Below are 55474 nucleotides of genomic sequence, written 5' to 3' on the forward strand. Positions count from 1 at the left end.
CTTGTCGCCGCGGCCGACCCAGCGGCCCGCGGCCATGGCGGCCGCCTCGGTGACCCGGACGAGCTCCAGGGCGAGGTTGCGGTCGGGAGCCTCGGCGGGTACCGCCAGCGGGGAGGACAGCGGGGCGGGAGAGGTGAGCAGGGACACCGGTGAGACCTTCCGAATCCATGGACGGGCAGCTTCGGAGGGGACGTTACTGGCCCCGCACCGCCCCACCGGGCCCCTGCGCCCGAACCACTCCCGCCTTTGGCAACTCGCCGACAACGCGGGCGTGTTCGGGCGGGAGCCCCGCACTCCCGCCCGCGCACCGCCGTCGGGCGTCAGGCCGCCGTCCACCCGCCGTCGACCGGGACCGACCCGCCCGTGACGAACGAGGACCGGTCGCTGAGGAGCCACGCCGCGGCCTGCGCCACCTCCACCGGCTCGGCCATCCGCTTCTGCATGGAGCGGGAGACGAAGCTCTCCTCCAGGGACGGCGTCTCCGTCAGCACCTGGTCCATGAGCTCCGTCCGGGTGCTCCCCACCACCAGGGCGTTCACCCGGATCCCACGCTGCCCGTACTCGTCGCCGCCCGCCTTCGTCAGGCCGATCACCGCGTGCTTCGCCGCGATGTACGACGCCGTGGCACCGGTCGCGACGACGCCCGCGGCGCTCGCGGTGTTGACGACGGCTCCCCCTCGGCCGTCGGCCAGCATCGCGGTGATCTGGGCCTTCATGCAGTTCCAGACGCCACGTACGTTGACGTCCATGACCTGGTCGAAGACGGCGTCGTCGGTCTCGTGCAGCGGCGTGCCCGCCGTGGCCCAGCCCGCGTTGTTGAAGCCCGCGTCGAGACGGCCGTACGTCCGCACCGCCGCGTCGACCACCCGCTTGACGTCCGCCGGGACCGTCACGTCCCCGGGGACCGCGAGTGCCTTGCCGCCGGCCCCCGCTATCTCCTCGGCGAGTTTCTCGATGTGCCGCTCGCGGCGCGCCATGACGACCACGGCCGCCCCTTCGGCGGCGAAGAGCCGGGCCGCCGCCGCGCCGATGCCGCTGGAGGCACCCGTGATCATGACCGTCTTACCGGCCAGCATGCCGTGTTCGCTGTTCGCCATCGCGCCGTTCCTCGTGGTGTCGACCGTCGTGGTGCCGTTCATACCGGTGCCGTTCATCGCGGGCTCCTGTCCGTGGCTCAACTCGCCACCGGTGCCCGCCAGATCGTGCCCGCCGCGGCCTCCGCGTCGACCGTGCGCAGCAGTTGCTCGTCGATCGCGTCCAGCGAGTCGACGATGTGCCGTGTCGCCAGCTCCTCCATGAACGTGCGCTGGAAGCTGCAGGGGTGGCCGATGAACGGCACGTCGAGCCCCTTGGCCGCCTCGGCGACCCGGGCGACGTCGTCCACGAACAGCACCTCTTCGAGGCGGAGACCGAAGACGTCCTCGGCGATCTCCTTGATGCCGGGCCGGAACGAGTCGGTGCAGACGTAGCCGGGACCGTCGAAGAGGTGGGCCCAGGCTCCCAGGTGGGTGTCGAAGTGGGGCTTGCTCAGGCCGCCGTAGCAGACGACCCGGAGGCCCAGGTCGCGTACGCGCCGGATCAGTTGCTCGGCGCCGGGGTTCGGCCGCACCGGGTGGTCGGCGACGTAGCGGTCGCGCTCGGCGAAGTAGATCTCCAGCGCCTGGTCGCCCGTCACGTCGAGGCCGGCCGCGCGGGCCATCTCGCCGCCCGCTGTGCGGCGCGGCTGAGAGAGGATGCGGCGCTCGGTCGCGGCGTCGTACACGCCCCCGCGGCTGGTGATGAAGTTGCCGATGACGGGGCTGAACGTGTCGTTGAGCAGAACGCCGTCGATGTTGAGCGCCACGAGACGCAGTCGGTCGAAGTGCTGATGCATGGAACGTCCTTGGCTGCTGTTCGGTCGGACAGTTGAAAAGGTGACGTCAGGCGTTGACGGCGGCTTCCCGCGCCTCGCTCACGTCGATGTCGTGGGCGGCGTCGTCCGGGGCGATGGCGGGCATGAGCAGTCGCCACATCGCCCGGGTCCGCTCGGGCAGGTCCTCGCGGCCGCTGGACAGGAGGGAGTACGCCTGGAGGCCCGTGCACGCCGACACGATGAACTCGGCCAGCGTGCGGACGTCGACGTCCGGGCGGACGTCGCCCGCCGCCAACCCGTCGGCCAGGCACTCCTCCATGATCTGGGCCCACTCGCGGTACGGAGTGGCGTCGTCGAGGCCGAATCCCGTCTGCTCGCTGGTGAGCCGGACGCCCGCGCGGAGCATCGGGTCCGTCTGCAGCTTGTGCGCCCACACGAACGTGATGTCCACCAGGCGCTGCAGGCCCCGCGACTTCAGAGCGGGCACGATGCTCGTCGGCTGGGCCCGCATGACGGCCAGGGCCAGCGCCTCCTTGTTGGGAAAGTGGAAGTAGACGGCTCCGAGCGTCACACCGGCGCGGTTCATGATCTCCCGCATGCTGGCGCCGCTGTACCCGCGCTCGTCGAAGACCTCAGCAGCGGCGCGAAGGATTTCGTCGCGCGTCTTCTGGGCCCGCTCCTGCTTCGGTTCCGGCATTCGGACGGCCTCTCTCGACAAACAAAAAGAACGCACGTTACTTTACTCCGCATGGTTCTGGGACACCAGAGCTCGCGCAACTGTTCGGGCATCGACGTCACTCATCCCTGGGGGGGACCCATGACTCTCGTTTCGTATGCACAGACCACGCGCACGGCCCAACTCCGGCCCGTTCCGCAGGAGTACACCCACAAGCTCGCCGCGTCCGAAGTCCTGCTCACCGGCTGGGCGCCGGCGGGTGAGGACCGCGTGACGGTCACCGCCCGGTGGCCGCGCACCCACTCGTTCTACGCACCCGTCGCCGGACGGCACGATCCGATGCTGCTCGCCGAGACCCTGCGGCAGAGCATCCCGCTGATCTCGCACGCCTGCTACGACGTGCCGCTCGGCCACCACCTCATCTGGCAGCACTTCACCTATGAGGTCGCGCACGAGGCGATGTGGGCCGACGGCGGCCCGATGGACGTCGAACTCCGCATCGCCTGCGGCGACATCGTCCGGCGCGGCGGTCGTCTCGCGGCCCTCACGATGGACATCGAGATCCTGCGGGACGGCCTGCCTCTCGGCACCGCGCACACGCGGTTCAGCAGCCACGCCCCGTCGATCTACCGCAGGCTGCGCGGCGAGCGGTACACGGCGCCGAGTGCTCTCGCCGATGCCGCCCCGGTGCCGCTCAGCGGCGTGGTTCCGGTGGTGCCGCCCGCTCTCGTGAACCGGGACCACGCCGACGACGTCGTGCTCTCACCCACTCCTAGACCGGACCAGTGGCAGCTGCGCGTCGACCACTCGCACCCCATCCTGTTCGACCACCCCGTCGACCACGCCCCGGGCATGCTGCTGCTCGAGGCCGCCCGGCAGGCGGCCCACGCCGTTCAGGGCCACCGCGCGAACGTCGTCTTCCCGGTGCGCTTCGAGTCGGCGTTCTTCCGCTACGTCGAGTTCGACGCGCCCTGCCTGATCACCGCGGCCATCGAGCCCACCAACCGTCCCGGAGGCCACCACTGCGTGTCCGTCACCGCTTCGCAGGAGGACATCGAGGCGTTCTCCTGCCGCGTGACCGTGGCGGCAACACGGGCCTGACCTGAACGAGGACCCGGCCCACCCCTCCAGGGGTCAGACCGCCAGGAGCGACTCGATCCGGTCCGCCGCCGTCCGCAGGCCGGTCAGCCGCTCGACCCCTGGCGCGTACGCCCCCGCCGTCGGCGACCAGCCGGGCCCGGCGACGAGCACGGCGGGGTGGGTCCGGGCACCTCGTACGCCCCACTCCGCCTCGGCGACGAGGTGCACCAGCGCGCGGTCGGCGGTGTTGCGCGAGTGGGCCCAGAGCACCACGGCCGAAGGGCCGATGCGGCGCACCGCCTCGTACAGCGCCTCCGCGGGGAGGGCGGCACCGAACATCCGCGTGGGCAGGCCGCGTTCACCCAGAACCGCGGTGAGCGCCTCCATCGGAAGGGTGTGCTGCTCCCCCGGAACGCAGGCCAGCACCACCGGAGGGGCGGACCTGGACGCACCCTCGGAAGCGGCCGCGTGCGCAGTGCGCCGCAGGGCGGAGGAGACGTGCCACGAGAGCAGGTGCTCGACCTCCACATACCGCTCGCCGGACGACGCCCACTTGCGTCCGACGGCGTGCAGGGCCGGCGCCATGACCTCCTCCCAGCCCGTGGTGAAGCCGTACTCGCCGAGGGTGGACCGCAGTTGGGACTCGACGGCGGGGGCGTCGAGGCGTACCGCTGCCCTGGCGAGGCCACGGCACTCCTGGCGGACGTTGCCGAGGGGGAGGGTGAGAGTGAGGGTGGTGCGGCCGCCGCCGTGCCGTGCCGGGCGCGGGGCCTCGGCCTCGGCCTCCGCCTCCCGCAGGGCCACGCGCGCGGCTTCGGCCGGTGGTACGCCGAGCGCGGTCAGCCGGCACATCTCCTCCACCCGCCGCACGTCGACGGCGGTCCAGCGGCGGTGGCGGCCCTGTTCACGGTCGGCGGGCCCGATGCCGTAACGCCGTTCCCAGGAGCGCAGCGTGGTCGGTGCGACGCCCAGTCTGCGGGCGACGCTCCCGGTGGTCAGCGCGGCATCCGTGTCGTTCCGCCGGGTGTGGCCCGGCCGCCGTGTGGCTCCCATACGGCGACGATACGACGCACAATCGCTGCAAGTTGTCGTCTCTCACGGACTGTCACCAATGTGGGGTCAACTCCGGCCCCTGCACGAGGAGTACGCATCATGGTGATGGTCGATCACGCGGCCTCGGACACCTTCGGAACCTCCGGCGGCGTCGCCCGGCATCCCGCGGACGCGCTCGGCGACGAACAGCTGGCGGCGGGCTTCGCCGCCGGTGACGAGCACTGCCTCGCGGCCGCCTACCGCCGCTGGGGGCAGCTCGTCCACCGGCTCGCCGGGCGCGCGCTGGGCGACGGCGCGGACGCCGAGGACGTGACGCAGCAGGTGTTCCTCGCCGCCTGGCGAGGCCGGCACGGGTACCGGCCGGACGCGGGCGGCCTCGGCGGCTGGCTCGTGGGCATCACGCGGCACAAGGTCGCCGACGCGCTCACAGCCCGGGCCCGGCGTGCCGTGCTCGTGGCGGCCGTCGGTGCCCGGCAGGAGGCGGCGCCCGTCGGCGACCCCTGTCCCGAGCAGATCCTGGACCGGATCCTCGTCCAGCGCGAGCTCGCGAACCTGCCCTCGGCCCAGCAGTTGGTGCTGCGCCTGGCGTTCTACGCGGACCTGACGCAGACCCAGATCTCGGAGCGGACCGGGCTGCCGCTCGGTACGGTCAAGAGCCACACGCGGCGCGGGCTCCGGGCGCTGCGGGGCTGTCTGGAAGCGGCCGCGCCCGCCGCGCCCGCCGCGCGGTGCATCCGTCCCGCCCGTCCGGCGTGAAGTCCCGTACATCCGACGTCCGCAGGTGTGGGGAGGCAGACATGGAAATCTCGGGTGCCCGCGTTCTGGTGGTCGGGGCCACCGGTGTCCTCGGTGGTCTCGCCGCCCGCGCGCTGGCCGAGCTCGGTGCCCGAGTGGCCCTGGCGGGGCGCAATCCGGTGCGGCTCACCGCGCTCGCGCGAGACCTCGGCGGGGCCCCCGCCCGGTGCTTCGAGGCGTCGGACCTGGACCAGTGTTCCGCGCTGGGCCCGTGGGCGGAACGGGTCCTGCCGGGGCTGGAGGGGGTGGTCGTGACGGTCGGGGCCGCGGGCTTCGGCGCCGTCGAGGACGTGTCGAACGCGGTGGCCGGGCACCTCCTGACGGTGAACGCGCTGTGCCCCATGGCCGTGCTGCGGGGCGCGGCTCCCGTGGTGGCGGACAAGGGGTTCCTGCTGGCGGTCACCGGCGGGGTGCCGGCGCCCCGGTCACGTACGGACGCGCCCGACGGCATCGCGGGAAGCGCCGACGGCATCGCGGGAACCGCCGACTACACCGCGTCCAAGGCGGCGTTGAGCGGCTGGCTCGGTGTGCTCTCCGAGGAGCTCGCGCCGCGGTCCGTCGCGGTCCACGACATTCGCTCCCCGCATCTGGACACCGGCTTCACCGAGCGGCCCGTCGCCGGTGAGCCGCCCGTGCTGCCGCCCGGGGCCGACGCGCTGGAGGCGGTGCGCTCCCTGGTGGAGCGGATCACCGCGGCCTGAGCCGGCCCTCCCGGGTGCCCGTCATTCGAGGCCGCGGGCCTGCTTGAAACGGCTGAGCCCGTCGGCCAGCGCGACGACCGGCTCCGGGTAGTCGTACCGTTCCCGCTCTTGGCCGGGCAGCTTCCAGGGCTCGTGGACCGCCGCGCCCCGCAGTGAGCCGAGCTCGGGCACCCAACGGCGTACGTAGGTGCCGTCCGGGTCGTACCGCTTGCCCTGGAGGACGGGGTTGAGGACCCGGTTGGGGCGGCTGTCCGTGCCGGTGCCGGCCACCCACTGCCAGTTGAGCTGGTTGTTGGCGAGGTCGCCGTCGACGAGGAGCCGCCGGAAGTGGCGGGCGCCCACCCGCCAGTCGACGTAGAGCGTCTTGGCCAGGAAGCTCGCGGTGAGCAGCCTGCCGCGGTTGTGCATCCAGCCCTCGTGCAGCAGCTGCCGCATGGCGGCGTCGACGATGGGGTAGCCCGTGCGCCCCTCCTGCCAGGCGCGGACGTCCCCCATCGCCGACGCCTCGGAGCGCCAGCGGTCGCCGCGGGTGCGGTAGTCGGCGCCTGCCGCGGCCGGTCTGGCGGCGAGGACCTGGTGGTGGAAGTCGCGCCAGCACAGCTGCCGGACGAAGGCCTCGGCGCCCGCGGTCGCCCGGTCGCGGGCGGCGTGGACGAGTTCGGCGCCGGAGAGCGTGCCGAAGTGCAGGTGCGGCGAGAGCTTGGAGGTGTCGTCGGCCGCCAGGTCGTCGTGGGTCTCCGCGTACCGGTCGATGCCGTGGCGCAGCCAGGCCTTCCAGAGCGCGCGGCCGATGCTCTCGCCGCCCCGGGCGAGCCCCGGCGACAGGCCTTCGATGTCGTCGCGGGCGGGGAGCGGGTGGGAGCGGATGTGGTCGGGGACGCGGACGGTGCGCGGGGCGGCGAGCACGGCGCGTACGCCCTGGGCGGTCCAGCGGCGGAAGTACGGGGTGAAGACGGCGAAGTGGTCGGAGTTCGCGGGGGTCACCTCGCCGGGGGCGACCGCGGTGACCACGGCGTCGTGGACGTACAGGCGTCTGCCGTCGCGCTCCAGCGCCTCGCGGAGCCGCTGCTCGCGGGCGTGCGCGTACCGGCTGACGCCGGCCGCCATGTGGATCTCGTCCGCGTCCGCCGACTCGACGACGGACCGCACCTGCTCGACGAGGTCGCCGTCGCGGACCACGAGCCTGCCGCCGCGGTCCCGCAGCCCCTGGTCGAGGTCGGCCAGGCAGTCGGCGAGGAACGCCTCCCGGTTCGGCCCCGCAGGCCCCAGCTCCTCGATGGCCCGGTCGCGGACGAAGAGCGGCACCACGGCGTCCGCGCCCGTGACGGCGGCGCGCAGCGGCGGATGGTCGTGCACCCGCAGGTCGGAGGTGAACAGGACGACCGAGATGTGCATGGGCGCGTACTCCAGTGGGCGTGGGCCGGGCCGCTGTTGCGGTTCCTTCCTCCTCTCCTTCGGCCGGTCCGGGGTGCGGGGATGCGCCGTACGGGGGCGGTCCCCCGCACGGCGCACACGAACGGCGTACACAACGGGACATTCCCGCGCTGGGCTAGCGTTGGGGGACGATTCGGAACAGGCATGGAGGCAGCACGGTGCACGGTGAGTACAAGGTCCCCGGCGGCAAGCTCGTCGTGGTGGATCTGGACGTGGAGGGCGGTGAGCTGCGGAACACGCGCGTGGCCGGTGACTTCTTCCTGGAGCCCGACGAGGCGCTGGACGCGATCAACGGCGCGCTGGACGGCGCCCCCGCCGATACGGACGCCCAGGGTCTCGCCGCCCGTATCGACGCCGCGCTGCCGGAAGGCACGGTGATGTACGGACTGACGTCGGAGGGTGTCGGCATCGCGGTCCGCCGCGCCCTCGCGCACGCGACGGACTGGACCGACTACGACTGGCAGCTGGTCCACGAGGGGCCGCAGCCGCCCGCGCTGCACATGGCGCTCGACGAGGTCCTGACGCAGGAGGTGGCGGCGGGCCGGCGCCCGCCGACGCTGCGCGTGTGGGAGTGGGCCTCGCCGTCGGTGATCATCGGCAGTTTCCAGTCGCTGGCGAACGAGGTCGACGCGGAGGGCGCGGCCCGGCACGGCGTCGACGTCGTGCGCCGGATCTCCGGCGGCGGGGCGATGTTCGTGGAGCCGGGGAACACCATCACGTACTCCCTGTCCGTCCCGGACGCCCTCGTGCAGGGCCTCTCCTTCCAGGACAGTTACGCCTACCTCGACGACTGGGTGCTCGGCGCGCTCGCCGACATGGGGATCAAGGCGTGGTACCAGCCGCTGAACGACATCGCGACGGACGCGGGGAAGATCGCGGGCGCCGCGCAGAAGCGCATGGTGGCGCCGGGCGGCGGACCGGGCGCGGTGCTGCACCACGTGACGATGTCGTACGACATCGACGCGGACAAGATGCTGGAGGTGCTGCGCATCGGCAAGGAGAAGCTGTCCGACAAAGGCACGCGGAGCGCCAAGAAGCGGGTCGACCCGCTGCGCCGCCAGACGGGACTGCCCCGGGAGGCGGTCATCGAGCGCATGGTCGACTCGTTCCGCGGCCGCTACGGCCTCGCGGAGGGAAAGGTGACCGACGAGGAGATGGCGCGCGCCCAGGAGCTCGCGCGGACCAAGTTCACGACCGCGGAGTGGACGGCGCGCGTGCCCTAGGGACGGTCATGGCTCGGTGGGCTTCAGGAGGAGAGCGCCGGGATGACCGAGGCGCCGTACGCGTCGATGACGTCCTCCCGCGCGTCGTGCATCGCGTACACCGCGAACTGGTCGACGCCCAGCTCCTCGAGCTGCCGCAGCCGTTCGAGGTGCGACTCGACGGGGCCCAGGAGGCAGAACCGGTCGACGATCTCGTCCGGCACGAAGGCGGTGTCGGGGTTCCCGGCCCGCCCGTGGTGGCTGTAGTCGTAGCCTTCGCGGGCCTTGATGTACGCGGTGAGGGCCTGCGGCACCATCGAGGAGTGCTCGCCGTACTTGGCGACCAGGTCGGCGACGTGGTTGCCGACCATTCCGCCGAACCACCGGCACTGCTCGCGGGCGTGCGCCAGGTCGTCCCCGACGTACGCGGGCGCGGCCACGCAGATCTTGACGTCCGCCGGGTCGCGCCCGGCGTCGGCGGCCGCGTCCCGCACGGCCTTCACCATCCACTCCGTCAGATACGGGTCGGCGAGCTGGAGGATGAAGCCGTCGGCCTTCTGCCCGGCGAGGGCGAGCGCCTTCGGGCCGTACGCCGCCATCCACACCGGCAGCCGGCCGTCCCGCACCCACGGCAGCCGCAGCGACTGCCCGCCGATGTCCGCCTCGCGTCCCTCGGCGAGGTCGCGGATGACGTCGATCGCCTCGGCGAGGCGGGCGAGGGTGTTGGGCTTGCGCCCGGCGACGCGCATCGCGGAGTCGCCGCGCCCGATGCCGCACACGGTGCGGTTGCCGTACATGTCGTTGAGCGTGGCGAAGGTGGAGGCGGTGACCTCCCAGGTCCTGGTGCCGGGGTTGGTGACCATGGGGCCGACGGTCAGCCGCGTGGTGTGTTCGAGGATGCGGCTGTAGATGACGAACGGCTCCTGCCACAGGACCGACGAGTCGAAGGTCCAGCCGTAGTGGAAGCCGTTGCGCTCCGCGCGCCTCATCAGCCCGACGACCTCCGAGGCGGGCGGGTCGGTCTGCAGTACGAGCCCAAAGTCCATGGCCTTCGCTCCTCACGCGGATCGACTCACTCGGATCGGCTCACTCTGACCGAGCGCCCCTCGAAGGTCGTCCGAGGAGGGACAATCCTCGGCTTCCGACCGGACCTTGGCAAGAGGGACTCAGCCCACCATGACCGCCGGACCGTCCGTCGTGGAGTCGATCGTGGAGTCGATGTCCTCGGGGGTGACGGGCCGGATCCGGCCCCGGTCCAGCGTCACGATCTCGTCGGCGGCGGCGAGACCCGAACGCTCGTGCGTGACGAGGAGCGTGGTGCGGCCGCGGGTGGCGTCGAGGATGTCGGCGAGCACCTCGGCGGCGGTGTCGGGGTCCAGGCCCTCGGTGGGTTCGTCGAGGACGAGGACGGGCGGGTCTGCGAGGAGCGCGCGGGCCAGCAGGAGGCGCCGGCGCTGGCCGCCCGAGACCGTGGCGCCGTCCCCGCCGAGCTCGGTCTCCCAGCCGTCGGGCAGCGACTCGATCCAGTCCAGGACGCGGGCTCTGCGGGCGGCCTCGCGCAGTTCGGCGTCGGTGGCGTCGGGCGCCGCGAGGGTCAGGTTGGCGCGGATGGTGGCGTGGAAGACGTGCGCGTCCTGCGTCATGCCGGTGATGGCGCGGCGGGCGTCGGCGCCCGAGCAGTCGCTCAGTTCGCGTCCGCCGACGCGGATGCTGCCGGCTTCGTACGGTACGAACCGCATGAGCGCGGCGATCAGCGTCGACTTGCCGGACCCGCTGGCCCCCAGGAGCACCACCCGGTGACCGGCCGGCAGCCGCAGGCTCGCCCCGTCCAGGGCCGGCGGGCCGTCCTGGGTGTGGCGTACCCGCACACCGGTGAGGGTCACGTCGAGCGGTGCGCCGGTGGGCAGCGGCTCGGGGGCGGGCGGGTCGGTGACGGGCGCCGGTGTGTCGAAGAGGTCGGCGAGGCGCCGCGCGGAGGCCCGGACCTCGGCGAGGCGGCGGGCGGCCGCGGGCAGCGGCGCGAGGGCCTCGAAGGAGACGAGCGCGACGACCGCGAGGACGGTGAGCTGTACGGCGGGCAGGTCGCCCGCCGCGTGGGCGCGCAGCGCGAGCCAGGTGACACCTACCGTCGCCGCGCCCTGCAGCGCCAGCACCACGGCCTGGGCGAGCGAGGTGGTCAGGGCTTTCTGCCGCTCCAGGCCCGCGATCCGGGCCGTGACGCGGCGGGCCCGCTCGTGGGTGCGGCCGCGGGCGCCGTACGCGGCGAGATCCGCGGCGCCCTGCGTCAAGTCCACGGTGACGGCGGCGAGTTCGGCACGCGCCGCCTTCTCCGCGCGGCCCGCCCTGCGGGACAGTACGAGCACCAGGGCGGGCACGAGAAGCCCCGCGACGGCCAGCAGCAGCCCGAGCAGCAGACCCGCCTCCGGCAGCAGCACCACGGTAAGGCCGGTGGCGGTCGCGGCGACCGCGCAGGCCGCCGTGGCCGGGATCATGACGCGCAGCAGCAGATCCTGCGCGGCGTCGACGTCGTCCACGAGACGGGTCAGCAGGTCCCCGCCGCGGAAGGCGGGGATCCCGGCCGGGGCGAGTGGGATCAGCGCCTCGTACACCCGGGCGCGGAACCCCGCGACGGCCCGCAGCACCCCGTCGTGCCCGAGGAGCCGGTCGACGTAGCGCAGCGCACCGCGCCCCAGGGCGAGGGCGCGTACGGCGACGATGGCCACGCTCACCGCGGCGAGCGGCGGCTGCTCGGCGGCGCGGGTGATGAGCCAGGCGGCGGTCCCCATCAGCGCGGCACCGGCTAGCTCACTGCCTGCCGCGGCGAAGGCGGCGAACAGCAGCCGCCGCCAGTACGGGAGGAGGTGGCGCAGGAGACGGACGGTGGGGCGGTGGGCAGTGGGGCGGGGGGCGGTGGCCTCGGTGGGTCGGCTCATGAGGCCAGCAGCCTTTCCGGCGCGGTGGGATCGGGGGTGGGATCGGGTGTGGGGGTGGGGTCGGGTGTGTGTTCGGGGACGGAGACGCTGCCCGCGCGCACCGTGATGACCCGGTCGGCGTACGGGAGCAGGCTCGTGCGGTGGGCGACGACGACCGAGGTGCGGCCGCGCATGAGGGCGGCCGTGGCGCGGGTGACGGCGGCCTCGCTCTCGGGGTCGAGGTGGGCGGTCGGCTCGTCGAGGAGCAGGACGGGCGCGTCCTTGAGGAAGGCGCGGGCCAGGGCGATCCGCTGGCGCTGGCCGGCCGAGAGCCCGGCGCCGTGCTCGCCCAGCACCGTCTCGTACGCTTGGGGCAGCTCGTCGACGAAGAGGTCGGCGGACGCGGCGCGGGCCGCCGCCCGCACCTCGGCGTCGCTCGCGTCGGGGCGTCCGAGGCGGATGTTCTCGGCGACGGACCCGGCGACGAGGTGGGGCCGCTGCGGCACCCATGCCACCTGGGTGCACCAGTCGTCGGGGTCGAGGCCCGCGAGGTCGGTGCCGCCGGCCTCGACCCGGCCCGACGTGGGGGTGACGAAGCCGAGGAGCAGTGACAGCAGCGTGGACTTGCCCGCGCCGCTCGGGCCGACCAGGGCGACGCGTTCGCCGGGGCCGATGGTCAGGGAGACGTTGCGGAGGGCGGGCTCGGCGCGGCCCGGGTAGTGGACGGTGACGTCGTCGAGGGTGAGGGGGGCCGTGCGGGCGTCGGGGGTGGGGGCGCGGTCGGCGGGGGCCGGGGACGTGTCCTCCTCGTCGAGGACGGCGAAGACCTGTTCGGCCACGGCTATGCCCTCGGCGCTGTCGTGGAAGGCCGCGCCCATGGCGCGCAGCGGCAGGTACGCCTCGGGGGCGAGGAACAGCACGACGAGGGCGGTGTGCAGGCCGACGTCGCCGTGCAGCAGCCGGAGTCCGACGGGGACGGCGACCAGCGCCACGGAGAGGGTGGCGACGGTCTCCAGGACGAGGGAGGAGAGGAACGCGACGCGCAGCGTCCGCATGGTGGCCCGCCGGTGGGCGTCCGCCATCTCGCGCACCACCGTGACCTGGTGCCGCTCGCGGCCGAACGCGCGCAGGGTCGGCAGGCCGGCCACCACGTCGAGGAAGTGGCCGCCGAGGCGGGACAGCAACTGCCACTGGCGGGCGGTGCGCCGGGCGGTGTGCATGCCGACCAGTGCGCCCAGCACGGGGATCAGCGGCAGCGTGATGATGATGATCAGCGCGGAGGCCCAGTCGGTCCACCACACCCAGGCGACCACCGCGAGGGGCACCACCGCGGCGGCCGCCATCGTGGGCAGATAGCCGACGACGTACGGGTCGAGGGCGTCGAGTCCGCGGGTGAGCAGCGTGGCCGTCTCGCCGTGGCGGCGGGCCGTCAGCCGCAGCGGCCCCGTCCGCCGGAGCCGTCCGGTGATCCGGTCCCGCAGGGTGCGTTTGGCGTCGGCCGCGGCGCGCTGGGCGAGCACGCCGCGGAGCCAGGCGAGGAGCGCGCGCAGCGTCATGACGGCGCCCAGCGCGGCCAGCGTCCCGACCCGCGGCCCGTCGCCCGCGAAGCCGTCGGCGAGCGCCGTCGCCAGCAGGACCGCCTGGCCGATGATGAGCCCGGCGCCCGCCAGGGCCAGCACCGAGGAGTACGTCATGTGACGTCGCAGCGCCGGGATCTCCCGGGTGAGGCGGCGTTCGACGGGCTTCATCGTGGAGGTACCTCTCGTCGGTTTCCGGGGGTCAGAAGTAGCTGGGGTGACGGCGGCCCGTCCGCCCCCGGAAGGCCCACCAGCTCCAGAACTGGTAGGCGAGGACCGTCGGGACCACGAGGACCCCGAAGCCGCTGAGGATCTTCAGCGTGGCGTCGTCGGTGATGGCGTGGCCGATGTCCAGGCCCGCGCCGGCCTCGGTGATCAGGAGGTACGGGTAGTGGCCGGCCCCGACGAGCAGCACGGGCAGCGCGGCCGCGGCGCAGGTCGCGGCGAACGCCCAGGCGTCGCGTCCCCGGTCGAGGTACCACCGGGCGGCGCCGAGGGCCGCCACGAGCAGGGCGGCGATGACCGCCGAGGCCGCCGGGTTCGTCATCGAGGCGCCCGCTCCGAAGAGCGTGAGGAGCAGGGCGAGGGCACCGGCGGCGGCGACGCCGATGATCAGCTTGGCGGCCACTTTCCTTGCCCGCGCGGCGAGTTCGGGCTCCGAGCGGAGCGCGACGAACGCCGCGCCGTGTGCCGCGAAGAGCAGCACGGTGGTGGCGCCGCAGGCGAGTACGAACGGCGTGAGCACCTCACCGAAGCCGATGTGGAAGCTGCCGTCGGCGCGGCGGGGCACGCCGTGGAGCAGCAGCCCCACGATCAGCCCCCAGGCCGCGGCGGGGACGGCGCCGCCGAACACGATCAGGGCGTCCCACATCCGGCGGGCGCGGGCGCCGCGGGAGCGGCGGCGCAGCTGGACCGCGGCGTTGCCGAGGACCAGGGCGGCGAGGATCGCCACGATCAGCGGGTACAGGCCGGGCAGGAGCGAGCCTTCGAGGTGCGGGAAGGCACCGAACATGACTCCGGCGAAGGCGACCAGCCAGACCTCGTTGCCGAGGAAGAAGGGCGCGATGGCGTCGAGGGCGGCGTTTTCGCCGGTGCGTCTCTCTTCCGGGGTCTCCCGGCGGAGGAAGGGGTGCAGCATCTGTGCGCCGTAGTCGTAGCCGCCGAGGACGAAGTACCCGGCGAGCAGCAGGCCGAGGAGGGCCAGCCAGACGGTCTCCAGACTCATCTCGCTCAACTTTCCGTTACAGCAATGGAGTTCATGTCGATGTGCTTGCGAGGGGGCCGGCTCAGAGGACGGGCACCGGCTGCCTCTCGTCCGCACTGCCGCCGCCCGGTCCGTCGAGCAGGCCGTCCGGCAGCGGCTCGGTCACGCCGAGCTGGGTCGCGTCGGGGCCGCGGAGCGCGAACCGGGTGATCAGGGTCCAGTTCGTCACGGCCAGCGCGACGAAGATGGCGACGAACAGGACGCAGGACAGGAGCAGCGAGGTCTTCCCTACGGGGGAGAGCGCTTCCTCGACCGTCAATTCGCCGTATACGAGCCAGGGTTGGCGGCCGACCTCGCGGACGAGCCAGCCGCCCACGGAGGCGATGAAGGGGAACGGGACCATGGCGACCAGGACCCAGGAGGCCCAGCGCCAGCGCGTCAGGCGGTCCTTCCACAGCAGGACGAGGGCGAGGAAGGTGAGGGTGGACACGGTGTTGCCGATGAGCGTCATGGCGTCCATCGAGATGCGCATCGTGTCCTGCCAGGGCACGTAGTCACCGGGCCCGTACTCCTTGACGAGCCGGGCCTGGAGCTCGGCGACGCCGCTGTTCTCCAGGACCGCGTCCTTCATGGGCTGGGTCCGCTCGATGATCGGCCGCTGCATCTCGCCGACGACGACGACAAAGAAGGAGGCGACCGTCGAAACCCACAGCCCGAGCTTGAGGGAGGTGCGGAAGAGCTCGGTCTCCTCGGTGCGCCGCAGGAAGTGGTAGGCGCTGATCCCGGCGACGAAGACGCCGCCCGTCGTCAGGGCGCCCAGCGAGAGGTGGAAGAGGGCCATCAACGCGCTGGAGTTGGTGAGCAGCGCGCCGAAGTCGGTCAAGTAGGCCGCGCCGTCTCGCACTTCGTGGCCGACGGGGTGCTGCATGAAGCCGTTGGCTATCAGTATCCAGTACCCGGAGGCGTACGCGGTCAGCGTGACCAGCCAGATCAGTGTGACGTGCATGCCACTGCGCAGCCGGCCCCAGCCGAATATCCACATGCCGAGGAAGGTGGACTCGGCGAAGAAGGCGATGAGGGTTTCGAGGGCGAGCGGGGCGCCGAAGACGTTGCCCGCGAACTTGCTGAGGCCGCTCCAGCTGAGCCCGAACTGGAACTCCATGACGAGGCCGGTGACGATGCCGACCGCGTAGTTGATGACGTAGAGCTGTCCCCAGAAGCGGGTCATGCGCTCCCGGACCGCTCTCTTGACGGGATCACGGGTGAACGCGGCCCGGGTGTGCATGATCGCCACGATGGGGACGAGTCCCATGGTGAGGATGACGAACAGCCAGTGGATGCCGGTGGTGGCCGCGAACTGGAGTCGGGCCAGATCCGCAGCGCTCATGGTGCGACCCTCCTGGGGGGCAGTGGCCGGTAAGGGCAGCGGGGGGAATGGGGTGAGGCCGCCGCTTCGCGTGCAGGAACCGGGCGCCGTTGCCCGCCACCTGTGCGGTGGCCTCGTGGCAAACCGTAGAGAGAATTCCTTATGCGTTCCAAGACCAGTTCTGCCATGTGATGATGTCCCGGAAGGCATAAAGGGGGGACCGTGGATCTTCTGCAGTTGCGCTACTTCCAAGCCGTCGCCCGCTTCGAGCACATCAGCCGCGCCGCCGAGGAGTTGCGCGTCGCCCAGCCCTCGCTGAGCCGCACCATCGCGCGCCTGGAGGCCGACCTCGGCACCCCTCTGTTCGACCGGCAGGGCCGCCGTATCCGGCTCAACCAGTACGGCGCGGTGTTCCTGCGCCACGTGGACCGTGCCCTGAGCGAGCTCGACGACGCCCGCCGGGCCCTGGACGACGCGCGCGACACGGCGTTCGGCCGGGTCAGCGTGGCCTCCGAGACCCTGCTGACGATCACGCACCTCCTCGGCAGCTTCCGCGCCGCCTTTCCCCGCGCCGACGTCCGGCTCTACCAGTCCAACGCGGAGGAGATGGACCGCCAACTCCGGGCCAGAGAGGTCGACTTCTGTGTGGCCTCACAGCCGCTGACCGGCGGGAACCTCGACTCGATCGAGCTGGCCCGCGAGGAGGTGCTGCTCGCCGTCCCGCGCGGCCACTGGCTGGACGGGCGGGAGAGCGTGACGGTCCGCGAGCTCGCCGCCGAGCCGTTCGTCACCACCCGACCCGGCCAGTGGCAACGCACGCTGCTCGACCGGCTCTTCGCGTACGACGGGCTCAAGCCGCTGCTGTCCTGCGAGGGCGACGAGCCGGGCGCCAGCCAGCACATGATCAGCGCGGGACTCGGCATCGGCCTGATCCCGGCGATGTCCCGGCAGGCCGGAACCGAGTCCCAGGTCCCGGTCGCCTGGGTGCACCTGGACGCCCCGGACTGCCACCGGGTCCTCACCCTGGTGTGGAACCGCGACACCTATCTCTCCGAAGCAGCCGTGCGGTTCCGGGAGTTCACCACCAGCAGGCCCTTCATGACCCACCGCCTGCCGGATCCCCGCCGCGGCCGCGCCCGCCGGCCCTGAGGTCACCGGGCGGGCCCTGGTTCGGCCGAAATTTCTTTGCTACTCTCCGACGCGCTGCCATCACCCTGGCCGAGGACAGTCGCGTGTCCGAACGGCCGGTGTACGACGGCGGGTTGGCACGGGTGTCGCGTCCCCTGCCGACCGCCGGCCGCACCACCTCCACCTTCCGTCGTTCCACTTGCCAGGCATCCGTGCCACGGCGCCCTCGTGCGCGTCCGGATGCCATCGAGGAGCTCCGTCATGCCCAAGATCACGTATGTCGCCGTCGACGGGACGCAGACTTCGATCGACGTCCCGGCCGGCACGAGCGTCATGCGCGGCGCCGTCTTCAACGACATCGACGGCATCGTCGCGCAGTGCGGCGGCAACATGCAGTGCGCCACCTGCCACGTCTACGTGGACGAGACCACCCTCGACAAGCTGGAGCCGCCGCAGGAGCGGGAGGACGAGATGCTCGACTTCACCGCGTGCCCGCGCAGGCCCAACAGCCGGCTGAGCTGCCAGCTCAAGTCGAGCGACGCCCTGGACGGCCTCATCGTCCACACCCCCGAGCGGCAGAACTGATGACGGACGGCACACAGGACGGCACGCAGCACGGCGCGCGCCCCGAGTCGGTCGTCGTGGTGGGGGCCGGCCAGGGCGGCTACCAGACCGCGGCGTCCCTGCGGGAGCACGGCTACCCGGGCACCATCACGCTCATCAGCGCCGAGGACGCGCTCCCCTACGAGCGTCCGCCGCTGTCCAAGGCGTACCTCAAGGGCGCGGCGGACGAGGCGCAGCTGTGGCTGCGGCCCGCGACGTATTACGTGCGCCGGTCGATCGACCTCGTCGCGGGCACCGTGTCGGAGATCGACCCGGCCGCCCGCACGGTGCGCCTGACGGACGGCTCCGCGTACGGCTACGGCCATCTCGTCCTGGCCACCGGCGCCGCGCCCCGCACGCTCGCCGTGCCGGGCACGGAGCTGCGCGGCGTGCACACCCTGCGCACCGCGCGGGACGCCGCCGCGCTGCGGTCGTCGCTGGCCGGGGCGCGGCGCGCGGTGGTGGTGGGGGCCGGGTTCATCGGACTCGAATGCGCCGCCGCGGCACGGGAGGCGGGCGTCGGGGTCACCGTCGTCGAAGCGCTCGACCGGCCGCTCGCCCGCGCCGTCTCGGCACGCACCGCCGAGCACTTCACGCGACTGCACCGGAGCAGGGGCACCGAGCTGCTGTTCGGCCGGGGCGTCGCGGCCCTGCACGGCACCAGCCGCTCCGGCGTGACGGCGGTGGAGCTCACCGACGGCAGCCGGCTGCCGGCCGACCTGGTCCTGGTCGGCATCGGTGTCGCCCCGCGCACCGAACTGGCCGCCGCGGCCGGTCTTCCCGTGAGCGACGGCATCACCGTCGACTCCCGGCTGCTGACCGGTGACCCGCACATCTCCGCCATCGGTGACTGCGCGGCGTTCCCGCAGGTGCGCTCCGGGAACCGGCTGCGGCTCGAATCGGTGCAGAACGCCGTCGGGCACGCCCGGTCGGTCGCCCGGCGGCTGACCGGGACGCCTCGCCCGTACGACGAACTGCCGTGGTTCTGGAGCGATCAGTTCTCCACGACCCTGCAGATCGCGGGATGCCACGAGGGGCACGCGTCCGAGGTGGTGGTGCTCGGTGACGACCCCGACGCGTTCTCGGTACTGCTCTTCGGCGGCAAGGGCCTCCAGGCGGTCGAGTCCGTCAACCGCCCCGGCGACCACATCGTGGCGCGCCGGCTCCTGACGCGGGGTGTCGCCCTGACGCCCGAGGCCGCGTCGACGCCGGGCTTCAGCCTCTCGCCGGCGATTCTCTGACGGCTCCCCGAACGACTTCACGAACAGCTCTCCGAACAGCTCTTCGCCTGCTCCGCCGATCCGTTCGAGTCGGAATCCGTTCCGACCAAAGAAAGACCCCGCATCGTGGGCACTGTCCCGGCCGGACAGCACCGGCCACCGGCACCACCCCGTGAACCGCCGGGCCGACGCCCTCCCCCGAGCGTCGGCCCGGCATCCCACGGCCGCCCACCGATGACAGTGGAGAACAGATGCACAACTATGCAGTTGTCGACGCGTTCGCCCGGGAGCCCCTCAACGGCAATCCCGTCGCGGTGTTCTTCGACGCGGACGACCTGCCCGCCGAGCGGATGCAGCGCATCGCCCGCGAGATGAACCTGTCGGAGACGACGTTCGTGCTGGGACCGAAGCAGGGCGGCGACGTTCACGTAAGAATCTTCACGCCCGTCAACGAACTCCCGTTCGCCGGGCACCCGTTGCTGGGCACCGCGATCGCGCTGGGCGGGCGCACCGACGCGGACCAGCTGCGGATCGAGACCGCCATGGGCGTGATCCCCTTCGAGCTGCGGCGCGCCGGCGGCAAGGTCGTCTCGGCGAGCATGCGCCAGCCGGTGCCCGTGTGGGAGCCCTTCGACCGCGCCGGCGAGCTCCTCGACGCCCTCGGTGTCAGCGAGTCGACGCTTCCGGTGGAGATCTACCGCAACGGCCCGCGGCACGTCCTGGTCGGCTTCGAGAGCTTCGAGGCGCTCTCCAAGGTGGACCCCGACCACCGCGCGCTGGCGGCCTTCCCCGACATGGCCACCAACTGCATCGCCGGATCCGGTACGACCTGGCGCAACCGCATGTTCTCGCCCGCGTACGGAGTGGTGGAGGACGCCGCGACGGGCTCCGTCGCCGGGCCCATCGCCATCCACATCGCCCGGCACGGCCTCGGCTCGTACGGGCAGCGCATCGAGATCACCCAGGGCATCGAGATCGGCCGCCCCTCCCCCATGAGCGCACTGGTCCAGGGCGAGGGCGAGCGGGTCGACTCCGTCGAGGTCTCGGGCCACGGCGTCGTCACGATCGAAGGAACGATTCATGTCTGACCTGTCCCAGCAGAATCCCACTGCGACGGCCGCCGTCAACGGCGCACCGGAGGCGCGGCGTTCGGAGACCATGACCGCTGGCCTCCACGTGGACTTCCCCGAGTTCCGCACCCCGCCGGCCGAGCCGATGGCCCTGCTGGCCGACTGGCTGGAGACGGCCACCGCACAGGGTGTGCGTGAGCCGCGCGCGCTGGCCCTGGCCACCGCCGACACCCGGGGCCGGCCCTCCTCCCGGATCCTGGCCATCAACCGGCTCACCGAGCGCGGCATCGTCTTCATCACCCACTCCGGCAGCCGCAAGGGCCGCGAGCTGGCCGCCAACCCCAACGCCTCGGGCGTCTTGTACTGGCGCGAGACCAGCCAGCAGATCACCGTCGCCGGACCCGTACGCCTGCTGCCGCGCGCAGAGGCCGAGGAACTGTGGGCGGCCCGCGCGGTGTTCACCCACCCCATGACCACCGTCTCCCGCCAGAGCGAACCGGTGCGCGACCTGCAGCACTTCGAGGAGATCCGCACCCGCGCCCTGCAACTGGGCACACCCGCGCGGCCGTTGCCCTGCCCGCCGACGTTCGTGGGCTTCTGTCTGGAGCCCGACGCGGTGGAGTTCTGGGCCAACGGCACCGACCGGCTGCACGAGCGCCTGCGCTACGAGCGCACCGACAGCGGCTGGACCACCAGCCGCCTGCAACCCTGACCCCGCCGGTCCGCCGGACGTGGGGCCTCACACCCGCAACAGCTTCGCCGTCGTGACCGAGGAGTCTGCATGCCCCGCCAGCAGCCGAATCCAGCACGCCCCATGCACACCACCGGACCGGCAGGGCCGGGTACGTCAGTGGCGGTCTTCGTCGGGGACGCCCCGGTCCTGCCGGGGAAACCGGCCTTCGTCCGTCACCCGAAGGAGTTCATCGAGGCGTTCTCACCACGCGTGACGGAGGGGGGGCCGCTCTCATACGTCCACGACGCCGTGCTCGGCCACTTCCGCAACGGGGGTGGCGGCGCCTGGGTCATCGGAACGGGCGGTGCCGAAGGCCGGATCGCCGCCTACCGGTCCGCGCTCGACAAGCTGGAGCGCCTGCCGGAGATCACGCTCGTGGTGGCGCCGGACCTGTGGCGGGTGGCGGAGGAGGCGCACGGCATCGCGAGGGAGATCGCCGGACACTGCCGCCGCGTGGGCCGCCGGGTCGCGCTGCTGCACACCCGGCAGGGCCTGGACCCCGCCGACGTACGGAGCAGGCCCTTCGAACTGGCGGAGCCCGAGGCACAGTTCGTCGCTGTCCACTATCCGTGGCTCATCGTCACCGAGACCGACGGGCACGAACGCCCGGTGCCGCCCTCCGGCCATGTGTCGGGGCTGTGCTGCCGCGTCGACACCGAGCGGGGCGTGCACGCGACACCCGTGGGCGCACTGGTCGGCGTGGTCAAGCAAGAGCGTGAACTGACCGACGCCGAACGGGAGTCGGTGAGCGCGCACGGGGTGAACTGCCTGGGGTCCGTCCCGGGGCGGGGCATCCGGGTGCTGGGGGCGCGCACGCTGTCCACCGAGCCCGACTGGGCGGACCTCAGCGTGCGCCGCCTGGTCAACCACGCCCGTGCCGCGCTCGAACAGGGCACGTGGTGGGCCGCATTCGACACCAACAGCGCCTCACTGCGGGCGTTGATCCGCCATGCCGCCACGACGATCCTGGACGGCCTGTGGCACCAGGGCGCACTGTCCGGCCGGTCCGCGGCGGAGGCCTTCGAAGTCGTCTGCGACGACAGCAACAACACCCACGAAGACGTGGCGCGGGGGCGGGTGAACCTCGACATCGGCCTCGCCGCGGTGCGGCCGGCCGAGTTCGTCACCTTCCGCGTCCAGCACGAAATAGGGAACAGATCCACCTGACGGAAAGAGATCCACCATGGAGATCCACTCATGCTCATCCGACCCCGGACAGGACGGAGGTGCCGTGGCCGGGTCCCTGCTCTGCGACCCGTGCGTCAGAAAACTGGAGCTTGATCTGCGCGCGCTGCCCGGCCTCCATCAGGAAGGCCTGCACCACGTCCTCGCGACGTCCAGGCGACGGAATCCGACGAAGGTGTCCGGCAGCCGCCGGCGCGACCACCTCAACGTCTCGGCGCTCGACGCCAGGAGCAATATCGTCGCCATCCTGGAGTCGTGGGCGGGATATGTCGCGGACGAACTGGGGACCGCTCCCCCGGCCCGCTCCGTGCCCCACCTCGCGTGCTTCCTGCTGCTTCATCTGGAGTGGCTCACGGCCCAGCCGCCGGCCCTGGACTTCGCGGAGGAGATCCAGAGCCTCCACGTGGAACTGCTGCGCGTCATCGACCCCGAGCAGGGCGAAAGGAATCCGCTCACCACGCAGTGCGTGGTGGACAACTGCACCGGCACGATCGACGCCTCGCCGCAGAACACGCGGCATTCCGGTACCGCCGGAAAGAAGAGCAGCATCAGCTGTTCGGCAGGGCATTCGTGGGAGATACGGGAATGGCTCGTCCTGCGGCACCTCATGGACCGGCAGCGCAGGGAAGCCGCCTAGAAAAATTGGGCCGACTTCGGTGCTGACGAGAACGGCTCCGCGGAACGCTCGGCCTGCTCAGCGGGAGAGAGCAGGGTAGAGCGCGGGGACGCAAGCGGCCACGGCACGCGGGGAACACGCACCGCTTGCCGTGGCCGCGCCACGTCCGGCCTGTCGGGCCTTTCGGGCCTCTGCCGGGCCGCTGTCGGGCCGGGGAGCTCTCTTGGGGGTTTGAGAACTCCCCGGCCCGGTCAAGGGGTGCCGGCCGTCAGCGGCGTTCGTAGATCCGCTTGTGGCCGTGCAGCGCGGCCAGCCGGAACTCGCCGCTGGTCTGCACCGGCGTGGGATACCCGCCGCCGTCGGTCGGGAAGGACCGCTCGTGCAGCTCCCGGTACTGCGCATACTCCAGCGGCCGGCGCCGCTCGATCACCGCCCGGTGCTCCGCCGTGCGCAACCGCTCCCGATACCCGGGCACCACCCGCCCGGCGAAGAACTCCGCGACACTGCCCGAGCCATAACTCAAAAACCCCACCGGCCGGTCGCTCAGATCCCCGGCCTGGTCCAGCAGCGCCGCCAGCGCCAGATACACCGACGCCGTATAACTGTTGCCGATCACCCGGTTGTACGCCGTGGTCTGCCCCAGCGCCGCCTCGATGACAGTCTTGTCGGTGTCCAGGCCGCAGTAATTCAGCAGATGCCGGTGCGCCTTGTACGCCATCTTCGTGAACGGCTGGTGATAGCAGAACGCCGCGAACTCCTCCAGCCCGTACCCGCCCTGCCCGCTGTAGTCCTTCCAGCAGCCCTCCACCGCCTGCAGATACGCATGGATCGACTCCTGGCCGTCCACCAGCGCCGCATCCCGGTAATTGGGCCGCCAAAAATCCATCACATCCGCCGTGAACAACCCCGAGGGCCCCTCGAAACGCACCAGGGCCGGATCGGCGCCCACCAGCATCGCCACCGCCGCCGCACCCTGCGTCGCCTCACCGGGAGAGTCCAGCTCATAGCGCGACACATCACTGGCGATCACCAGCACCTGCTGCCCCGGATCCCGCGCCACCAGCCCCAGCGCGAACTGCAGCCCCGCCGTCGCCCCGTAACAGGCCTGCTTGAGCTCCACCACCCGCGCCGCCGACGGCAACCCCAGCAGCGAATGCACATACACACCCGCCGCCTTGGCCTGATCGATGGAGGACTCCGTGGCCAACACCACGGTACGGATCCGCTCACCGCCGTGCCGGGCGATCACCGGCGCCGCCGCGGACGCCGCCAGCGTCACGATGTCCTCATCGGCCGCCGGCACACTCATCGACTCCTGGCCGATACCCACGTGATACTTGCCGATCTCCGTACCGTTGTACGCGGCCAGCGCCGCATGCGGCAGCACGAACTCCGTCGTCGCGAACGACAGATCAACAATCCCTATGCCCGAACCACTGCCCATGCCTCACACACCGACCTTCTCCGACTTGTTGTCGCGCTCCAACTGGACGTGCGCACGCATCAGTTCACCAGGGTTCGTCTGCGCGGCGAGCAGCGAGAGCTCCCCGCACAGCACCGTCGCCGCGGCGATCACCGCGAGGCGGCGGGCGTTCTCGCCGGGCTCGCGTTCGGCCCGGCAGCCGAGCCGGGCGAGGTTGGTCTCGACGAACTCGATGCCCTTGCCGTTGCCGACCGTGCCGACGATGAGGTTCGGCAGGGTGCAGGCGAAGTAGAGGTCGCCGTCGCGGTCCTCGGCCATGGTGACGCCCTGGGAGCCCTCGACGATGTTGGCCGCGTCCTGGCCGGTGGCGAGGTAGAAGCCGAGCAGCATGTTGGCGTAGTGGGCGTTCGCCGAGCGGATGCCGCCGGCGAGCAGCGTGCCGAGCATGTTCTTGCGGATGTTCAGCTGGACGACCTTGGCGGCCGTCGTGTGCAGGACGTCGGTGACGACGTCGCGCGGGATCGTGAGCTCCGTGACCACGTTCTTGCCGCGGCCGAGGATGCCGTTGATCGCGGTGGCCTTCTTGTCCGTGCAGTAGTTGCCGGAGATCGACCCGTAGGAGATCCCCGGCACCGTCTCCAGGAGGTGCTTGAGGAGCGCGTCGGACGCGAGCGTCGCCATGTTGTGCCCGGACGCGTCACCGGTGGTGAACTCGAACCGGATGAAGAGCAGGTTGGCGTTGATCTCGTGCCGGATGTTGATCAGCTGGGCGTACCGGCTGCAGCCGCGCACCACTTCGCGCAGCTCGTCGATGCGCGCGTCGATGGCGCGGGCGGCCACGTACGCGGTCTGCGCGTCCGTCGCCTCGACGAGCACGGAACGGGTCATCCGCTCGTCGACGAGGGTGGCGACGATGCCGTCCTCGGCGAGCATGGAGACCTTCGCGCCGCGGCCCACGGAGGGCCACAGCGGCGTCTCGTAGGTGGCGAGCGGCACCTGGGTCTCGGTGGTGGCGACATTGCCGGTGATGCGCAGGGGACCCACCCACCGCATCGGGACGCCGGCTATCGCGTGTGTCTCAGTCATCGGGTGCTTCCCGTCAGTTGGTGGGCGGCCTCGACGGAGCGCGAACGCTGCGCGAACGGCCCCGTCTCGATGCCTCGGTCTGCGCAGAAGGAACGGAGTTCGCCGTGGATCAGCAGGTCGCAGCGGGTCAGTTCGGCGGGGGTGCGCGCGCCGAGCATGGTCTGCAGCGCCGCGAGCTGGTCGAGCCACGTGGAGATCTGCGCGATCAGCGCGGAGACGCCCTCGTCCTTCAGGGTGCGGAGGAATCCGCCGGACGCTCCGACGGCGGACGCGCCGAGCGCCAGCGCGCGGGCGACGTCGAGCGCGTTGCGCACACCGCCGGAGGCGAGCACGGGGATGCCGACGTCCTGGTTGTCGAGGAGGCAGGCCGCGGTGGACTGCCCCCAGCCGTGCATGAACGCGTACTCGCCGAGCTCCCTGCGGCCGTTCTCGATGCGGGCGAAGTCGGTGCCGCCCCGGCCGCCGAGGTCCGCCACCTGGACGCCCAGGCTCTCCAGCAGGAGGACGGTCTCACGGCTGAGGCCGTTGCCGACCTCCTTGACGATCACGGGCACTTCGACGGCCGCCGCGATCTTCTCGATCTGCGGGACCCAGGAGGAGAACGACCGGTCGCCCTCGGGCATCGGTGTTTCCTGCGCGGTGTTGATGTGGATCTGCAGGGCGTCGGCGCTCACCAGGTCGATGGCGCGCTGTGCCTTGTCGGTCGAGGCCGTCGCGTTGACGTTGGCGAGGACGAACCCGTCCGGGTTCTCCTTGCGCAGCACGCTGAACGTGTCGGCGCACGACGGGTCCTTGAAGTACGCGCTCATGGACCCGGAGGCGACGGCGACGCCGGTCTCGCGGGCGGCGATGGCGAGGTCGCGGTTGATGACGCCGGTGCTGACGCTGCCGCCGGTCATCGCGTTGATGTAGAGCGGCACCGGCCAGGAGATGCCGGCGAAGGTCGTGGCCAGGGACACGTCGGGCCGGTCGAGGCCGGCCAGGGCGTGGTGGACGAACGACACCTCGTCGAACTGGTTGTGTCCGCTGTGCTGCCGCTGGTGCTCGACGGCGAGGCGGACGTGGTCGTCCTTGCGTTGAGAGATCATTCTTCGTTCCCTTCCATGGCGGGACGGATCGGCAAGGGCCGCACCCCCGCCGTGGTCCACCGTTTCCGTACGTGGGCGATGTCCGGTGACGCCTCGGCGTCGAGCAGCGCGATGCCGCAGTCGCCGCCGCCCGCCCCGGAGGGCTTGGCCGCGCCGCCCGCGGCTTCGGCGGCGTCGCACAGTTCGGTCAGCTGCGGCGTGAAGATGCCGAGCCCGGCCTCTTCGTCGATGCGCGCCAGCTCCCGGCGGGCGCGCCGGATCTGGGTCAGCAGGCCGTCGCTGTCCCCGCTCTCCAGCGCGTCGGTCGCGGCACGCACGAAGTCGTTGCTGGTCGCGACGAACCGCCGGTGCGACGCGCTGCCGCGCCAGGCCTTGCGGTCCAGTCCGGAGACGAGGGTGGTGGTCGAGGCGGGCGTCCCGGTCCAGCCGACCTCCAGCGAGAGGCCCCGGGGCTGGGGCAGCCGGCGTACCTCGAAGCCCGGCCAGGGGGCGCGCAGTGCCTCCTCGACGCCCGCTCTCCGGGCGAGGTCGAGTACGGCGGGCCGGTCGGGTGCCCGGTAGGCGATCCAGCCGCCCCAGGTCTGGGCGGCGAGGTCACCGCCGGATGCCTTGGCGTCGAGGCCCGCGGTGGCGAGCATGGCGAGGCGGTAGCGGGCGTCGTGCGAGAGGTCGAGGCCGCTGTAGGAGGCGACCGCCGCGACGGTCGCCACGGTCACCGCCCCGCTCGACCCGAGGCCGAACTTCGTGCCGTCCTCGTGCAGGCCACTGCTCACCGAGAGGTCCAACGGCGGGACGGCCAGGCCCCGTTCGGACAGTAGCCGGGCCACGGTCTCTACGGCCGCCGCCACGTGCGTGAAGCCGTCGCGGAGCCGCTGTCCGTCCTCGGGGCCGGTGCCGTCGAGCCTGCCGTCCCGCCACCGGCAGCGCGCGTGTCCCGCGACGAGGTCGGAGGAGAGGCGGACGCCGGGTTCGCCGGGGTCGGACACGGTGACGGTGACGTACCGGTCGACGGCCACGACGATCGCCGGGTTGCCCGGCTCCACGACCGCGTACTCGCCCGCGACGAACAGCTTGCCCGGCGCGCGCCGGACGACCGTCGGCCGACGGGTCACCGTCCGTCCCCGGTCAGCAGCCGGGCGCCGGGGCCCGGGCGGGCGGTGTGCACGGCGCCGCCCCGTGCGGCGGCGCGCACGGCGTCGGCGACCCGGTCCGCGTCCGCGTCGCGGCAGAGCACCTTGACGTTCGGGCCCGCGTCCATGGTCGCGTAGGCGGCGATGCCGTCGCGCCTGAGCTGCAGCACGCTGTCGAGGACGGTGAGCGAGGCCGGTGACATGTAACGCACGGCGGGGCGGGCCGCCAGCATCGTGGCGTGCATGCCGAGCGCGTTGCGTTCGGCGATCTCCCCGACCGCTTCGAGGTCGCCCTTGCCGAGGGCCCGGCGCATGTCGGCCAGGTCGTCCTTGCTGGAGGCGGCCCACGGCTCGTAGAGCGGCGAGGTGTCGACGGTTCTCCGCATGGCCGCGCGGCTGGACACGTCCTTGGGTCCGGCGTTGACGACGGCGACGACCAGGGCGGGATCGAGCGGTCCTGCGGGCACCGGCTCGGCGTACGAGCTGAGGTCGGCTTCCTCGTCGGTGCCTGTCTCCCGGCCCGCGTGCCAGACCACGAAGTCCCCGAAGAGGGACCGGGACGCCGAGCCGGAGCCGCGCCGGGCGAGGCGCGACAGCGCGGTGGCGTCGAGGTCGAGTCCGTAGGCGGCGGCCGCGGCCACGGCCAGGGCGGCGAATCCGCTCGCGGAGGAGGCGAGGCCCGCCCCGGTGGGGACGGTGTTCTCGGTGTCGACGACGGCGCGGTCGGCGACGCCTGCCCGCTCCCGCACCAGGTCGAGAAAGCCGACGATGCGCCGCCGCGCCTCCCCCTCCGCGGGCACGCCGCCGAGCGTCACTCCGTCGTCCTCGGCACCGGGCGCCAGCCGCACGCTCGTGGTCGTCGGAAAGATGTCCAGAGTCATCGACAGACTGTCGGTACGCGGCAGGATGAGCCGCTCGTCGCGCTTGCCCCAGTACTTGATGAGCGCGATGTTGGGATGCGCCACGGCGGTGGCGACGGTCCCCGCGCCCTCCGGCGCGACACGCACCGCCGTGCTCTGCTGTTCAGCGCCCATGACCGGCAATCCCCCTCAGCGGTACGACCCATGTCTGTACGGCGCCGGCCTCGTGGAGCTGCCGGGTCACCGCGCTCGCCTGCTCCGAGCGGGCCAGCGCGATCACGCAGCCGCCCATGCCACCCCCGGTGATCTTGGCGCCGAGGCTGCCCGCCGCGAGCGCCCCCTCGACCAGGGCATCGATCCCGTCGGTGCTCAACCCGGCCGATTGGAGGAGCTGGTGATACCCCGTCATACGCGGGCCCAGCTCCTCCGGCTTTCCATCGGCCAGGGCGTGCCTGGCGTGGTCGGTCAGCTCCGTCGCACGGCGTACGAACCGCTCCTGCGCCCCGTCCTCGCGCCGGAAGCCGTCCCGGAGCAGGGCGACCGCGTCCTTCGTACGGCCCGTCTCGCCGCTGTCGGCGACGATGAACAACCCGTCGCAGCCGATGGGCAGTTCCTCGGACCGCCCCTGCTGGAACAGGAGGGGCCCGGTCGCGCCCACGGCCGTGGCGTCGACGCCGCTGGCGCGGCCGTGGGCCACGTTCTCGGCGGTCTGCACCAGGTCGAACGCCGTCCGCTCGGTGATGTCGCGGCCGAAGAGGTCGGCCAGGGCGTGGACCACGGCGCGGGCGCCCGCGGCGCTGGACCCGAGTCCGCGGCCGGGCGGGATGGCGCAGTCCAGGATCACGTCGAGGTGCACGTCGTCGGCCACGCCCATGGTCGTCCGGAATTCGGCGGTCAGCCGCCGCAGCCAGTCGGCGGCCTGCGTCACCACCGGACGGGAGGCGGAGCCGGTCGTCGTCAGCGAGACGTCGCCGGCGTCGCCCGACGTCCTGGCGGACCAGCCGACGCTCGCCGTGACCGCCAGCTGGGGCACGGGGAGAGCGAGTGCGGGAGCGCCGTGGACCACCGCGTGCTCCCCCAGCAAAATGACCTTCGCGTGGGCGCGACCGATACCGACCGAGCGGGTGTGACGGATTTCTGACACCCCCTCCGCCGAGGTCGGTGGCGTCAACGCGCTCAGCTCCCTTTGTCTTTTCGGCATGAAGATCGCATCATCCAGAGTTCTTGGCCGGAGTTGTTGACCGGAGTTGTCGGCCGGAGTTGTCGGCACGAATGAAGAAGGGCCTGCGCAGAAGCAAGTCGTTGCTTCTGCGCAGGCCCCGGGTCTTGTCGCCCTCGCGGGCGAGGCGTGTCAGGACTCGGAATGGAGCAGCCCCTCGACCCGCTTCTGCCACTGGTAGTACGACGCGACCTTGTGGTATTCGCCCTTGGGCGTCGCCGCGATGCCGTAGACGAAGTTGTGGCCCTCCGTGCTGTACGGGGCGTTCTTGAGGAGCCGGTCGAAGACCGGCGTCATCTTCACCGGAAGGCCCAGCGGCTCCGGCGTCATGGCGGCGTAGCTGACCCGCTGGATCTTCGGGGAGTCCCAGCTCATGGTGATGTAAATCGAGAACGCCCGCGCGGCGAGCTTCAGCAGTTCCTCGCTCGGCGCCGGCAGCCCGAGCTCACTCAGGATCGCCTTGACGCCCTGCTCCTCGAAGCACGCGGCGGGCACCTGGTGGTCGCCCGCGCCGAAGTACAGGTTCATGGTGCGGTTGGGGTAGTCGATGCCGACCGTGCTGACGATGTCGTCGAGGCCGTACCGCTGGAAGAAGTCGGCGTTCTCGGCCACGCCGGGCGGGATCGACGGCAGCTCGACGAGCCGGGATATCGGCAGCAGCCTGGCCGCGCTGGGAAAGGACCAGGTCTTCGCGAAGCCGCCGACGACTCCGAAGTCGACTCCGCAGCTGTCGATGGGAAGGTTCTGGTGGACTTCCTTCAGCAGGCTGCCGACGGGGTGGTCCGTCTTCGGGGTGAGGCCGTGCTCCAGGGCGCGGGCGTACGGGTCGAAGCCCTTCGGGAGCATCGTGAAGCGGCAGTCGAGTTCTTCCGTGCTTCGGCCCGTCGACGCCCGGAAAGAGATCACGGCCTGCCCGAACACGTCCTGGAAGGCATTCAGGATGGGCCAGACCTTGTCGTGCGAAGCAGTGACGTCCACCACCTGAGCCGTCTTCTCGATGATCGAGTACAGCTCTTTCGCATCGGTGGTTTCTGACATGGTTCCTCCACTTGTCGGTCTTGGCGTCTGTTCGGACGAAAACCCCATACGGGCAGCGCGCAAAGGGAGGGGCGGCATCACGCGTGAGGGGATGCGAAAGGGAGTTGACACTGCGCCGGGGGCGGGCTCGGCCTCGCCTGTACGAACCGGCGGCTACGGCGCCCGACTCACGGCCTCGCAACAGATTTTGGGCAGAGTCGGCGCGCAGAAATAGTGACACGGGTGGCGCCTTCGGGCCAAGGGCCCCCCAAAGTGACCCGGGTCACACGGGCCGAAGTCGCGCCAGGGGCAAGCCAGTTGGGCGAGCCCCCGGCGCGTCCGGTGCCGCTTCAGACGTACTGGCAGATCCCGCGCCGCAGGAACGCCCCGTGGCCCGCGCGCCCCGCGTACACCCGGTTGTCGACGACCGGGACACCCCGCGACAGCACCGTCTCCACGCGTCCCGTGACCCTCTTGCCCTCGTAGGCGGAGTAGTCGACGTTCATGTGGTGCGTCTGCACGGACATGGTCTGCTCGGCGTGCGGGTCGTAGATGACGATGTCGGCGTCGGCGCCCGGCGCGATCGTGCCCTTCTTCGGGTAGAGGCCGAACATCCTGGCCGGCGTCGCGCAGGCGACCTCGATCCAGCGGCGGCGGCTGATGTGCCCCTCCACCACCGCCTGGTGCAGCAGGTCCATGCGGTTCTCCACGCCCGGCATGCCGTTCGGGATCTTCGAGAAGTCGTCCCTGCCCATCTCCTTCTGCCCCTTGAAGCAGAACGGGCAGTGGTCCGTGGAGACCACCTGGAGGTCGTTCGTGCGGAGCCCGCGCCACAGGACCGCCTGGTGCTCCCGCGGCCGCAGCGGGGTCGAGCAGACGTACTTCGCGCCTTCGAAGTCGGGCTCCGCGAGGTTGTCGGTCGACAGGAAGAGGTACTGCGGGCAGGTCTCACCGAAGACCGGGAGCCCGTCGTCCCTGGCCCTGGTCAGTTCGGCGACGGCCTCCCGCGCCGACACGTGCACCACGTACAGCGGAGCCCCCGCCACCTGGCTCAGCTTGATGACGCGGTGCGTCGCCTCCGCCTCGAGGAGCGCCTTCCTGACCTCGCCGTGGTGACGCGGGTCCCGCTCACCGCGTGCCAGCGCCTGCTCCACGAGCACGTCGATGGCGAGACCGTTCTCGGCATGGGTCATCACCAGGCCGCCGTTGGTGGCGGCGCGCTGCATGGCCCGCAGGATCTGCCCGTCGTCGGAGAGGAAGACGCCCGGGTAGGCGGTGAAGAGCTTGAACGAGCTGACCCCGGCCGTGACGAGCCGGTCCATCTCCTTGAGCGAGGACTCGTTCACGTCCGACATGATCATGTGGAAGCCGTAGTCGACCGCGCACCGCCCGGCCGCCTTCTCGTGCCACGCGTCGAGCCCCTCCGTGAGCGTGCCGCCCTTGGGCTGGATCGCGAAGTCGATGATGGTGGTGGTGCCGCCCCAGGCGGCGGCGCGGGTGCCGGTCTCGAAGGTGTCCGAGGCGAGGGTGCCGCCGAACGGCATCTCCATGTGCGTGTGGGCGTCGACGCCGCCCGGGATCACGTACTTCCCGGTGGCGTCGATGACGCGGTCGGCGCTCCACCCGTGGCTGCCCCGGGTGGCGAGCGCCGCGACGCGGCCGTCCTCCACCAGTACGTCGACGGGCAGTTCGTCGGAGGCCGTGATAACCAGGCCGCCGGTGATCAGAGTGCGGATACTCATGTGGTGCGCTCCCTTTCCTGCGGACCTGCCGGTTACGTGCGTGCCCGAACTAGGCGCTGTGCAGCGCCCGTTCGAGGATCGCGGCGCCCTCCTCCGCCTCCGCGACGGTCAGCGAGAGCGGCGGCGCGACGCGCAGCACGCTGGTGTCGTGCCCGCCGCCCTTGCCGATGAGCAGGCCGCCCTCGCGGGCCGCTTCGAGCACGGCGGCGGCCGCCTGCGGGCTCGGCCGGTCCGTGCCGGGTTCGACCAGTTCGATGCCGATCATCAGGCCGCGCCCGCGCACTTCGCGTACGACGGGCAGCTGGGCGCAGATGGCCCGCAGCCGCTCGATGAGGAGCCCGCCGACCCGGCGCGCGTTGCCCTGGAGGTCGTGTTCCAGGAGGTACGTGAGGTTGGCGAGTCCGGCCGCCATGGTGACCGGGGAGCCGCCGAAGGTGGAGATGGAGTTGGCGTCGAGGGAGTTCATGACCTCGGCGCGGGCCACGACCCCGCCGACCGACATGCCGTTGCCGATGCCCTTGGCGAAGGTGAGGATGTCCGGCGGGCCGTGCTGCGCGTGCGCCTGCCAGCCCCAGAAGTGGTCGCCGGTGCGGCCCCAGCCGGTCTGCACCTCGTCGGCGATCCACAGGATGCCGTGCTCGTCGAGGACTTCGCGGAACGCGGCGTACAGGCCGTCGGGCGGCGAGGTGAAGCCGCCGACGCCCTGGACCGGCTCGGCGATCAGCGCCGCCACGCCCCCGCGGGTCTGCCCGAGCATGTCCCGCAGGTCGGCGACGCAGGCCGCGGTGAACTCGGCGTCGCTCAGCGCGGCGTACGGGCCGCGGCTGCGGACGCCCCCGTGGACGTACAGCGTCTGGAGGGGCGAGAGGCTGGTCGGCGACCACGACTGGTTGCCGGTGATGCCGACGGTCGTGAAGGACCGGCCGTGGTAGCTGTTGCGCATCGCCAGGATCTGGTTCGAGCGGCGGTGCGCGGTGGCGAGGAGCAGGGCGGCGTCGTTGGCCTCGGTGCCGGAGGTGGTGAAGAAGACGCGGGCGTCGGGGATGCCGGACAACGCCGCGATGCGCTCGGCGAGTTCGACCATCGGGCGGTTGAGGTAGAGGGTCGAGGAGTGGATGATGCGGCCCGCCTGCTCGCTCACCGCCTTGGTGACCTCGGGCAGGGCGTGCGCCGTCATGGTGGTGAGGATGCCGCCGAAGAAGTCGAGGTACTTCCTGCCGTCGGCGCCCCACACGTGGCGGCCCTCGCCGTGGGTGAGCTCGATCGGCCGCTGGTAGTAGAGCGCGAGCCAGTCGGGCAGTACCGCCCGGTGGCGGTCGTACAGATCGGTCACGGCTGCACCAGCCCTTCGTAGGCGTCGGGACGGCGGTCTCGGTAGAACGCCCACTGCTGGCGCACTTCCTCGATGAGGCCGAAGTCGAGGTCTCTGACGACGAGTTCTTCGGTCTTGTCGCTCGCGGGCTCGCCGACGAACTTGCCGCGCGGGTCGACGAAGTAGCTCGTTCCGTAGAAGTCGTTGTCGCCGTACTCCTCCTGGCCGACGCGGTTGATCGCGGCGATGAAGTACTCGTTGGCGACGGCCGCGGCGGGCTGTTCGAGCTGCCACAGGTGAGAGGAGAGGCCGCGGTGGGTGGCGGAGGGGTTGTAGACGAGCTGGGCACCGTTGAGGCCCAACTGCCGCCAGCCCTCGGGGAAGTGGCGGTCGTAGCAGATGTAGACGCCGACCTTGCCGACCGCGGTGTCGAAGACGGGCCAGCCGAGGTTGCCCGGCTTGAAGTAGTACTTCTCCCAGAAGCCCTTGACCTGGGGGATGTGATGCTTGCGGTACTTGCCGAGGTAGCTGCCGTCGGCGTCTATCACGGCCGCGGTGTTGAAGTAGAAGCCGGACTGCGCGACCTCGAAGACGGGGACGACGATCACCATGCCGGTCTCGCGGGCGAGTTCCTTCATGCGGGTGACCGTGGGTCCGTCCGGTACGGGCTCGGCCCACCGGTAGTGCTCGGCCTCCTGCACCTGGCAGAAGTAGGGGGCGTTGAAGACTTCCTGGAAGCCGATCACCTGCGCGCCCTGCCGGGCCGCCTCGCGGGCGTGCTCCTCGTGCTTGGCGATCATTGATTCGGTGTCGCCCGTCCAGGTGGCCTGGACCAGTGCGGCGCGTACGACGTTGGCCATGAGCTGCTCCTTCGCATGCCCGTGAGAGGGCGTCAGAGAGCTTCTACGCACGTAGATCTGCTGCGTGGATCAGGAAAACGTAAGCCTCCCCGACGGGCTGAGCAAGACCATCGCCGTCAACCGGCGGAGTCGATCATGTTTCGCACCCGAGCGGGCCAGAAACGGGCAGGGGCGATCCCGGTCAGGCGCTGAATCCGGCCACGCGCAGGGCGTGCACCAGATCCCAGTGGTGCGCGTCCGACACCTGCCGGGCCGTCTCCAGGAGCAGTGGGATGAGACGGTGCGGGTCCGTGTGCGCGCACCGGGCCACGTCCTCGGGGGTGCGGACGCGGAGGTACGAGTCGAGGAGCGCGCGGGCCTCCCGCTCGCGGCCCGCGTCGATCAGCGCGACGACCGCCTCGGCGATCTCCGGCGCGGGGCGCGCGACCCCCTGCCGCAGCAGCTTCCTGCAGTCGTCGGCGCGGCCCGCCCCGGCCAGCGCGTCCGCCAGGGCGACGAGCCGGTCGGGCGGCAGCGAGGCAGCCTCCCACAGGAGCGTCGCCCAGTCGGCGCCGAGGCCGGCGCGGTGCAGCTCGACGGCGAACGCGGGGAGCCTGTCCGCGGGCCAGCCCGCGGCCTCGACGAGCACGCCGTGCGCCTCGCCGCTGCGGCCCTCGCCGCGGAGCTCGAGGAGCTTGCGCACCGCGTCGGACGTGGCACGCCCCGCGGGGTCCTCGTCGGGGACGTACGGTGTTTCCGGCTCGGGCGTGACACCGGGGGCACCGGTGCGCTCCCCGGCGTCCCCGAGCCCGGCGAACCGTGCGCCCCTGGGGTACGCCGGTGCCGCCGCGCGGGAGCCGGACGCCTGCCGGGGCACGCCCAACCCGTCCCCCGGAGCCGGAGACGCCCCGAACCCGTCGTCCGGCGCCGCCGCGCCGATGTCCATCCACGACGGCCGTTCCGCCTCGGCCAGGCGGTCCATCCGCTCCTGCAGTTCGGCGCAGCGGGCGGTCGCGCGCTCGTGGTCGTCGCGCACCCAGGCCAGGTCGAGGTTGATGCGGTCCGCCTCGTCGGCGGAGGCCGCGCCCGTCAGCTGCCGCGTCAGGTCGGCCTGCCGCTCCAGGGCGATCCGCTGCTCCGTGAGCATCAGGTCGAGCCGGTCGCCGAGGAGTTCACGGCCGCCGGGTCTGGCGTCGTACGCGGCGATCGCCGCCCGGTGCAGGGCGCGCGCCACGCCCGCCTCGCGCTCGGCCTCCGGGAGGCCGCGGTCCGCCGCGAGATCGTGGAGCAGCGCCTGCACCACGTCCCAGGGCGGGATCTCGGCGCCGTCCAGACAGGCACGCATGCCGTCCGGATCGCGCTGCCAGAACACGCCGCACCAGCCTGCTTCCTGGTCCAACCGCCCCAGCAGATCCCGCAAGTACCTCACGAACTCCCTTACCTGTTCCGGGAGTTGTTCCACTACCATCCGACCGGCACCGCCCCGTGGAGACTGGAGTCTTCCGGTCCGGAAGATAACACCAGACGTGTTACGGGACGACTACACGCAGTTTTCCGAGGGGCGCGAAAGAGACACTCAGACGGCGGCCAGGTCGCACCGGACCACCAGCTCGTCCAGGGAGAGCCCCAGCACGGAGGCGAGCGCCGCCACGGTGAACAGCGCGGGCGTCGGTGCCCGCCCCGTCTCGATCTTCCGCAGCGTCTCCGCGGAGAGACCGGCCTCCGCGGCGACCGACACCATGCTCCGCTCTCCGCGAGCCTCCCGCAGGAGCACCCCGAGACGCTCGCCGCGCTCACGCTCTTCCGGGGTCAAAGGAGTCCTCACCATGCGGCCATGCTACCCGACCTCCCATTTGTATACCGGCATTTAAATACCGGTAGAGGTCCCAGGATCCGCACGGCACTGTGACCCGGCGGGGACATTCCCCGACGTAGATCATCCGTACGATTCTCCGGTGACCCGAGAGATCATTGACTACGGACAGTTCGCGGACCGGCTGCGCGCATGGCAACAGGGCGGGCGCCGCTGGGAGTTGCTCGACGCGGTGCAGCGCGAGTGGGGGTACGAGGACCCGGGCGGCGAGCCCGGCCACTCGCGGTGGGGCGGGGAGAACCGCACGGACGGCATCGACTGGACGCTGCCCGTCCCCGGGGCCCTGACCGAGTGGTGGGACTCCCCCGTCAACTCCTTCGCCTTCAATCCGCGCCTGTACTGGGTCCACACCCAGTGGCCGCCGAGGATCTCGGAGCTCGAAGTGCCCGTGGACAGCGGCCTCTTGGAGCCCGGCGGCGACCGACGTGTCTGTGTCTTCATGTCGGAGTACCACTACAGCCACGAGTGGGGCTATCTCGCGGCCGAGGCGGAACTGCCCGACCCGCGCGTCGTCGTGAGCATCCGCGGCGAGTGGGTCGTGCAGAGCCGGTCGCTCTCCGAGTTCCTGCTGCAGCTGGCCTTCGAACGGCTGCCGGCGCGCTACGGCTGGACGCTGCGGGTCCGCAGGACGGCCGTCGACGCCGACCCGGAGATCGTCCGGCGCCTGACGGACGCGTACCGCGACCTGGGCCTGCTGCCCTGGCAGGAGATGGGCACGGACGCGCTGTCGTACGGGGCGCCCGACGCGGTCATACGGCATGGCCGCGGCCCCGGCGCCGACTTCGCGATCGTCATCAACGCCCGCACCCGGGACGCGCTCGTCGCGGTCGCCGAGACGCTCGGCGTCGACTGGTCCGGCGACAAGGCGATCACTCCGCCCTCCGAGGTGCCCGAGCCCCTGGAGGACCTCGGGCCCGTCTCGCTCGCGGAGGGCGACGCCGATGCGCGGGGGCGCTGGACGGTCCTCTCGCGCGGGCCCGTCGCACCGCCGTCGGTGCCCGGCGCCGCCGCCGCGCTCGTCCCCGCGCCGGGCGAACTGCGGGCGGTCGCCGCCGACCAGGACGCGACGACCCTCGTGGCGGGTGACGCGGACGGCTGCGTGCACGTCCTGGAGACCGACGACGAGTCCCCCGAGACGATCACCCTGACCCTGCACCGCGCCCCGGTCACCGCGCTCACCTGCGTCAAGCGAGCCGGCGGCGGGCGCCTCGTCCTGAGCGGCGACGAGAACGGCGTGATCCGCTACTGGAGCACCCGCCGCAAGCCGCTGCGTGCTCCCTTCGCGCGTCGCCGCACGCCCGTACGGGCGCTGGCCGCCGCACAGCTGGCGACCGGACCCGCCCTCGCCGCCGCGTGGGCGGACGGCCTGGTCCGGGTCTGGGACCTCGCCTCGGACGCGGTGGCCACCCTGCGCCTCGGCACCGGCATCACGTTCCTGGGCCTCGACGCGGACGCCACCCTGCGCGTCACCGACGCGGACGGCACGTCCGTGCTCCGCTTGGACCCGGCGAGGCTGTGGCCGCACCGCGACCTCCAGCTGCGCCTGGACGACGTCGACTGGGGCTCCCTGTGGACCGCACGCGGCCCCGGCCGCATGATCCCCGAGCTGATCGGCAAGGTGGCCTCCGACGACAAGAAGACGGCCATGGACACGGTCCACGACCTCTACCGGCTCCTCGTCTCCAAGGAGGCCTCCTCGACCGCCGCGGTCCCCGCGATCCCGTTCCTCGTCGAGCTGATGACCGACCCGGACAACAAGTCCCGCAGCACGCTGCTGCTGCTCATCGCGGACCTCGCCGACGTCCGCCAGGCGCGCGGCGGCCGCGGCGACGCCCAGCTCGCCGCCGTCCGCGAGGCACTGCCCACGCTGCGGTACCTGCACGACGACCCGGAGTCGTCGATCCGCTGGGCGGCGAACGAGCTGGAGCAGAACTGCGCGGCGTCACCCGTGGCGTAGGACGTCACTCCGTGGGGCGGACCACCATCGCCGAACCGCCGCCCCTGCGGACCTTCTCCGCCGCCGCGAGCCACCTGCCGTCCGGCAGCCGCTGCACGCCGGTGGCCGCGCCGATCTCGGGGTTCTGTTTGAAGGAGTGCCCGATCGACTCCAGCCTGGTGCGCGACGCGCTGTTCCAGAGGCCCGGTTCGAGCTCGGTCTGCGCGGCGTTGCGCTGGCTCGCGCGCGGCGCGGCGATCGCGTCGACCAGGGGCAGGCCCCGGTCGACGAAGCCCGTCAGGGTCTGCAGGACGGTCGTGACGATGGTCGCGCCGCCGGGCGAGCCGAGCGCCACCACCGGCTTGCCGTGCTTGAGCACGATGGTCGGGGAGATCGAGGAGCGCGGCCGTTTGCCGGGGCCCGGCAGGTTCGGGTCGTGCACGGCGGGGTTGGCGGGCGCGAAGGAGAAGTCGGTCAGTTCGTTGTTGAGCAGGAAGCCCCGGCCCGGGACGGTGATGCCGCTGCCGCCGGTCGACTCGATGGTGAGGGTGTACGCCACGACGTTGCCCCACTTGTCGGCGGCGGTCAGGTGCGTGGTGTTCTCGCCCTCGTACGTCGTCGGGGCGGCCTTGTCGCCCGTGGCGCACGGGTTCGGGTTCCGCGGGTCGCCGGGCGCGAGCGGGCTCTTGAGGACGGCGTCGTCCTTGATCAGGCACTCGCGCGAGTCCGCGAACCGCTGGGAGAGGAGCTGCTTGGTCGGTACGTCCTCGAAGGCCGGGTCGCCCACCCAGCGCCCCCGGTCGGCGAACGCGACCCGGCTCGCCTCGATGTAGCGGTGCAGGTACTTCGTCTTCGACGCCCTGGAGAGGTCGGTGCGCTCCAGGATGTTGAGCGCCTCGCCGACGGTGGTGCCGCCGGAGGACGAGGGCGCCATGGAGTACACGTCCAGGCCGCGGTACGAGGTCTTCGTCGGAGCCTGGCGTTTGACCGCGTACGTCTTGAGGTCCTTGCGGGAGAGGTCGCCGGGCCGCACCACGCGGTCCGCCGCCGGGTCGACCGGGGGCTTGTTCACCGTGCGCACGAAGTCCCTGCCGAGGTCTCCGCGGTACAGCGCGCCGATGCCCTCGCGGCCCAGCTCCTTGTAGGTGCGCGCCAGGTCGGGGTTCTTGAACGTCGAGCCGACCACCGGCAGCCTGCCGCCGGGCAGGAACAGCTTCGCCGAGGCGGGGAAGTCCTTGAACCGCTGCTGGTTCGACTCGGTCTGCGCGCGGAAGGTCGGGTCGACCGTGAACCCGTCGCGGGCGAGGCGCTCGGCGGGCTTCAGGAGCGTGCCGAGGCGCTCGGTGCCCCACCGGTCGAGCGCCGACTGCCAGGTGGCGGGGGTGCCGGGGGTGCCGACGCCGAGGCCGCTGGTGACCGCTTCCTGGAAGGGGATCGGCTTGCCGTTCTCCAGGAACAGGCCCGAGTCGGCGGTGCGCGGGGCCGTCTCGCGGCCGTCGATGGTGCTGACCTCGCGGGTCCGCGCGTCGTAGTGGACGAAGTAGCCGCCGCCTCCGACGCCCGCCGAGTACGGCTCGGTGACGCCGAGCGCGGCGGCGGTGGCGACGGCCGCGTCCACGGCGTTGCCGCCCTTGCGCAGGACCTCGATGCCGGCAGCCGAGGCGTCCGGGTCGACGCTGGCGACCGCACCGCCGTGGCCGACGGCGACGGGCGTCTTCTCCGGTGCGGCCGGTTCCGCTGAGCGCGTAGGCGAAGGGGGCGCGGCCGCACCGACCGACACCAATACCCCTCCGACCGCCAATAGCGTCAGATTCCGTACGACAGCGCGACGCATTCGTACCTCCTGTCAACAACCGTCTGCGCAGCGTAACTTCGTATCCCCAACCGCGTAAGGACCTCCTCGAACACGGGTCCGGCGGGCCGCTAGCATGCGCCCTCATGACTGAAGACGTGCGCAACCTCGTCCTCGGCCTGAGCGCGGTCGGCCTCAGCGCCGTCCTTGGCTGGCTCGCCCGCGGCTATCTGTGGAAGCGCAGGCTCCGCCGCAAGCAGGCCTTCTTCGGGCTGCCCGACAACGCCGAGTCGCTGCTCGTGGTGAACCGGGACGCGGGCGGCCCCGAGCCGGCCGTGGTGCGCCAGGACGTGTTCGCGCTCCTGGAGCTGGCCGCGGTGATCAAGGAGTGCGGGGCGCACGCCCAGGTCGTCGCGCACGACGCGGCCCAGCAGGGCTTCGGTGAGCGCACCGAGTTCTGTGTGGGCAACCCGGTGGCGAACCGCCGGATGGCCGCGCACATGCACTCCCTGCTGCCGGGCGTCCGGGTGAACGCCGAGCCGGAGCCGGTGGCCGACCGCGGCGCCTTCCAGATCGGCGCCGAGCGCTACCGCCTGGAGGCCGGGCTCACGGAGTACGTGATCCTCGCCCGCCTCACCGCCGACCAGGGGCAGGACGCGAGACCCGTCTTCCTCTTCTGCGGCCAGCGCGCGGTGACCAGCCAGGCGGCGACCCGCTATCTGGCCCGCCACCACGAGAAGCTCGCCCGCAAGCACGGCGGCAACTCCTTCGTCCTGCTCCTGAAGACCGTCAATTCGCAGGCGTACGGACCCGACGTCGTGGAGCTCGTCGGGGACGTGACCCGGGCCGCCCAGGCCCCGCTGCCCACACCGTCGGCCCGCGCCTCCCATCGCGCCAAGTGACGCGGCCCTCACGGAGCGCCGACATGATCCAGGCCCTTCTGTGACCTAGCGGGGAATTTCCGGACAACAGGCAACCCGTCCGGCCGAACGTCCCTCTCACCGTGCAGTCCACATTCGCACGGAGGTACGTTCCTTGACCCCCCAGAGCTCTTCGAGCCGCCGACGCCCCCTTCGCACCCGCCACACGGCGACCGCGGGCCTGGCGGTGCTCGCCGCCGCCCTGACCGCCTGCTCCGGCGGCAGCGGCTCGTCCGGCGCCGCCGAGGCCGCCGAGAAGCCGAAGATCTCAGTGAACCTCTCGGGTCAGCGGGCGGAGGCGGGCAAGCCCGTGAAGGTCAGCCTGGCCGACGGCCGGCTGAAGCAGGTCACCGTCGCCGACGACAAGGGCGCGAAGCTGCCCGGCAAGGTGTCGGCGAACGGCTCCACCTGGACCTCGGAGCGCAAGGCGGCGCCCGGCACGGCCTACCGGGTCGAGGCGAGCACCGACAAGGGCGGCAACGCGAAGGCCTCCTTCAAGACGGCCGAGCCCGAGCAGGTCAACAAGGTGACGCTCGCCCCGGGCAAGGGCACCACGGTGGGCATCGCCCAGCCGCTTTCGATCACCTTCGACCACCCGGTGCGGAACAAGGCCGAGGTCGAGACGCACCTGAAGGTGACGACCTCGAACGACACGACCGGGTCCTGGGGCTGGATCAAGAACCACGACGGCAAGGACCGCGTCGACTGGCGCCCCAAGGAGTACTGGAAGTCCGGCACGAAGGTGAAGCTGGACGCCCGGCTCAACGGCATCGACTCGGGCGGCGACGACTGGTTCGTCCGTGACTACGCCACCAACTTCACCGTCGGCGAGAGCCAGGTCGTCAAGGTGAACCTGGACAGCAAGACGACGACGCTGACGCGCGACGGCAAGACCGTGAAGTCGGTGCCGATGTCGGCCGGCACGCCCGGCGGCGAGAAGGCGTCCTGGGGCGGCACCTCCGTCCTGATGTCGAAGGAGGGCACGATCAACATGCGCTCCGAGACGGTCGGCCTCACCGGCAGCAACAGCTACGACAAGATGGTCGACTACTCGATGCGGCTGACCTGGTCGGGCATGTACGCGCACGCGGCCCCGTGGAACGCCGCGTACTTCGGCAACACCAACCACAGCTCCGGCTGTGTCGGCATGAGCACCGCCGACGCGGGCTGGCTCTACCGCCAGGTGCGGCCGGGCGACCCGTTCGAGGTCACCGGCAGCGGCTCGAAGGGCGTCCCGGACCCGGGCAACGGATACGGCGAGTGGAACGTCTCGTGGTCCGACTGGCAGGCGAAGAGCGCGCTGAGCTGACGGTACGTCCGTAAACAATCGTTACCGGGGCGTAACTTACCGACGGGTTACCCCCGGTAAAGCCCTGCGGTTACCGTCGGGTCACTTTGCACCGTCCGAGTGAGGAGTGACCCGTGGGACTGCCGCACCGTGCTCACCATGCCTGGCGTACGCCCACCGTAGGGACCGTTTCGGCGGCCCTCGTCGCCGGTGCCGCCTTCGGTCTCGCACCGGCGGCACAGGCGGCGCCGGCCGCCGCGCCGCCGGCCGCGAGCGCCACCGGCGTACGCTTCGTCGACATCCCCGGCGACGGCGGCACGATCCTCAAGGCCAACGTCTTCACCCCCGAGGGCGCGAAGGCGGACACCCAGTTCCCCGCGATCGTGCTGCCCACCAGCTGGGCGATGCCGCAGATCGAGTACGTCGCCCAGGCCCAGAAGCTCGCCAACTCCGGTTACGTCGTGGTGAGTTACAACTCGCGCGGCTTCTGGCAGTCCGGCGGCGAGATCGAGACCGCCGGCCCCGAGGACATCGCCGACGCGTCCAAGGTCATCGACTGGACCCTCGCGAACACCCCGGCCGACCCGTCGAAGGTCGGCATGGCGGGCGTCTCGTACGGCGCGGGCATCAGCCTGCTCGCCGCCGGGCACGACAAGCGGGTCAAGGCCGTCGCCGCGCTGAGCGGCTGGGGCGACCTGATCGACTCGATCTACAGCGGACGCACCCAGCACTCCCAGGCCGCCGCTCTCCTCGGTGGCGCGGGCGCGCTCACGGGCCGCCCGAGCGCCGAACTCCAGCAGACACTCAAGGACTTCCTCGGGTCCAACCTGGACAAGGAGGACGAGATGATCGCGTGGGGCGCGAAGCGCTCCCCCGCGACCTACCTCGACGACATCAACAAGAACGGCGCGGCCGTCATGCTCGGCAACGCCTGGGGCGACACGCTCTTCCCGCCGAACCAGTACGCCGAGTTCTACGAGCGGCTGACAGGACCCAAGCGCCTGGAGTTCCGCCCCGGCGACCACGCGACGGCCGAGGCGACCGGCCTGCTCGGGCTGCCCAACGACACCTGGACCTCCACCCAGCGCTGGTTCGACCACTACCTCAAGGGCGCGGACAACGGCATCGACAAGGAACAGCCGGTCCAGCTCAAGTCCCGCTCCACCGGCGGCTACGAGGGCTACCCGGACTGGAAGTCGGTGGGCCCCACCCGCAAGAAGATCGCCATGGCGGGCTCCACCACGATCCGCGCGAACGTCGACTCGGGCGCCAACGGCGGCATCGCGATCCTCTCCAACGCCCTGGAACAGTTCCTCAAGATCCCGCCGACGGCCTCGGTGCCGCTGCTCCCGCGCCGCTACACGGGCGTCTGGCAGTCGGAGCGGTACGCCTCGGCCCAGCGGGTGCGCGGGACGGCGAAGCTGCACACCACGCTCACCAGTACCAAGGAGAGCGGCACCCTCGTCGCGTACCTCTACGACGTGGGCCCGCTCGGCCTCGGCAAGCTGGTCAGCAACGCGCCGTACACCTTCCACGGCAAGACGCCCGGCAAGCCGTTCGGCGTGGACCTGGAGCTGTTCTCCACGGCCTACGACGTACCGGCAGGACACAGGCTTGCCCTGGTGGTCGACACGGTCGACCCGCTCTACATCGAGCACAACCCCTCCGGCGCGCAGCTGACCTTCTCCTCGCCACAGGCGGACCCGTCGTACGTGTCCGTCCCCCTGCGCGAGCAGTGATCCCCGGCTGCTGCCGGGTGGGCATGGCCCTGCGAGCTACTGCGTACCCGGCAGCAGCGTCCCTGGTTCCGCCGGGGCCACGTCCGCGGCCTCGGTCTTGGGATTGCGCCGCTGACGCTTGGACACCCACTGGGCGAACCACGACAGCAGCATGCACATCCCGATGTAGATAGGTGAGATCACCATGACCACGGGGATGAAGGGCAAATCGTAGTCGAGGTTCGACGCGATGAGCTTCCCGGCATGGAGGAACTCCTCGTAGGTGATCAGATAGCCGAGCGAGGTGTCCTTCAGGGCCACCACCAACTGGCTGATGATGGCGGGCAGCATGGCCCGCACGGCCTGCGGTACGAGGACGTGTCCCATCACCTGTGTCTTGCGCATTCCGAGGGCGTAGGCCGCCTCCCGCTGCCCCCTCTCCACGGAGTTGACGCCGGATCGGAAGACCTCGGCGAGTACGGAGCCGTTGTAGAGCGTGAGCCCGGCGACCAGCGCGGGCAGCGGCTGCACCTTCAGCGCCACGAAGACGAAGAAGATCATCACGAGCACGGGCATCGCGCGGAAGAACTCCACGACGAGCGTGGCCACCCAGCGCACGGGCCGGTGGTCGGAGAGGCGCCCCATGGCGAGCAGGCCGCCGAGCGCGAGGGCGAGGACCGCGGAGATCGCGAAGGCCTTGAGCGTGTTGCCGAGGCCGCGCAGCAGGAGCTCCTGGATGCCCTGGTACTCGAAGGGCGTCCACTTCGTGGCGGTGAACTGGTCGGTGTCGAAGAGCAGGTACAGGAGCCAGCCGACCAGCGCGAGCACGAGCAGGGTGGAGAGCACCCCGTACAGCCTGTGGCGCCGGACGGTCCGCGGTCCCGGGATGTCGTAGAGGGCGGTGGAATCGTGGGAGAGGGCTTTCATCGGGCGACTCCCCAGCGCTTTTCGAGGACATTGAAGACCGCGCTGATCGCGAGGGTGATGATGAGGTAGCCGAGGGCGATCCAGACGAACGTCCAGATGATGTTGTAGCCGAGCTCGCTGAGCGTCTTGTACGTGCCGAGCAGTTCGGTGACGCTGAACGCGCCCGCGATCGCCGAGTTCTTGGCCAGCGCGATCAGGTTGGAGCCGACCGGCGCGATGACGGACCGGAAGGCCTGCGGCAGCACCACCATCGACAGCGTCTGCCCGAAGCTCATGCCGAGGCTCCGGGCCGCCTCCCCCTGCCCCTTGGGCACGGTGTTGATGCCGGACCTGAGCGCCTCGCAGATGAAGGCGGAGGTGTAGCAGCCGAGGGCGAGGACGGCGAACACCTTGAAGGGCAGGACGAGTCCGAAGCGGGGCAGACCGAGCAGCACCGCAAAGAAAAGCAGCGTCAGCGGGGTGTTGCGCAGGACCGTCACCCACACCGTGCCGAACGCCCGGAAGGACCCGACGGGCGCCACCCTGAACGACGCCATGACGAAGCCGAGCAGGAGCGCCAGGAGCGAGGCGTAGACGGTCAGTTCGACGGTGCCGAGGAAGCCCTCGCCGAACGTGGAGAAGTTGTCTGTCAGTACGTCCACGACGCCTCCTCAGCTCGCCGGGTAGCGGTCGATGGCGGGCGGTTTCGGCGCCGGGACCCCGGAGAGGCCGAGCGTGGCGTCGTACGCCTTCTTCCAGTCGCCGTTCTTCTCACCCGCGGCGAGGGCGTCGTCGACGGCGAACCGGAGGGCGTTGTCGCCCCGGGGCACCCCGATGCCGTACGGCTCCTCGGAGAACGGCCTGCCGACCACCTTCAGTTCGTCGGGCACCTTGGCCGCGTAACCGATCAGGATCGCGTCGTCGGTGGTGACGGCGTCGACCTGATAGGTCAGCAGGTTGTCGACGCAGACCGAGTACGTGTCGTACGCGACGAGGGTGGCCTTCGGGTGCTCCTTCTGGATCCGCTGGTACGGGGTCGATCCGGCGGCCGAGCAGACGCGTTTGCCCGCCAGGTCCTGGGGGCCCTTGATGTCGTCCTCGTCGCTGCGCACCAGCAGGCCCTGGCCCGCCATGTAGTAGGGGCCGCCGAAACCGACGAGCTTCTTGCGGTTGTCGTTGATGGTGTAGGTGCCCACGTAGTAATCGATCTGGCCGTTCTGCAGGGCCGTTTCGCGGTTCGCCGACGCGATCGTCTTGAACTCGATCCGCTGGGGGTCCAGGCCGAGCGAGGCCGAGATCATCTTGGCGATCTCGATGTCGAAGCCGGAGTAGGTGCCGGTCGCCGGGTCCTTCTCGCCGAGGTAGGGCTGGTCCTCCTTGGCGCCGACGATGAACCGGCCGCGGCTCTTCGCCTTCTTCCAGGTCCCCGACTCCGGCAGCTGGAAACCGGTCGCCACCCGGTACTCGGGCAGTTCGTCGGCCGCGGGGCCCTTGGTGGGCGGGCTGCCCTCCTTGCCGCACGCGGCGGCGGCGCAGGCGGCGACGACGAGGGCCGCGAGCAGGCGTGTCGTACGCATGGTGTGTCGCTTCACGAGCGCTCCCCCCGTCAGTGCTTGAGGATCTTGGAGAGGAAGTCCTTGGCGCGCTCGCTCTCCGGGCGGGTGAAGAAGTCCTCGGGGGTCCGGTCCTCGACGATGCGGCCGTCGGACATGAAGACGACGCGGTTGGCCGCGGAGCGGGCGAAGCCCATCTCGTGGGTGACGACGACCATCGTCATGCCCTCCCGCGCGAGCTGCTGCATGACTTCGAGTACCTCGTTGATCATCTCGGGGTCGAGGGCCGAGGTCGGCTCGTCGAAGAGCAGCGCCTTGGGGTCCATGGCCAGCGCGCGGGCGATGGCGACGCGCTGCTGCTGGCCGCCGGAGAGCTGCGCCGGATACTTGCCGGCATGCGCGGAGAGACCGACGCGCTCCAGGAGTTCGCGGGACCGCTTCTCCGCCTCGTCCTTCTTGCGGCCCCGCACTTTCATCTGCGCGAGGGAGACGTTCTGGAGGACGGTCTTGTGCGCGAAGAGGTTGAAGGACTGGAAGACCATGCCGACTTCCGCGCGGAGCTTCGCGAGTGCCTTGCCCTCGGCGGGCAGCGGCTGCCCGTCGAGTCTGATCTCTCCCGACTGGATGGTCTCGAGCCGGTTGATCGTCCGGCAGAGCGTTGACTTGCCCGACCCCGAAGGGCCGATGACCACGACCACCTCCCCCTTGCCGACGGTGAGGTTGATGTCCTGGAGGACATGCAGCTCTCCGTAGTACTTGTTCACATCGCGCAGCTCGATCAAAGGATCGACGGCCATGGCAAGACCTGCCCACTCTCAGCTGTGTACGTCCGCGCAAACTATCCACGTGAAAACGGGACTTACTGGACGACACGCACTTATGGGCATTAACCGTATTTGACGCAATACAGGGCAGGCCGGGGAGTTGGTCGGGGAGCTGCTGCGCTCACGCCTCGGAGGCCTCGCCGTAGACCTGGGACAGCTGCGGCGCTCCCTGCACGGCCCAGTCGAGCCCCGCCTCGACGACCTGGATGTCCCGCCCGCTCTTCAGCCGCACGACGGGGCTGCCGCCGGGCCACACGTGCCAGGCCGCACCGGGCACGGTCCGCACCACGACGGTGCCGAGGTACAGCCCCGCGTCGTTGCCGAGCCAGGGCAGCAGCTCCGGGTCGTCGCGCCAGCGCGGCAGCAGCTGGTCGAGGGCGGCCAGGGAGGCCGGCGAGTCGTCCAGCACGAGCCCCGCGACACTCGCCTGAGACCGCAGCAGCTCGCACTCCGAGAGCAGGGCGGCTACGCCGTCCGGATCCTCCTCGAACGCGACCGCCAGCCCCGCGGCCCGGTCGATCTCGGAGTGCCGCCGACGCCACTTGTCGAGGAACGGAATGTTCATGATCGGCCTCTCCGTCGGGTGGCGCGGCGCCGCCCGGACGCGCGGCCTGGGGCGGATTCAGTACCCAAGAATGTATCTTCCATCAGTTGATCACGGAATGAGCGGATCGCGCCTGGGTACTCGGCCGTCCTGCTCGGTCCGGGATCGGGAGGTGCGCGATGGTGTGGTGGGCGTGGTTGATCGCCGTGATCGCCGTGGTGGGGGTGCTGGCCGCCGCGGTGATCGGCGTACAGGCCCGGCGGCGCGGCGGGGGCGTGATCGTGGTGCGGCGCGGCCGGCGGCCCGGGCGGGGGAACGTCCGGTGACGGCGCCCGTCCCGGCCCTGCTGTCGGCAGGCGACCTCACCAAGCGGCCGGTGGTCACCCTGGGCGGCGAGGCGGTCGCCCAGGTCAAGGATGTCGTGCTCGACGGCGCGGGCGGCCGCATCGCCGGTTTCACGCTGGCCGGCCGCGGTCTTCTCTCCGGTCCCCTGCGCAAGAGCCTGCCGTGGTCCGCGGTGCACGCCCTGGGCACGGACGCCGTGATGATCGCCTCCGCCGACTCCCTCCAGGAGCGCTCCGCCGTCGCCTCCGCCGGGGAGACCTCCGGCGGCCTGGTCCGCGGCGCCCGCGTACTGACGGACCAGGGCGTCCAGGTCGGCACGGTGCTCGACGTGGTGGTCGAGACGGGTCGCGAGGGCCGGGTGGTCGGCCTGGAGATGGCCTCCTCGGAGGCGCTGGGGCGCCATGAGCGCACGGTGTATCTGCCCCTCGGGGCCCGGTCGGCGATGACGGGCGACACGCTGGTCGTGCCCGCGCGGGACACGGAGCTCGCCGTGGAGGAGCTGCGGGATTTGGCGGTGGGGGCGGGGTCCGCGGACCCGGGGCCCACCGGCAGCGGGCGCACGGACGTGCCCCCGGCCCAGGCGGGAGGGCCCGGCGGCCCGGGTGAGGGGCGGGTCTCATGATGCTGCTCAGTCAGGCCGTGGGGCGGCCGGTCGTCAGCGCGGTGGATGCCGCGCACATCGGGACGGTCGGCGGGATCGTCGTCGCGCCTGAGGACGCCCTGATCACCGCCATCCGGCTGGATGGCGCCAAGGGCCGCGGTGACGTCATCGCCTGGGCGGACGTGCACGCGGTGGGGCCGGACGCGGTGGTCGTCGGGGCGGCGTCGGCGGCCCGGTTCGCCTCCACGGACTCGTCCGGGAGCCAGGACCTGCTCGGCAAGCGGCTGCTGACCGAGCTGGGCGACGGCATCGGGACCCTGGCCGACGTCACCTTCGACCCGGAGTCCGGCCACCTCCACACCCTCCACACCTCCCGCGGCCACCGCATCCCCGGCCCTCACCTGTTGGGAATCGGCTCGTACGCGGTGGTGGTCCGAGTGGCCGACGAGGGCGCCATAAAGGGGCCGCCTCCCCCGGTGGCGTAGGCCCACACGAGCCCCCTGCGGCGGGGTCCTGCCGTGGACTGTCGACCGTGGTTGTACAGCCGTGGTCGATTCCCGGCGCGCACCCTCCTGGCTACGATCGACGCATGTCAGCCACCCCGCCCATATCCCTGTTCAAGCATGCGCCGCCAGGTGTGTGGGCGGCCGCCGCCTGGTGCGTCGGCATGGCCTCCGGCGCCCGTGCGTACTACGGGATCTCATGGCTGCCGACCAGCACGCAGGAGGGGCCGCAGGCTTGGGAGTGGCTGCTCGTGGCTGTCGCGGCAGGCATGGCCCTGTCCGTCGTCCGGCTCCTGGAACGCCACCCGATGGTGGCGCTCGGGCTGCTCGTCGTCGCCTCGTACGTCGGGACGCTCGCGATCGGCGCGACGAACATCGGATTCGCGCAGTACGCGGCGGTCGACATCGCCATGGGTTACGTGGTCGCGACCGGGGCGCGCCGGGCCCGCACCGCCGCCGTCGTCCTGGCCCTCTGCGTCCTGCCCGGTTACGCGCTGCTCCGCCAGCTCCTCGGCCTCCCTCTCCGGCTGCCCCACACCATCAGCTCCAGCTGGTCGGACTGGCAGACCGTCGCCCTGACGGCCGCCGTCGCCTGGCTGGTCGGCAACTCGGTGCGGCAGGCCCGCGCCTACACGGAACGGCTCGGCGCGCAGGCCGCCGCGCAGGCCGTCACCGCCGAACGGCTGCGCATCGCCCGGGAGATGCACGACACGGTGGCGCACAGCATCGGCATCATCGCGTTGCAGGCGGGCGCGGCGGCCCGGGTCGTCGAGACCCAGCCGGCCGGCGCGCGCGAGGCGATGGTCGCGGTGGAGCGGGCGGGCCGGGAGACCCTGGCCGGGCTGCGGCGCATGCTGGGCGCGCTGCGCGAGAGCGAAACCGGTCAAGTCGCCAGCGGGGAGCGGGAGTCGGCGCCGCGCGGCCCGGCCGAGGGGCTCGCGGACGTCGACCGGCTCGCCGCTGCGACGACCGCCGCGGGGGTGCGCGTGGACGTGGTGTGGCATGGCGAGCGGCGACCGCTGCCGGCGGACCTCGACCTGTCGGCGTTCCGCATCATCCAGGAGTCCGTCACCAACGTGGTGCGGCACGCGGGCGCCACATCTTGCACGGTGTCCGTGCACCACCGCGAAGAGGAGATCGTCATCGAGATCGAGGACCACGGAGGGGGCGCCCCGAAGGCCGCCCACGGCACCGGGTACGGCCTGCTCGGCATGCGGGAGCGGGTCGCCCTGCTGCACGGCGAGTTCAGCGCCGCGCCCCGCCCCGGCGGCGGATTCCGGGTGAACGCCCGGCTGCCCGTCCCGGCCACGGCGGGCGCCCGATGACGATCCGCGTCCTGCTGGTCGACGACCAGCCCCTCGTCCGCACCGCCCTGAGCATGGTCATCACCGAGGCCCCCGACATCGAGGTCGCGGGCGAGGCCGCCTCGGGCGACGAGGCGGTCCGCCGGTGCGCGGAACTGCGCCCGGACGTCGTGGTGATGGACATCCGGATGCCCGGCATGGACGGCATCGAGGCCACCCGGCAGATCACGTCGGGCCCGACATCCGCGCACGTCGTCGTCCTGACCACGTTCGACGACGACGATTACGTGTACGGGGCGCTGCGCGCCGGAGCCGCCGGGTTCCTCGTCAAGGACATGGCGCTGGACGACATCCTCGCGGCGGTACGGGTCGTCGCGACCGGCGACGGCCTGATCGCGCCGAGCGTGACTCGCCGCCTCATCAAGGAGTTCGCGGACCGCCCCACCGAAGTGCCGCCGCGCGACGTGCCGATCGAGGGCATCACGGACCGCGAGCGCGAGGTGCTGACCCTGGTGGGCCGCGGCCTCTCGAACACGGAGATAGCCGCGGAGCTCTGCCTCAGCGTCGCCACCGCGAAGACGTATCTGACCCGGCTGCTCGCGAAGCTGGGCGCCAGGGACCGGGTGCAGCTGGTGATCATCGCGTACGAGAAGGGGCTGGTGTCGGCGGAGCGCTGACGGGCCCGTCGGCACTGCGCGGCGACTTCGCGCCTCCCGGCGAGTTCGCGTCGCGTTCACGCGCCCCTCATTGACTCGCCTCCCGCACCTCCTTAGCTTCATGGCGCATCTGTCAACGCGGGAGGGGTCTGTCGTGCGCCGACGTATCTGGGGAGCGGCCGCCGTACTCGGTCTGCTCACGGGGCTCGTACCCGTGGCATCCGCACAGGCCGCGGTCCCGCACGGACCCGGGCCGCTCCCCCTGGAGCGGCTCTTCGACAACCGGGCGGTGAGCGACGACGAACGGCCCGCCGACGCGGACTTCGACGGGGCGGGCGGCTCGCTGTCGGCGCGGGACCTGACGGCGGCGGGCTGGACTCCCGGGCGGGGGCTGGCCGTCGACGGGGCCCGCCTCACCTGGCCGCGCACCACGCCCGGCGCCCCGGACAACGTGCACGCCGACGGGCAGTCGGTGCGGCTGCGCGGCCGCGGCGACGCCCTCGCCTTCCTGGTCGCCGGCACGGGCGGTGCGGCGAGCGGCACGGGGACGGTCCGGTACCGGGACGGCTCGCGCGGCGGCTACCGGCTCACCGCGCCGGACTGGCGTTCGGGTCCGCTCGCCACGAAGTCCGTGGCCCTGCCGCACATCAACACGCCCGGCGGCCAACTCGCCGAGAAGGCACGGCTGTACGTGGTGACTGTGCCGCTGGCCCGTGGGCGCGAGGTCGCATCGGTGACGCTGCCGCGCGACCCCGGCGCCGCGGACCTGCACGTGTTCGCCCTGTCGGTACGGGCCGAGGCGAAGGGCTGGACGGGCACCTGGTCGGCGTCGACCGCGGGCTACACGGCGGTGGGGCCCTGGGCCGACCGGACCGTGCGGCTCGTCGTGCACACGAGTACGGGCGGGCCGCGGGTCCGCATCCGGCTCGACAACACCTTCGCGGCGGCCCCGGTGCGGATCGGCAGCGCGACAGTGGCGGTGCAGGAGTCCGGGGCGGGCGCGCGGGGCGAGCCACGGAGGCTGTCCTTCCGCGGTTCCTCGGGGACAGAGATCCCGGCGGGCGCCCAGGCCTTCAGTGACCCCCTCGACTTCGACGTGCCCGCCGACGCCAACCTCCTGGTCAGCTTCCACCTACCGGGACCCGTGGCGACGGCTCCCGTGCACAGCCAGGCCGTGCAGCGGTCGTACGTCAGCGGTCCCGGCGACCACGCGGCGGACGGCTCCCCGGCCGCGTACACCTCGACGATCACGACGTGGCCGCTGCTCACCGGCGTCGACGTGGGCGGCGGGCCCGGCTCCGTGGTGCTGCTCGGCGACTCGATCACCGACGGCGTGAAGTCGACCCAGGACGCCAACCGGCGCTGGCCCGATGTCCTGGCGGCCCGCCTCCGAAACCAGTCCACCGTCCCGCGCTACGGCGTGCTCAACCAGGGCATCTCCGCGAACCGCGTGATCGCCGACCGCTACCCCGGCGACGGCGTCTCCACCGACACGGGCGGCGTGAGCGCCCTGCACCGCCTGGACCGCGACGTCCTCGCCCAGACGTCGGCCCGCACGGTCGTCGTCTTCGAGGGCGTCAACGACGTGCGCTGGGGCGCCTCGGCGGACCAGGTGATCGCCGGGCTCCGGGAGATCGCGGACCGCTCCCACGCACGCGGGCTGCGCGCGGTGGCGGCGACCATCGCGCCGTGCGAGGGCGAGAGGCTCTGCACCGCGGCCGCCGACGAACAGCGGGAGAAGGTCAACGCCTACCTGCGGGGCACGGACGACTTCGACGCCGTGCTCGACTTCGACGCGGTGCTGCGCGACCCCGCACACCCGGCGCGCATGCTCCCCGCCTACGACAGCGGGGACCATCTGCACCCCGGAGACGCGGGACTCGCGGCGCTGGCGCAGTCGGTGGACCTGCGCGTGCTCGTGCCCTGAGAGCCTGTCTCTGAACCCCTACACGTCCAGGTCCACCACCACCGGCGCGTGGTCCGACGCGCCCTTGCCCTTGCGCTCCTCGCGGTCCACGTATGCATCGGAGACGGCCTTCGCGAACGGCTCGTTCCCGTACACGAGGTCGATGCGCATGCCCTTGTTCTTCGGGAAGCAGAGCTGGCGGTAGTCCCAGTACGTGAACGGGTGGTCGTACTTGAGGGGGCGCGGCACGACGTCCGTCAGGCCCGTCTCGCGCAAGGAGGCGAGGGCGGCGCGCTCGGCGGGGGTGACGTGCGTGGAGTCCACGAAGAGGGAGGGGTCCCAGACGTCGTCGTCGGTCGGTGCGACGTTGTAGTCGCCGAGGACGGCGAAGGGGCGGGAGCCGCCCGCGTCCCCGGCGACCGCGGCCTTGAGCGCCTCGAACCACTGGAGCTTGTACGCGTAGTGCGCGTGGTCGACCTCGCGGCCGTTCGGCACGTACACCGACCAGAGGCGGACCGGGCCGCAGGTCGCGGAGATCGCGCGGGGCTCCTGCACGCCGTCGTACCCGGGATCGCCCGGCAGGCCCCGGACGATGTCCTCGAGGCCGACCTTCGAGACCAGCGCCACGCCGTTCCACCGGCCGGTCGCGTGCACCGCCGACTCGTACCCCAGCTCACGGAGGGCCTCGGCGGGGAAACCCTCGGCCGTCGTCTTGGTCTCCTGTATGCACACGACGTCGGTGCCGGTGGCCTCCAGCCAGGCAAGGAGCCTCGGCAGACGAGCGGTGATCGAGTTCACGTTCCAGGTCGCAATGCGCATGCCTCACAACCTACCGGGCGGCACTGACAGTCACAGAGCGGCCGACTCCCCCGGCGTCAGACGCAGGTGCTCGGCCCCGCCGAGGGCACCGATCTGGTTGTCGTAGATCGGCCGGGCGAGGTCGGTGAGGAGCGCGTCGTGGATGTCGTAGGCGCGCCGCGGCTTGACCTCGCGTACGTAGTCGATCACTTCGGAGATCTTGTTCCAGGGGGCCATGACGGGCAGCATCAGCGTCTCGACGGGGTGGTCGGGGACGGTCAGCGCGTCGCCCGGGTGGAACACCGAGCCGTCCACCAGGTACCCCACATTCGTGATCCGCGGGATGTCCGGGTGGATGACCGCGTGCAGCTCGCCGTGGACCTGGACGTCGAACCCGGCGGCCGTGAACGTGTCGCCGTGCCCGACGGTGTGCACGCGTCCGGGGAAGGCGGCCGAGATCCGGTCCGCGACGGACCTGAGCGTCCAGATCTCGGCGTCGGGGCGATCCTCCAGGGCAGCCCTCAACCGGCCCTCGTCGAAGTGGTCCGGATGCTCGTGCGTGACGAGGATGGCGTCGGCGCCGAGCGCCGCGTCCTCCTCGCTGAAGCCGCCGGGGTCGACGACGAGCGTGCGTCCGTCCTTTTCGAGACGCACGCACGCGTGGGACTTCTTCGTGAACGTGGTGCGCTCCGCGCGCGTGGAGTGGGTGCCGGGAGAAGTCGTCATGCCTCCCATCCTGCTACTCCTGCGGCGTGGTTTCCTCACGGATCACGGCCTGCGCCACCTTGAAGGCGGAATTCGCCGCGGGGACGCCGCAGTAGACGGCGGCCTGGAGCAGGACTTCCTTGATCTCGGCCGGGGTGAGGCCGTTGCGCAGCGCGGCCCTGGTGTGGAAGCCGAGCTCGTCGAGGTGGCCGCCCGCGACGAGCGCGGTCAGCGTGACGCAGCTGCGGGAGCGGCGGTCCAGACCGGGACGGTTCCACACCTCGCCCCAGGCGTAGCGCGTGACGAGCTCCTGGAACTCTCCGGAGAAGTCGTCCGCGGATTCGAGCACCCGGTCGACGTGCGCGTCACCCAGCACCTCGCGGCGGACCTTCATCCCCGCCTCGTACAGGTCGGGCCCGGCCCCGCCCACCACCGCCTCGGGCTGCTCGGCGGCCGCGATCTCGGCGACGGGCGCGACGGGCGGCGGGGCGAGGACGGGCTTGACGGGCGGCGCGGAGATGGCCGACTGCCCGACGGCCGTCTCGGTGGCCGGCTGCCAGGCCGACGAGAAGTGGCGTACGAGGAGGTCGGTGACCGCGGCGGGCTGCTCGACCGGCGCGAGGTGCGAGGCGCCCGGCACGACGGCGAGCCGCGCGTCGGGGATCCCCGCGACGAGCGTGCGGGCCTCCCCCTGTCCCGTGACCTGGTCCTCGGACCCCACGAGCACCAGCGTCGGCACCCCGATCCTGCCGAGCTCGGCGCGCACGTCGAAGGCGGCGAGGGCCTCGCAGGCGGCGATGTAGCAGCCGGGGTCGGTGGTGCGCACCATCTGCACGGCCCAGTCGGTGATGGCGGGCTGGGCGGCGGCGAAGCCGGGCGTGAACCAGCGGTCGGGGGCGGACCGGGCGATGGGGTCGAGCCCGTTGCTGCGCACGATCACGCCGCGCTGCCGGAACTCGTCGGCCGTACCGAACCGCGGCGACGCGGCGATCAGCGCGAGCGAGGCGACGCGCTGCGGGTGCCGGAGCGCGAGCTCGGTGCCGATGGCGCCGCCGAAGGCGCAGCCCGCGTACCCGAAGCGCTGCACGCCGAGCTCGTCGAGCGTCGCGAGCAGCCGCTCGGCGAGCTCCCCCACGGACCCGCACGGGTGCGCGGGCGCCCCGCCGTGCCCCGGCATGT

Annotated in this window: 53 protein-coding genes (1 of these 53 cut by a window edge); 21 read left to right on the forward strand and 32 right to left on the reverse strand. The window is 71.8% G+C overall.

Annotation, left to right across the window (positions count from 1 at the left end; genetic code table 11):
• The 4 genes from ACI2L3_RS36430 to ACI2L3_RS36445 all read right to left on the reverse strand — a co-directional run.
• Positions 1–120: fructose-bisphosphatase class II (locus ACI2L3_RS36430; RefSeq protein ID WP_404756807.1), on the reverse strand; the 120-nt coding region annotated here is incomplete at its 3' end.
• A gap of 200 nt (positions 121–320) precedes the next feature.
• The gene (locus ACI2L3_RS36435) at positions 321–1097 is read right to left on the reverse strand and encodes an SDR family NAD(P)-dependent oxidoreductase (protein ID WP_404756808.1); all 777 of its coding nucleotides are present in this window, start codon (positions 1095–1097) and stop codon (positions 321–323) included.
• A gap of 77 nt (positions 1098–1174) precedes the next feature.
• Entirely contained in the window at positions 1175–1873 is a 699-nt protein-coding gene (locus tag ACI2L3_RS36440; protein ID WP_404756727.1) for an HAD family phosphatase, read from the reverse strand.
• A gap of 46 nt (positions 1874–1919) precedes the next feature.
• A complete protein-coding gene (locus ACI2L3_RS36445) occupies positions 1920–2549 on the reverse strand; it encodes a ScbR family autoregulator-binding transcription factor (RefSeq protein WP_404756728.1) in 630 nt (209 codons plus the stop codon).
• A 120-nt stretch (positions 2550–2669) separates the two neighbouring features.
• Here ACI2L3_RS36445 and ACI2L3_RS36450 point away from each other — a divergent pair, with 120 nt between their 5' ends.
• Entirely contained in the window at positions 2670–3629 is a 960-nt protein-coding gene (locus ACI2L3_RS36450; protein WP_404756729.1) for a ScbA/BarX family gamma-butyrolactone biosynthesis protein, read from the forward strand.
• A 33-nt stretch (positions 3630–3662) separates the two neighbouring features.
• Here the strand turns inward: ACI2L3_RS36450 and ACI2L3_RS36455 are convergent, their stop codons facing one another.
• Positions 3663–4661: a MerR family transcriptional regulator gene (locus ACI2L3_RS36455; protein WP_404756730.1), complete on the reverse strand. Its 999-nt coding sequence runs from the start codon at positions 4659–4661 to the stop codon at positions 3663–3665.
• Positions 4662–4766: 105 nt separating this feature from the next.
• On the opposite strand from ACI2L3_RS36455, the gene ACI2L3_RS36460 reads away from it, so the two are divergent.
• Together ACI2L3_RS36460 and ACI2L3_RS36465 are read left to right on the forward strand one after the other, a co-directional pair.
• The gene (locus ACI2L3_RS36460) at positions 4767–5417 is read left to right on the forward strand and encodes a sigma-70 family RNA polymerase sigma factor (RefSeq protein WP_404756809.1); all 651 of its coding nucleotides are present in this window, start codon (positions 4767–4769) and stop codon (positions 5415–5417) included.
• Between the two features lie 41 nt (positions 5418–5458).
• On the forward strand, positions 5459–6157 hold the full coding sequence (locus tag ACI2L3_RS36465; protein WP_404756731.1) for an SDR family NAD(P)-dependent oxidoreductase: 699 nt from the start codon (positions 5459–5461) through the stop codon (positions 6155–6157).
• A 21-nt stretch (positions 6158–6178) separates the two neighbouring features.
• Here the strand turns inward: ACI2L3_RS36465 and ACI2L3_RS36470 are convergent, their stop codons facing one another.
• Positions 6179–7552: a cryptochrome/photolyase family protein gene (locus ACI2L3_RS36470; RefSeq protein ID WP_404756732.1), complete on the reverse strand. Its 1374-nt coding sequence runs from the start codon at positions 7550–7552 to the stop codon at positions 6179–6181.
• Between the two features lie 197 nt (positions 7553–7749).
• Here ACI2L3_RS36470 and ACI2L3_RS36475 point away from each other — a divergent pair, with 197 nt between their 5' ends.
• Complete coding sequence (locus ACI2L3_RS36475; RefSeq protein WP_404756733.1) at positions 7750–8814, forward strand: biotin/lipoate A/B protein ligase family protein; 1065 nt, start codon at positions 7750–7752, stop codon at positions 8812–8814.
• Positions 8815–8837: 23 nt separating this feature from the next.
• Here ACI2L3_RS36475 and ACI2L3_RS36480 read toward each other — a convergent pair whose 3' ends face one another.
• The 5 genes from ACI2L3_RS36480 to ACI2L3_RS36500 form a co-directional block, all read right to left on the reverse strand.
• The gene (locus ACI2L3_RS36480) at positions 8838–9839 is read right to left on the reverse strand and encodes a TIGR03842 family LLM class F420-dependent oxidoreductase (protein WP_404756734.1); all 1002 of its coding nucleotides are present in this window, start codon (positions 9837–9839) and stop codon (positions 8838–8840) included.
• A 120-nt stretch (positions 9840–9959) separates the two neighbouring features.
• Positions 9960–11726, reverse strand: a complete 1767-nt coding sequence (cydC, locus tag ACI2L3_RS36485) for a thiol reductant ABC exporter subunit CydC (RefSeq protein ID WP_404756735.1) — start codon at positions 11724–11726, stop codon at positions 9960–9962.
• A complete protein-coding gene (cydD, locus tag ACI2L3_RS36490) occupies positions 11723–13453 on the reverse strand; it encodes a thiol reductant ABC exporter subunit CydD (RefSeq protein ID WP_404756736.1) in 1731 nt (576 codons plus the stop codon). The genes cydC and cydD overlap by 4 nt, the downstream gene beginning before the upstream one ends.
• 31 nt (positions 13454–13484) lie before the next feature.
• Positions 13485–14507, reverse strand: a complete 1023-nt coding sequence (gene cydB / locus ACI2L3_RS36495) for a cytochrome d ubiquinol oxidase subunit II (RefSeq protein ID WP_404756737.1) — start codon at positions 14505–14507, stop codon at positions 13485–13487.
• A 61-nt stretch (positions 14508–14568) separates the two neighbouring features.
• Positions 14569–15873: a cytochrome ubiquinol oxidase subunit I gene (locus ACI2L3_RS36500; protein WP_404756738.1), complete on the reverse strand. Its 1305-nt coding sequence runs from the start codon at positions 15871–15873 to the stop codon at positions 14569–14571.
• 201 nt (positions 15874–16074) lie between these two features.
• Here ACI2L3_RS36500 and ACI2L3_RS36505 point away from each other — a divergent pair, with 201 nt between their 5' ends.
• The 7 genes from ACI2L3_RS36505 (at position 16075) to ACI2L3_RS36535 (ending at position 22428) form a co-directional block, all read left to right on the forward strand.
• Positions 16075–17001 carry a LysR family transcriptional regulator gene (locus tag ACI2L3_RS36505; protein WP_404756739.1) on the forward strand — a complete coding sequence of 309 codons (927 nt, stop codon included), beginning with the start codon at positions 16075–16077 and terminating at the stop codon, positions 16999–17001.
• 240 nt (positions 17002–17241) lie between these two features.
• Positions 17242–17565: a 2Fe-2S iron-sulfur cluster-binding protein gene (locus ACI2L3_RS36510; protein WP_404756740.1), complete on the forward strand. Its 324-nt coding sequence runs from the start codon at positions 17242–17244 to the stop codon at positions 17563–17565.
• Entirely contained in the window at positions 17565–18824 is a 1260-nt protein-coding gene (locus ACI2L3_RS36515; RefSeq protein ID WP_404756741.1) for an NAD(P)/FAD-dependent oxidoreductase, read from the forward strand. Before ACI2L3_RS36510 ends, ACI2L3_RS36515 begins: the two co-directional genes overlap by 1 nt.
• Before the next feature lie 230 nt (positions 18825–19054).
• Positions 19055–19891 carry a PhzF family phenazine biosynthesis protein gene (locus ACI2L3_RS36520; protein WP_404756742.1) on the forward strand — a complete coding sequence of 279 codons (837 nt, stop codon included), beginning with the start codon at positions 19055–19057 and terminating at the stop codon, positions 19889–19891.
• Positions 19884–20585, forward strand: a complete 702-nt coding sequence (phzG, locus tag ACI2L3_RS36525; protein ID WP_404756743.1) for a phenazine biosynthesis FMN-dependent oxidase PhzG — start codon at positions 19884–19886, stop codon at positions 20583–20585. The genes ACI2L3_RS36520 and phzG overlap by 8 nt, the downstream gene beginning before the upstream one ends.
• Positions 20586–20654: 69 nt before the next feature.
• Positions 20655–21773, forward strand: coding sequence for a phage tail sheath family protein (locus ACI2L3_RS36530; RefSeq protein ID WP_404756744.1), 1119 nt, complete (start codon positions 20655–20657; stop codon positions 21771–21773).
• A 16-nt stretch (positions 21774–21789) separates the two neighbouring features.
• Positions 21790–22428 (forward strand): hypothetical protein, encoded by a 639-nt coding sequence (locus tag ACI2L3_RS36535; protein WP_404756745.1) that lies wholly within the window; start codon positions 21790–21792, stop codon positions 22426–22428.
• Positions 22429–22675: 247 nt separating this feature from the next.
• Here the strand turns inward: ACI2L3_RS36535 and ACI2L3_RS36540 are convergent, their stop codons facing one another.
• The 12 genes from ACI2L3_RS36540 to ACI2L3_RS36595 all read right to left on the reverse strand — a co-directional run bounded on the left by ACI2L3_RS36540 (position 22676) and on the right by ACI2L3_RS36595 (position 35951).
• Positions 22676–23851, reverse strand: coding sequence for a hydroxymethylglutaryl-CoA synthase (locus tag ACI2L3_RS36540; RefSeq protein WP_404756746.1), 1176 nt, complete (start codon positions 23849–23851; stop codon positions 22676–22678).
• A gap of 3 nt (positions 23852–23854) precedes the next feature.
• Positions 23855–24916: a hydroxymethylglutaryl-CoA reductase gene (locus ACI2L3_RS36545; protein ID WP_404756747.1), complete on the reverse strand. Its 1062-nt coding sequence runs from the start codon at positions 24914–24916 to the stop codon at positions 23855–23857.
• Positions 24913–26004: a type 2 isopentenyl-diphosphate Delta-isomerase gene (gene fni, locus ACI2L3_RS36550; protein WP_404756748.1), complete on the reverse strand. Its 1092-nt coding sequence runs from the start codon at positions 26002–26004 to the stop codon at positions 24913–24915. Before fni ends, ACI2L3_RS36545 begins: the two co-directional genes overlap by 4 nt.
• Positions 26001–27116: a phosphomevalonate kinase gene (locus tag ACI2L3_RS36555; RefSeq protein WP_404756749.1), complete on the reverse strand. Its 1116-nt coding sequence runs from the start codon at positions 27114–27116 to the stop codon at positions 26001–26003. The genes fni and ACI2L3_RS36555 overlap by 4 nt, the downstream gene beginning before the upstream one ends.
• Positions 27113–28168 carry a diphosphomevalonate decarboxylase gene (mvaD, locus tag ACI2L3_RS36560; protein WP_404756750.1) on the reverse strand — a complete coding sequence of 352 codons (1056 nt, stop codon included), beginning with the start codon at positions 28166–28168 and terminating at the stop codon, positions 27113–27115. Before mvaD ends, ACI2L3_RS36555 begins: the two co-directional genes overlap by 4 nt.
• Entirely contained in the window at positions 28158–29138 is a 981-nt protein-coding gene (gene mvk, locus ACI2L3_RS36565; RefSeq protein ID WP_404756751.1) for a mevalonate kinase, read from the reverse strand. Before mvk ends, mvaD begins: the two co-directional genes overlap by 11 nt.
• Before the next feature lie 207 nt (positions 29139–29345).
• Complete coding sequence (locus ACI2L3_RS36570; RefSeq protein WP_404756752.1) at positions 29346–30251, reverse strand: aromatic prenyltransferase; 906 nt, start codon at positions 30249–30251, stop codon at positions 29346–29348.
• A gap of 329 nt (positions 30252–30580) precedes the next feature.
• Positions 30581–31972 carry a dihydropyrimidinase gene (gene hydA / locus ACI2L3_RS36575; RefSeq protein ID WP_404756753.1) on the reverse strand — a complete coding sequence of 464 codons (1392 nt, stop codon included), beginning with the start codon at positions 31970–31972 and terminating at the stop codon, positions 30581–30583.
• Positions 31973–32021: 49 nt separating this feature from the next.
• The gene (locus ACI2L3_RS36580) at positions 32022–33305 is read right to left on the reverse strand and encodes an aspartate aminotransferase family protein (RefSeq protein WP_404756754.1); all 1284 of its coding nucleotides are present in this window, start codon (positions 33303–33305) and stop codon (positions 32022–32024) included.
• Complete coding sequence (locus tag ACI2L3_RS36585) at positions 33302–34144, reverse strand: nitrilase-related carbon-nitrogen hydrolase (RefSeq protein WP_404756755.1); 843 nt, start codon at positions 34142–34144, stop codon at positions 33302–33304. The genes ACI2L3_RS36580 and ACI2L3_RS36585 overlap by 4 nt, the downstream gene beginning before the upstream one ends.
• Before the next feature lie 181 nt (positions 34145–34325).
• A complete protein-coding gene (locus tag ACI2L3_RS36590) occupies positions 34326–35591 on the reverse strand; it encodes a hypothetical protein (RefSeq protein WP_404756756.1) in 1266 nt (421 codons plus the stop codon).
• Positions 35592–35699: 108 nt separating this feature from the next.
• Entirely contained in the window at positions 35700–35951 is a 252-nt protein-coding gene (locus ACI2L3_RS36595) for a helix-turn-helix domain-containing protein (RefSeq protein WP_404756757.1), read from the reverse strand.
• Between the two features lie 127 nt (positions 35952–36078).
• On the opposite strand from ACI2L3_RS36595, the gene ACI2L3_RS36600 reads away from it, so the two are divergent.
• On the forward strand, positions 36079–37953 hold the full coding sequence (locus ACI2L3_RS36600) for a hypothetical protein (protein ID WP_404756758.1): 1875 nt from the start codon (positions 36079–36081) through the stop codon (positions 37951–37953).
• A 4-nt stretch (positions 37954–37957) separates the two neighbouring features.
• Here the strand turns inward: ACI2L3_RS36600 and ggt are convergent, their stop codons facing one another.
• On the reverse strand, positions 37958–39766 hold the full coding sequence (gene ggt / locus ACI2L3_RS36605; protein WP_404756759.1) for a gamma-glutamyltransferase: 1809 nt from the start codon (positions 39764–39766) through the stop codon (positions 37958–37960).
• A gap of 104 nt (positions 39767–39870) precedes the next feature.
• Between ggt and ACI2L3_RS36610 the strand changes: the two genes are divergently transcribed.
• The 3 genes from ACI2L3_RS36610 to ACI2L3_RS36620 all read left to right on the forward strand — a co-directional run bounded on the left by ACI2L3_RS36610 (position 39871) and on the right by ACI2L3_RS36620 (position 43671).
• Entirely contained in the window at positions 39871–40626 is a 756-nt protein-coding gene (locus ACI2L3_RS36610; RefSeq protein ID WP_404756760.1) for a hypothetical protein, read from the forward strand.
• A gap of 133 nt (positions 40627–40759) precedes the next feature.
• The gene (locus ACI2L3_RS36615; protein ID WP_404756761.1) at positions 40760–41953 is read left to right on the forward strand and encodes an Ig-like domain-containing protein; all 1194 of its coding nucleotides are present in this window, start codon (positions 40760–40762) and stop codon (positions 41951–41953) included.
• 113 nt (positions 41954–42066) lie between these two features.
• Positions 42067–43671 (forward strand): CocE/NonD family hydrolase, encoded by a 1605-nt coding sequence (locus tag ACI2L3_RS36620; protein WP_404756762.1) that lies wholly within the window; start codon positions 42067–42069, stop codon positions 43669–43671.
• Positions 43672–43707: 36 nt separating this feature from the next.
• On the opposite strand, the gene ACI2L3_RS36625 is transcribed toward ACI2L3_RS36620, so the two are convergent.
• The 5 genes from ACI2L3_RS36625 to ACI2L3_RS36645 form a co-directional block, all read right to left on the reverse strand.
• A complete protein-coding gene (locus tag ACI2L3_RS36625) occupies positions 43708–44577 on the reverse strand; it encodes an amino acid ABC transporter permease (protein ID WP_404756763.1) in 870 nt (289 codons plus the stop codon).
• Positions 44574–45218, reverse strand: a complete 645-nt coding sequence (locus tag ACI2L3_RS36630; RefSeq protein ID WP_404756764.1) for an amino acid ABC transporter permease — start codon at positions 45216–45218, stop codon at positions 44574–44576. Before ACI2L3_RS36630 ends, ACI2L3_RS36625 begins: the two co-directional genes overlap by 4 nt.
• Before the next feature lie 9 nt (positions 45219–45227).
• The gene (locus ACI2L3_RS36635) at positions 45228–46133 is read right to left on the reverse strand and encodes a glutamate ABC transporter substrate-binding protein (protein ID WP_404756810.1); all 906 of its coding nucleotides are present in this window, start codon (positions 46131–46133) and stop codon (positions 45228–45230) included.
• Between the two features lie 29 nt (positions 46134–46162).
• Positions 46163–46906 (reverse strand): amino acid ABC transporter ATP-binding protein, encoded by a 744-nt coding sequence (locus ACI2L3_RS36640; RefSeq protein ID WP_404756765.1) that lies wholly within the window; start codon positions 46904–46906, stop codon positions 46163–46165.
• 148 nt (positions 46907–47054) lie between these two features.
• Positions 47055–47498, reverse strand: coding sequence for a DUF6278 family protein (locus tag ACI2L3_RS36645; RefSeq protein WP_404756766.1), 444 nt, complete (start codon positions 47496–47498; stop codon positions 47055–47057).
• 158 nt (positions 47499–47656) lie between these two features.
• Between ACI2L3_RS36645 and ACI2L3_RS36650 the strand changes: the two genes are divergently transcribed.
• The 6 genes from ACI2L3_RS36650 to ACI2L3_RS36675 all read left to right on the forward strand — a co-directional run bounded on the left by ACI2L3_RS36650 (position 47657) and on the right by ACI2L3_RS36675 (position 52813).
• Positions 47657–47803, forward strand: a complete 147-nt coding sequence (locus ACI2L3_RS36650) for a hypothetical protein (protein ID WP_404756767.1) — start codon at positions 47657–47659, stop codon at positions 47801–47803.
• Positions 47800–48444: a PRC-barrel domain-containing protein gene (locus tag ACI2L3_RS36655; protein ID WP_404756768.1), complete on the forward strand. Its 645-nt coding sequence runs from the start codon at positions 47800–47802 to the stop codon at positions 48442–48444. The genes ACI2L3_RS36650 and ACI2L3_RS36655 overlap by 4 nt, the downstream gene beginning before the upstream one ends.
• Entirely contained in the window at positions 48441–48908 is a 468-nt protein-coding gene (locus tag ACI2L3_RS36660; RefSeq protein ID WP_404756769.1) for a hypothetical protein, read from the forward strand. Before ACI2L3_RS36655 ends, ACI2L3_RS36660 begins: the two co-directional genes overlap by 4 nt.
• A gap of 104 nt (positions 48909–49012) precedes the next feature.
• Complete coding sequence (locus ACI2L3_RS36665) at positions 49013–50251, forward strand: sensor histidine kinase (protein ID WP_404756770.1); 1239 nt, start codon at positions 49013–49015, stop codon at positions 50249–50251.
• Positions 50248–50907, forward strand: a complete 660-nt coding sequence (locus tag ACI2L3_RS36670) for a response regulator (protein ID WP_404756771.1) — start codon at positions 50248–50250, stop codon at positions 50905–50907. Before ACI2L3_RS36665 ends, ACI2L3_RS36670 begins: the two co-directional genes overlap by 4 nt.
• Before the next feature lie 100 nt (positions 50908–51007).
• Positions 51008–52813 (forward strand): SGNH/GDSL hydrolase family protein, encoded by a 1806-nt coding sequence (locus ACI2L3_RS36675; protein ID WP_404756772.1) that lies wholly within the window; start codon positions 51008–51010, stop codon positions 52811–52813.
• Positions 52814–52831: 18 nt separating this feature from the next.
• On the opposite strand, the gene ACI2L3_RS36680 is transcribed toward ACI2L3_RS36675, so the two are convergent.
• The 3 genes in view from ACI2L3_RS36680 to pcaC are tightly spaced (at most 30 nt apart) and all read right to left on the reverse strand, a layout consistent with a single transcriptional unit that may run on beyond the window.
• Positions 52832–53611 (reverse strand): exodeoxyribonuclease III, encoded by a 780-nt coding sequence (locus ACI2L3_RS36680; protein ID WP_404756773.1) that lies wholly within the window; start codon positions 53609–53611, stop codon positions 52832–52834.
• A gap of 30 nt (positions 53612–53641) precedes the next feature.
• The gene (locus ACI2L3_RS36685) at positions 53642–54325 is read right to left on the reverse strand and encodes an MBL fold metallo-hydrolase (RefSeq protein ID WP_404756774.1); all 684 of its coding nucleotides are present in this window, start codon (positions 54323–54325) and stop codon (positions 53642–53644) included.
• 4 nt (positions 54326–54329) lie between these two features.
• On the reverse strand, positions 54330–55474 hold the 3' portion of the coding sequence (gene pcaC, locus ACI2L3_RS36690; protein ID WP_404756775.1) for a 4-carboxymuconolactone decarboxylase. It continues 154 nt past the right edge of the window; 1145 of the gene's 1299 nt are visible here — the last part of the coding sequence; its start codon lies beyond the right edge, outside the window; the stop codon is at positions 54330–54332.

It is taken from the genome of Streptomyces sp. NPDC029674 (genome assembly GCF_044903205.1).
Lineage (GTDB): Bacteria > Actinomycetota > Actinomycetes > Streptomycetales > Streptomycetaceae > Streptomyces.

Bases quoted from the DNA above. Each gene is read 5' to 3' on its own strand.
- ACI2L3_RS36435 (WP_404756808.1), bottom strand. From the start codon at position 1,097: ATGGCGAACAGCGAACACGGCATGCTGGCCGGTAAGACGGTCATGATC.
- ACI2L3_RS36440 (WP_404756727.1), bottom strand. From the start codon at position 1,873: ATGCATCAGCACTTCGACCGACTGCGTCTCGTGGCGCTCAACATCGAC.
- ACI2L3_RS36445 (WP_404756728.1), bottom strand. From the start codon at position 2,549: ATGCCGGAACCGAAGCAGGAGCGGGCCCAGAAGACGCGCGACGAAATC.
- ACI2L3_RS36450 (WP_404756729.1), top strand. From the start codon at position 2,670: ATGACTCTCGTTTCGTATGCACAGACCACGCGCACGGCCCAACTCCGG.
- ACI2L3_RS36455 (WP_404756730.1), bottom strand. From the start codon at position 4,661: ATGGGAGCCACACGGCGGCCGGGCCACACCCGGCGGAACGACACGGAT.
- ACI2L3_RS36460 (WP_404756809.1), top strand. From the start codon at position 4,767: ATGGTCGATCACGCGGCCTCGGACACCTTCGGAACCTCCGGCGGCGTC.
- ACI2L3_RS36465 (WP_404756731.1), top strand. From the start codon at position 5,459: ATGGAAATCTCGGGTGCCCGCGTTCTGGTGGTCGGGGCCACCGGTGTC.
- ACI2L3_RS36470 (WP_404756732.1), bottom strand. From the start codon at position 7,552: ATGCACATCTCGGTCGTCCTGTTCACCTCCGACCTGCGGGTGCACGAC.
- ACI2L3_RS36480 (WP_404756734.1), bottom strand. From the start codon at position 9,839: ATGGACTTTGGGCTCGTACTGCAGACCGACCCGCCCGCCTCGGAGGTC.
- cydC (WP_404756735.1), bottom strand. From the start codon at position 11,726: ATGAGCCGACCCACCGAGGCCACCGCCCCCCGCCCCACTGCCCACCGC.
- cydD (WP_404756736.1), bottom strand. From the start codon at position 13,453: ATGAAGCCCGTCGAACGCCGCCTCACCCGGGAGATCCCGGCGCTGCGA.
- cydB (WP_404756737.1), bottom strand. From the start codon at position 14,507: ATGAGTCTGGAGACCGTCTGGCTGGCCCTCCTCGGCCTGCTGCTCGCC.
- ACI2L3_RS36500 (WP_404756738.1), bottom strand. From the start codon at position 15,873: ATGAGCGCTGCGGATCTGGCCCGACTCCAGTTCGCGGCCACCACCGGC.
- ACI2L3_RS36510 (WP_404756740.1), top strand. From the start codon at position 17,242: ATGCCCAAGATCACGTATGTCGCCGTCGACGGGACGCAGACTTCGATC.
- ACI2L3_RS36515 (WP_404756741.1), top strand. From the start codon at position 17,565: ATGACGGACGGCACACAGGACGGCACGCAGCACGGCGCGCGCCCCGAG.
- ACI2L3_RS36520 (WP_404756742.1), top strand. From the start codon at position 19,055: ATGCACAACTATGCAGTTGTCGACGCGTTCGCCCGGGAGCCCCTCAAC.
- phzG (WP_404756743.1), top strand. From the start codon at position 19,884: ATGTCTGACCTGTCCCAGCAGAATCCCACTGCGACGGCCGCCGTCAAC.
- ACI2L3_RS36530 (WP_404756744.1), top strand. From the start codon at position 20,655: ATGCCCCGCCAGCAGCCGAATCCAGCACGCCCCATGCACACCACCGGA.
- ACI2L3_RS36535 (WP_404756745.1), top strand. From the start codon at position 21,790: ATGGAGATCCACTCATGCTCATCCGACCCCGGACAGGACGGAGGTGCC.
- ACI2L3_RS36540 (WP_404756746.1), bottom strand. From the start codon at position 23,851: ATGGGCAGTGGTTCGGGCATAGGGATTGTTGATCTGTCGTTCGCGACG.
- ACI2L3_RS36545 (WP_404756747.1), bottom strand. From the start codon at position 24,916: ATGACTGAGACACACGCGATAGCCGGCGTCCCGATGCGGTGGGTGGGT.
- fni (WP_404756748.1), bottom strand. From the start codon at position 26,004: ATGATCTCTCAACGCAAGGACGACCACGTCCGCCTCGCCGTCGAGCAC.
- mvaD (WP_404756750.1), bottom strand. From the start codon at position 28,168: ATGGGCGCTGAACAGCAGAGCACGGCGGTGCGTGTCGCGCCGGAGGGC.
- ACI2L3_RS36570 (WP_404756752.1), bottom strand. From the start codon at position 30,251: ATGTCAGAAACCACCGATGCGAAAGAGCTGTACTCGATCATCGAGAAG.
- hydA (WP_404756753.1), bottom strand. From the start codon at position 31,972: ATGAGTATCCGCACTCTGATCACCGGCGGCCTGGTTATCACGGCCTCC.
- ACI2L3_RS36585 (WP_404756755.1), bottom strand. From the start codon at position 34,144: ATGGCCAACGTCGTACGCGCCGCACTGGTCCAGGCCACCTGGACGGGC.
- ACI2L3_RS36590 (WP_404756756.1), bottom strand. From the start codon at position 35,591: ATGGTAGTGGAACAACTCCCGGAACAGGTAAGGGAGTTCGTGAGGTAC.
- ACI2L3_RS36595 (WP_404756757.1), bottom strand. From the start codon at position 35,951: ATGGTGAGGACTCCTTTGACCCCGGAAGAGCGTGAGCGCGGCGAGCGT.
- ggt (WP_404756759.1), bottom strand. From the start codon at position 39,766: ATGCGTCGCGCTGTCGTACGGAATCTGACGCTATTGGCGGTCGGAGGG.
- ACI2L3_RS36610 (WP_404756760.1), top strand. From the start codon at position 39,871: ATGACTGAAGACGTGCGCAACCTCGTCCTCGGCCTGAGCGCGGTCGGC.
- ACI2L3_RS36625 (WP_404756763.1), bottom strand. From the start codon at position 44,577: ATGAAAGCCCTCTCCCACGATTCCACCGCCCTCTACGACATCCCGGGA.
- ACI2L3_RS36635 (WP_404756810.1), bottom strand. From the start codon at position 46,133: ATGCGTACGACACGCCTGCTCGCGGCCCTCGTCGTCGCCGCCTGCGCC.
- ACI2L3_RS36640 (WP_404756765.1), bottom strand. From the start codon at position 46,906: ATGGCCGTCGATCCTTTGATCGAGCTGCGCGATGTGAACAAGTACTAC.
- ACI2L3_RS36645 (WP_404756766.1), bottom strand. From the start codon at position 47,498: ATGAACATTCCGTTCCTCGACAAGTGGCGTCGGCGGCACTCCGAGATC.
- ACI2L3_RS36650 (WP_404756767.1), top strand. From the start codon at position 47,657: ATGGTGTGGTGGGCGTGGTTGATCGCCGTGATCGCCGTGGTGGGGGTG.
- ACI2L3_RS36660 (WP_404756769.1), top strand. From the start codon at position 48,441: ATGATGCTGCTCAGTCAGGCCGTGGGGCGGCCGGTCGTCAGCGCGGTG.
- ACI2L3_RS36665 (WP_404756770.1), top strand. From the start codon at position 49,013: ATGTCAGCCACCCCGCCCATATCCCTGTTCAAGCATGCGCCGCCAGGT.
- ACI2L3_RS36670 (WP_404756771.1), top strand. From the start codon at position 50,248: ATGACGATCCGCGTCCTGCTGGTCGACGACCAGCCCCTCGTCCGCACC.
- ACI2L3_RS36675 (WP_404756772.1), top strand. From the start codon at position 51,008: ATGGCGCATCTGTCAACGCGGGAGGGGTCTGTCGTGCGCCGACGTATC.
- ACI2L3_RS36680 (WP_404756773.1), bottom strand. From the start codon at position 53,611: ATGCGCATTGCGACCTGGAACGTGAACTCGATCACCGCTCGTCTGCCG.
- ACI2L3_RS36685 (WP_404756774.1), bottom strand. From the start codon at position 54,325: ATGGGAGGCATGACGACTTCTCCCGGCACCCACTCCACGCGCGCGGAG.